Origin of the sequence: Methylocystis sp. (assembly GCF_051062815.1) — a bacterium.
Lineage (GTDB): Bacteria > Pseudomonadota > Alphaproteobacteria > Rhizobiales > Beijerinckiaceae > Methylocystis.
Genome location: NZ_JBPFDU010000100.1, coordinates 1 through 53705, shown reverse-complemented (window position 1 = coordinate 53705; position 53705 = coordinate 1). Strand labels below are relative to the sequence as shown.

Annotated in this window: 43 protein-coding genes; 14 read left to right on the top strand and 29 right to left on the bottom strand. The window is 63.1% G+C overall.

Annotated features, from left to right (window positions below; all coding sequences use genetic code 11):
• The 18 genes from ACR65W_RS21185 to ACR65W_RS21100 all read right to left on the bottom strand — a co-directional run.
• On the bottom strand, positions 1–1538 hold a 1538-nt coding region (locus ACR65W_RS21185), incomplete at its 3' end, for a ribonuclease J (protein WP_434503110.1).
• Positions 1535–2323 (bottom strand): biotin--[acetyl-CoA-carboxylase] ligase, encoded by a 789-nt coding sequence (locus ACR65W_RS21180; RefSeq protein ID WP_434500257.1) that lies wholly within the window; start codon positions 2321–2323, stop codon positions 1535–1537. The genes ACR65W_RS21180 and ACR65W_RS21185, both read right to left, overlap by 4 nt.
• 30 nt (positions 2324–2353) lie before the next feature.
• On the bottom strand, positions 2354–3787 hold the full coding sequence (gene nuoN, locus ACR65W_RS21175; protein WP_434500256.1) for an NADH-quinone oxidoreductase subunit NuoN: 1434 nt from the start codon (positions 3785–3787) through the stop codon (positions 2354–2356).
• A 13-nt stretch (positions 3788–3800) separates the two neighbouring features.
• Complete coding sequence (locus tag ACR65W_RS21170; RefSeq protein WP_434500255.1) at positions 3801–5309, bottom strand: NADH-quinone oxidoreductase subunit M; 1509 nt, start codon at positions 5307–5309, stop codon at positions 3801–3803.
• Positions 5309–7351 (bottom strand): NADH-quinone oxidoreductase subunit L, encoded by a 2043-nt coding sequence (gene nuoL, locus ACR65W_RS21165; RefSeq protein WP_434500254.1) that lies wholly within the window; start codon positions 7349–7351, stop codon positions 5309–5311. Before nuoL ends, ACR65W_RS21170 begins: the two co-directional genes overlap by 1 nt.
• A gap of 8 nt (positions 7352–7359) precedes the next feature.
• Complete coding sequence (gene nuoK, locus ACR65W_RS21160) at positions 7360–7671, bottom strand: NADH-quinone oxidoreductase subunit NuoK (RefSeq protein ID WP_018407012.1); 312 nt, start codon at positions 7669–7671, stop codon at positions 7360–7362.
• 11 nt (positions 7672–7682) lie between these two features.
• On the bottom strand, positions 7683–8285 hold the full coding sequence (locus ACR65W_RS21155; RefSeq protein WP_123177172.1) for an NADH-quinone oxidoreductase subunit J: 603 nt from the start codon (positions 8283–8285) through the stop codon (positions 7683–7685).
• Positions 8286–8337: 52 nt separating this feature from the next.
• A complete protein-coding gene (nuoI, locus tag ACR65W_RS21150; RefSeq protein ID WP_196393886.1) occupies positions 8338–8826 on the bottom strand; it encodes an NADH-quinone oxidoreductase subunit NuoI in 489 nt (162 codons plus the stop codon).
• 7 nt (positions 8827–8833) lie between these two features.
• Complete coding sequence (gene nuoH / locus ACR65W_RS21145) at positions 8834–9883, bottom strand: NADH-quinone oxidoreductase subunit NuoH (RefSeq protein ID WP_425373868.1); 1050 nt, start codon at positions 9881–9883, stop codon at positions 8834–8836.
• Positions 9884–9894: 11 nt separating this feature from the next.
• Positions 9895–11955, bottom strand: a complete 2061-nt coding sequence (gene nuoG, locus ACR65W_RS21140; RefSeq protein ID WP_434500253.1) for an NADH-quinone oxidoreductase subunit NuoG — start codon at positions 11953–11955, stop codon at positions 9895–9897.
• 34 nt (positions 11956–11989) lie between these two features.
• Entirely contained in the window at positions 11990–13294 is a 1305-nt protein-coding gene (nuoF, locus tag ACR65W_RS21135) for an NADH-quinone oxidoreductase subunit NuoF (RefSeq protein WP_434500252.1), read from the bottom strand.
• A gap of 20 nt (positions 13295–13314) precedes the next feature.
• Positions 13315–13929, bottom strand: coding sequence for an NADH-quinone oxidoreductase subunit NuoE (nuoE, locus tag ACR65W_RS21130; protein ID WP_434500251.1), 615 nt, complete (start codon positions 13927–13929; stop codon positions 13315–13317).
• Positions 13929–15149 carry an NADH-quinone oxidoreductase subunit D gene (locus ACR65W_RS21125; protein WP_434500250.1) on the bottom strand — a complete coding sequence of 407 codons (1221 nt, stop codon included), beginning with the start codon at positions 15147–15149 and terminating at the stop codon, positions 13929–13931. Before ACR65W_RS21125 ends, nuoE begins: the two co-directional genes overlap by 1 nt.
• A gap of 10 nt (positions 15150–15159) precedes the next feature.
• Positions 15160–15762 carry an NADH-quinone oxidoreductase subunit C gene (locus ACR65W_RS21120; RefSeq protein ID WP_434500249.1) on the bottom strand — a complete coding sequence of 201 codons (603 nt, stop codon included), beginning with the start codon at positions 15760–15762 and terminating at the stop codon, positions 15160–15162.
• Between the two features lie 161 nt (positions 15763–15923).
• The gene (locus tag ACR65W_RS21115) at positions 15924–16514 is read right to left on the bottom strand and encodes a NuoB/complex I 20 kDa subunit family protein (RefSeq protein ID WP_014891229.1); all 591 of its coding nucleotides are present in this window, start codon (positions 16512–16514) and stop codon (positions 15924–15926) included.
• On the bottom strand, positions 16505–16867 hold the full coding sequence (locus tag ACR65W_RS21110) for an NADH-quinone oxidoreductase subunit A (protein ID WP_014891230.1): 363 nt from the start codon (positions 16865–16867) through the stop codon (positions 16505–16507). Before ACR65W_RS21110 ends, ACR65W_RS21115 begins: the two co-directional genes overlap by 10 nt.
• Positions 16868–17051: 184 nt before the next feature.
• Entirely contained in the window at positions 17052–17864 is an 813-nt protein-coding gene (locus tag ACR65W_RS21105) for an ATP12 family chaperone protein (RefSeq protein ID WP_434498103.1), read from the bottom strand.
• 70 nt (positions 17865–17934) lie between these two features.
• Positions 17935–19008 carry an RluA family pseudouridine synthase gene (locus ACR65W_RS21100; RefSeq protein ID WP_434498102.1) on the bottom strand — a complete coding sequence of 358 codons (1074 nt, stop codon included), beginning with the start codon at positions 19006–19008 and terminating at the stop codon, positions 17935–17937.
• A 173-nt stretch (positions 19009–19181) separates the two neighbouring features.
• Here ACR65W_RS21100 and ACR65W_RS21095 point away from each other — a divergent pair, with 173 nt between their 5' ends.
• The 6 genes from ACR65W_RS21095 to ACR65W_RS21070 all read left to right on the top strand — a co-directional run bounded on the left by ACR65W_RS21095 (position 19182) and on the right by ACR65W_RS21070 (position 26664).
• A complete protein-coding gene (locus ACR65W_RS21095) occupies positions 19182–20021 on the top strand; it encodes a hypothetical protein (RefSeq protein ID WP_434498101.1) in 840 nt (279 codons plus the stop codon).
• A gap of 77 nt (positions 20022–20098) precedes the next feature.
• A complete protein-coding gene (locus ACR65W_RS21090) occupies positions 20099–20701 on the top strand; it encodes a MotA/TolQ/ExbB proton channel family protein (protein ID WP_434498105.1) in 603 nt (200 codons plus the stop codon).
• 80 nt (positions 20702–20781) lie between these two features.
• A complete protein-coding gene (locus tag ACR65W_RS21085) occupies positions 20782–22560 on the top strand; it encodes a sodium:solute symporter (RefSeq protein ID WP_434498100.1) in 1779 nt (592 codons plus the stop codon).
• Between the two features lie 299 nt (positions 22561–22859).
• Complete coding sequence (gene rpsO, locus ACR65W_RS21080) at positions 22860–23129, top strand: 30S ribosomal protein S15 (RefSeq protein ID WP_018406993.1); 270 nt, start codon at positions 22860–22862, stop codon at positions 23127–23129.
• A gap of 194 nt (positions 23130–23323) precedes the next feature.
• Positions 23324–25480 (top strand): polyribonucleotide nucleotidyltransferase, encoded by a 2157-nt coding sequence (gene pnp / locus ACR65W_RS21075; RefSeq protein ID WP_434498099.1) that lies wholly within the window; start codon positions 23324–23326, stop codon positions 25478–25480.
• A 110-nt stretch (positions 25481–25590) separates the two neighbouring features.
• The gene (locus ACR65W_RS21070; protein ID WP_434498098.1) at positions 25591–26664 is read left to right on the top strand and encodes an AI-2E family transporter; all 1074 of its coding nucleotides are present in this window, start codon (positions 25591–25593) and stop codon (positions 26662–26664) included.
• On the opposite strand, the gene addA is transcribed toward ACR65W_RS21070, so the two are convergent.
• The 6 genes from addA to ahcY all read right to left on the bottom strand — a co-directional run bounded on the left by addA (position 26661) and on the right by ahcY (position 39951).
• Positions 26661–30149 (bottom strand): double-strand break repair helicase AddA, encoded by a 3489-nt coding sequence (gene addA / locus ACR65W_RS21065; RefSeq protein ID WP_434498097.1) that lies wholly within the window; start codon positions 30147–30149, stop codon positions 26661–26663. The two genes, ACR65W_RS21070 and addA, sit on opposite strands and share 4 nt — an antisense overlap.
• Complete coding sequence (gene addB / locus ACR65W_RS21060; RefSeq protein WP_434498096.1) at positions 30146–33253, bottom strand: double-strand break repair protein AddB; 3108 nt, start codon at positions 33251–33253, stop codon at positions 30146–30148. Before addB ends, addA begins: the two co-directional genes overlap by 4 nt.
• A gap of 5 nt (positions 33254–33258) precedes the next feature.
• Positions 33259–33951 carry a nucleotidyltransferase family protein gene (locus tag ACR65W_RS21055; protein ID WP_434498095.1) on the bottom strand — a complete coding sequence of 231 codons (693 nt, stop codon included), beginning with the start codon at positions 33949–33951 and terminating at the stop codon, positions 33259–33261.
• 31 nt (positions 33952–33982) lie between these two features.
• The gene (gene tsaE / locus ACR65W_RS21050; protein ID WP_434498094.1) at positions 33983–35521 is read right to left on the bottom strand and encodes a tRNA (adenosine(37)-N6)-threonylcarbamoyltransferase complex ATPase subunit type 1 TsaE; all 1539 of its coding nucleotides are present in this window, start codon (positions 35519–35521) and stop codon (positions 33983–33985) included.
• Positions 35518–38022, bottom strand: coding sequence for an ATP-binding protein (locus ACR65W_RS21045; RefSeq protein ID WP_434498093.1), 2505 nt, complete (start codon positions 38020–38022; stop codon positions 35518–35520). Before ACR65W_RS21045 ends, tsaE begins: the two co-directional genes overlap by 4 nt.
• A gap of 519 nt (positions 38023–38541) precedes the next feature.
• Positions 38542–39951 (bottom strand): adenosylhomocysteinase, encoded by a 1410-nt coding sequence (gene ahcY, locus ACR65W_RS21040; protein WP_175093215.1) that lies wholly within the window; start codon positions 39949–39951, stop codon positions 38542–38544.
• 784 nt (positions 39952–40735) lie between these two features.
• Here ahcY and ACR65W_RS21035 point away from each other — a divergent pair.
• The 7 genes from ACR65W_RS21035 (at position 40736) to ACR65W_RS21005 (ending at position 48355) form a co-directional block, all read left to right on the top strand.
• Positions 40736–41596, top strand: coding sequence for a hypothetical protein (locus ACR65W_RS21035; RefSeq protein ID WP_434498092.1), 861 nt, complete (start codon positions 40736–40738; stop codon positions 41594–41596).
• Between the two features lie 135 nt (positions 41597–41731).
• A complete protein-coding gene (locus ACR65W_RS21030; protein ID WP_434498091.1) occupies positions 41732–42466 on the top strand; it encodes a response regulator in 735 nt (244 codons plus the stop codon).
• 611 nt (positions 42467–43077) lie between these two features.
• On the top strand, positions 43078–43761 hold the full coding sequence (locus ACR65W_RS21025) for a sensor histidine kinase (RefSeq protein ID WP_434503108.1): 684 nt from the start codon (positions 43078–43080) through the stop codon (positions 43759–43761).
• A 188-nt stretch (positions 43762–43949) separates the two neighbouring features.
• The gene (locus ACR65W_RS21020) at positions 43950–45140 is read left to right on the top strand and encodes a glycosyltransferase (RefSeq protein WP_434498089.1); all 1191 of its coding nucleotides are present in this window, start codon (positions 43950–43952) and stop codon (positions 45138–45140) included.
• Positions 45141–45264: 124 nt separating this feature from the next.
• The gene (locus ACR65W_RS21015; RefSeq protein WP_434498088.1) at positions 45265–46683 is read left to right on the top strand and encodes a glycosyltransferase family 4 protein; all 1419 of its coding nucleotides are present in this window, start codon (positions 45265–45267) and stop codon (positions 46681–46683) included.
• Between the two features lie 386 nt (positions 46684–47069).
• On the top strand, positions 47070–47573 hold the full coding sequence (locus ACR65W_RS21010) for a TerB family tellurite resistance protein (protein WP_196401303.1): 504 nt from the start codon (positions 47070–47072) through the stop codon (positions 47571–47573).
• Positions 47570–48355 carry an SDR family NAD(P)-dependent oxidoreductase gene (locus ACR65W_RS21005; protein WP_434498087.1) on the top strand — a complete coding sequence of 262 codons (786 nt, stop codon included), beginning with the start codon at positions 47570–47572 and terminating at the stop codon, positions 48353–48355. Before ACR65W_RS21010 ends, ACR65W_RS21005 begins: the two co-directional genes overlap by 4 nt.
• A gap of 111 nt (positions 48356–48466) precedes the next feature.
• Here ACR65W_RS21005 and ACR65W_RS21000 read toward each other — a convergent pair whose 3' ends face one another.
• From ACR65W_RS21000 to mgtE, 4 genes are all read right to left on the bottom strand, one after another.
• A complete protein-coding gene (locus ACR65W_RS21000) occupies positions 48467–49228 on the bottom strand; it encodes a hypothetical protein (protein ID WP_434498086.1) in 762 nt (253 codons plus the stop codon).
• Positions 49229–49409: 181 nt separating this feature from the next.
• Positions 49410–49598, bottom strand: coding sequence for a 50S ribosomal protein L32 (gene rpmF, locus ACR65W_RS20995; RefSeq protein WP_196401297.1), 189 nt, complete (start codon positions 49596–49598; stop codon positions 49410–49412).
• A gap of 175 nt (positions 49599–49773) precedes the next feature.
• On the bottom strand, positions 49774–50778 hold the full coding sequence (locus ACR65W_RS20990) for a glycoside hydrolase family 25 protein (protein WP_434498085.1): 1005 nt from the start codon (positions 50776–50778) through the stop codon (positions 49774–49776).
• Between the two features lie 53 nt (positions 50779–50831).
• Complete coding sequence (mgtE, locus tag ACR65W_RS20985; RefSeq protein WP_434498084.1) at positions 50832–52244, bottom strand: magnesium transporter; 1413 nt, start codon at positions 52242–52244, stop codon at positions 50832–50834.
• A 71-nt stretch (positions 52245–52315) separates the two neighbouring features.
• Here mgtE and ACR65W_RS20980 point away from each other — a divergent pair, with 71 nt between their 5' ends.
• Positions 52316–53287, top strand: a complete 972-nt coding sequence (locus ACR65W_RS20980) for a polysaccharide deacetylase family protein (protein WP_434498083.1) — start codon at positions 52316–52318, stop codon at positions 53285–53287.
• 231 nt (positions 53288–53518) lie between these two features.
• On the opposite strand, the gene ACR65W_RS20975 is transcribed toward ACR65W_RS20980, so the two are convergent.
• On the bottom strand, positions 53519–53705 hold a 187-nt coding region (locus tag ACR65W_RS20975), incomplete at its 5' end, for a L,D-transpeptidase (RefSeq protein ID WP_434503106.1).

Here is a 53705-nt window from a genome sequence, read left to right as displayed (position 1 = left end):
AAGGCGGCGAAGAGCGCCTCGTCGATGACTTCGCCCATCTCCTCGCCGAATTTGCCGCGTTTCGGCACGCCGGCGAAGACGACGTCCGGATCGCCGACAAGCTCGCCCTTGCGGTCAACCGCGAGCGCGATGGAAATGACGCCGGCGATCGACAGCCGCACGCGGTCGCGCACGGCGCCGTCGTCTTCGGTCAGGACGACGTCGCCGTCCTTCATCAGACGGCCGTGGGGGGCCTTCCCTATGATGCCCGGCGCGCCCGGCGCCAGTCGCACGATATCGCCATTGCGCGCCGAAACGACCTGCGACACGCCATGCGCCTTGGCGAAGGCCGCGTGCGCCGTGAGATGATGCGCCTCGCCATGCGCCGGCACGGCGATCTGCGGCCGGATCCATTCGTACATTTGCGTGACTTCGCCGCGACGCGGATGGCCTGAGCAATGCACGAGGTGGTCATGGTCGGTGATGACCTCGACGCCGATGTCGCAGAGCGCGTTGATGACGCGAAAGACGTCGCGCGCATTTCCCGGAATGACGCGCGAAGAAAAGATCACCCGATCGCCCGCGACAAGCTTGATCGACGGGTGTTCGTTCACCGCCGCCCGCGCCATGGCGGCGCGGGTTTCGCCCTGGCTTCCGGTGGCGATGACGACGGTCTTGTCGCGCGGCAAGGTCGGCAGCACTTCCGGCGCATGAAATCCGGGCATCCCGTCGAGATAGCCGCAGTCTCGCGCGACCTGGATGGCGCGATCCATCGCCCTCCCGGCGACGACGACGGTGCGCCCGCAGGCCTGCGCCGCTTCGCCGATGCCCCGCAGCCGCGCGATATTGGACGCGAAGGTCGTCACCAGCACCCGGCCCGGGGCTTCGGCGATCAGCGTGCGCAAAGTGCGCGCGACGTCGGCTTCCGAAAAACTGTCGCCCTCGCGCAGGATGTTGGTCGAGTCGCAGATGAGCGCGGTGACGCCCTCGTCGCCGAGCGCGCGGAGCCGCGCCTCGTCGATGCGCGTCCCGACGCCGGGCTGCGGATCGATCTTCCAGTCGCCGGTGTGGAGCAGCAGCCCGAGCGGCGTGCGGACCGCGAGCGCATTCGCTTCCGGAATCGAATGCGCGACGGCGACATATTCCACCTCGAACGGATCGAGATCGAGCTTTGCGCCGGCATGCGTCAGGGAAATGTCGATCTTCGGCGCGCCAGGTTCGTTCAACCGCCGCACTTCCAGGAGGCCCGCCGCGAAGGGGGTGGCGAAGACTCGGCATTTGAGCCGCGGCCATAAGGTCGCGAGCCCGCCGATATGATCCTCATGCGCATGGGTGATGCAAATGCCGACGAGATCGCGCGCGATCTTCTCGACGAAGGCGATGTCGGCGAAGACGAGGTCGACGCCGGGCGCCTCCGTCCCGGGAAAGCCCAGGCCGCAGTCGACCATCAGCCATTTGCGCGCTTTCGGCGGCCCATAGCCGTAGAGCGCCAAGTTCATGCCGATTTCGCCCAAGCCGCCGAGCGGCACGAAGACGAGGTCTGCGTCCAACGTCGTCATGCGACGCCTCCCGCCGCGGTCTGGCGCGGACCGAGCGACACGTCGCCCGCCTCGATGACGCGCTCGCCGTCTCGCGTCGCCAGCACAAGCCGGCCGGTCGCGTCGATGGTCACGAGGCGTCCCTCAACGGTCTCGCGCGGCAGCTCAACGCGAATGTGGGCGCCGAGATAGGCGGCGTCCGCCAGCCAGGCGTCTCGAATGCGGGCGAAGCCCTCGCCGCAGCGCCAAAGATCAAGCGTTTCGAGGAGCGCGTCGGACAGATGCGTAAAGAGCGTCGCGGCGTCTGGCGCGTTCGGCCCGATTGACGCAAGCGCGCACGCTTCGAAGGGCAGATCGCGCGGCGCCTCGGCGCAGTTGACGCCAAGGCCGATGATCGCGACCGAGGCGCGCGGCGCGCGCGCATCGCCTGTCGGCACGCCGACATTCTCAAGCAAAATCCCGCCGAGCTTGGCGCCCTCGAGCAAGAGATCATTCGGCCATTTCAGCGCGAAGCGGCCGGCGCCGCCCGTCGCGACGCGCAACCCGCGCATGGCCGCGACGCCCGCCACGAAGCCGAGCTGCGGCGCGACGGCGGCTTCGCCGAAATCGCCAAGAACAAGGCTTGCGTGAAGATTGCCCGGCGGCGAAATCCAGTCGCGTCCGAGACGGCCATGGCCGCGCGTCTGCCGCGCGGCGACCACCCATAAAGGTCCGCGCTCGCCCGCCTCGATCAGACGTCGGGCTTCGTCATTGGTCGAATCGACGCTCTCCAGCGCGAGGAGGCGCACGCCGCGGGCGCGCGCCAATGATCCCAACTCCACGCGCGAATTACCTCCCTAGAAAAGCGACTTCGCTGCCGCCGCCGCCGCGTCCATGACTGGCGTGGGATAGACCCAAAAGCCAAGCAGCGCCAGCGTGGATGCGGCAAGCACGGCGCGCAGCGCCATCGGCGCACGGTCGAAAGCCGGCGCCGGCTCATCGAAATACATGACCTTAACGACCCGTAGATAGTAATAGGCGGCGACCGCGCTCGCCAGCACGCCGATGACCGCGAGGCCAAAGAGGCCGGCGTCGACCGCGGCGAGGAGCACGTAATATTTGGCGAAAAAGCCCGCGAGCGGCGGAACGCCGGCAAGCGAGAACATCAGCATCGCCAGGAAGAAGGCCATCCAGCCGTTGGTGCGCGAGAGGCCGGCGAGGTCGGAGACATTCTCGACATATCTGCCTTCGACGCGCATCGCGAGAATGGCGGCGAAGGTCCCGAGCGTCATGATCAGATAGATCGTGAGGTAGATCGCGACGCCGTGCACGCCCGCCTCGTCGCCGGCAGCCAGTCCGATCAGCGCAAAGCCCATATGGCCGATCGAGGAATAGGCCATCAGCCGCTTGATGTTCTCCTGTCCGATCGCCGCGAAAGAGCCGAGCAGCATCGAAGCGATGGAAATGAAGATGATGATCTGGCGCCATTGGTCTTTCACGCCCGGGAAGGCGGTAATGACAATGCGCACGGTGATCGCCACCGCCGCCATTTTGGCGGCCGAAGCGAAGAAGGCGGTGACCGGCGTCGGCGCGCCCTGATAGACGTCGGGCGTCCACATATGGAAGGGCGCCGCCGACATTTTGAAGGCCAGCGCGGCCAGCACGAAGACAAGCCCGAAGATCACGCCGATTGGCGGGGAGGTCGAGACGGCCGCCGCGATCCCGGCGAAAGACACCGTTCCGGCGAAGCCATAGAGCAGCGACGCGCCGTAAAGCATCATGCCGGAAGAGAGCGCGCCGAGGACGAAATATTTCAAGCCGGCTTCCGACGATCGCCCGTCATCGCGCGCGAAGGCGGCCATGACATAGAGCGCCAGCGACATCAGCTCGAGGCCGAGATAGAGCGCGATGAGATTATCGGCCGAAATCAGCAGCAACATGCCGAGCGTCGAGAGCATGATGAGCACCGGATATTCGAATTTTTCGAGCCCGTTGCGTTGCAGCCAGTCGACGGACAGCAGAATCGACACGATCGCGCCGATAAGCGTCAGCGCTTTCATGAAGCGCGAGAACCCGTCGTCGATATAGGCGCCGTCGAATATGCTCGTGTCGGGCGTGCTCGACAGCGCGATCGCGACCAAGGCAAGGCCCAGAATGCCGACGGCCATTTCGTCGACGAGGCCGAAACCGCGCTCGCCGCGGAAGGCGCCGATGAGGATGAGCGCCATCACGCCGACGGCGAGAATCGTCTCGGGAAGAAAGTGATGCGCGAGTTGAACGAAAAAGGGCATCGTCAGCGATCCGTCATTGGCCAGCGGCCGCGAGCTTAACCGCGTCGATGAGCGCCGTATGGGTCTGGATGAGATTGTCGACCGACGCCTGCGTCGCGTTCAGAATGGCCTGCGGCTGCACGCCGTAGTAAATCGTGAGCAGAACGAGAGGCGTGAAGATCGCAATCTCGCGCGGCGTCAGATCGGTGATGTTCTTGAGGCTGGCCTTGTCCAAGACCCCGAAGATCACGCGGCGGTAGAGATAAAGCGCGTAAGCCGCAGACAAGACAACGCCGCTTGTCGCGATCAGCGCCACCCAGCTATTCGCCTGGAATGCGCCGGTGAGCGACAGGAACTCGCCGATGAAGCCCGTCGTTCCCGGCAGGCCGACGTTCGCCATGGTGAACAGCATGAACACGAAGGCGTAGAGCGGCATGCGGTTGACGAGGCCGCCATAGGCGGCGATCTCGCGCGTATGCATGCGGTCGTAGATCACGCCGACGCAAAGGAACAGCGCGCCGGCGACCAAGCCGTGCGAGATCATCTGGAAGATCGCGCCCTGCATACCTTGTGCGTTGAGCGTGAAGAGGCCCATTGTCACGAAGCCCATATGCGCGACGGACGAATAGGCGATGAGCTTCTTGATGTCTTCCTGAACGAGCGCGACGAGCGAAGTGTAGACGATCGCGATCACGGACAGCGCGTAGATAAGCGGCGCGAAATTGGTCGAAGCGTCGGGAAACATCGGCAGCGAGAAGCGGATGAAGCCGTATCCGCCCATCTTCAGCAGAATCGCCGCAAGGATCACGGAGCCCGCCGTCGGCGCCTCGACATGCGCGTCGGGCAGCCAGGTATGCACCGGCCACATCGGCATCTTCACCGCGAAGGAGGCGAAGAAGGCGAGCCATAGCCAGGTCTGCATCTCCTTGGGGAAGTCGGTATGCAGCAGCACGGTGATGTCAGTCGTGCCGGCCTTGCCATACATGGCGAGGATCGCGACCAGCATGAGGAGCGAACCGACGAGCGTGTAGAGAAAGAATTTGAAGCTCGCGTAGACGCGCCGCTTGCCGCCCCAGATTCCGATGATGAGAAACATCGGGATGAGGCCGCCTTCGAAGAAGAGATAGAACAGCACGATGTCGAGCGCGCAGAAGACGCCGACCATCAGCGTCTCGAGCACCAGGAAGGCGATCATATATTCCTTGACGCGCTTCTGGATCGAGTCCCAGGAGGCGAGAATGGCGAAGGGCATCAGGAAGGTCGTCAGCAGGACGAAGGGCATCGAAAAGCCGTCGACGCCCATCTTGTAGACGAGGCCCGAGCCGAGCCAGTTTTTCTCCTCGACGAATTGGAACGCCGCGCTTGTCGTGTCGAAGCCGGACCAGATGTAAAGCGACAATGCGAAGGTCGCGAGCGTCGTCGCGAGCGTCGCCCATCGGATATTGCGCAGGCTCGCTTCATCGTCGCCCTTCTGCGTCAGCAGGAAGGCGACGCCGACGAGCGGCAGAAAGGTGACGCCGGAGAGAATGCCGAAACCAAACATCAGCGCAGCCCCCCGGCGACGAAGTATGTGACGACCGCCGCGACGCCGATGAGCATGGCGAAGGCGTAATGATAGACGTAGCCGGTCTGCAAGCGCACCGCGAGCCTGGCGCCATCGGCGACTCGCGCCGCCACCCCGTCAGGCCCGAGGCCATCGATAATCGCGCCGTCGCCGCCCTTCCAGAACAGTCGGCCAAGAGCAAAGGCGGGCCGAACGAACAGGAAGTCGTAGAGTTCGTCGAAATACCATTTGTTGAGCAGGAACTGGTAAAGACGTGGGAAGGTTCTCGCCAGCGCCTGCGCGGTTCCCGGCTTCAGCACATAGAAATAGAGCGCAACGACGAAACCCAAGGCCATCACCACGGTCGGCGCAAGACCGACGCCGAGCGCCACGTCATGGAACTCATGGATGATGTGATTGTCGCGGCCAGTGAAGAGAGCGCCTTTCCAGAATTCATCGTAATCATGGCCAATGAAGTATTTGCCAAAGACGATGCCCGCGCCGAGAGCGCCGAGGCCGAGCACCGCCAGCGGCGCCAGCATGACAATCGGCGACTCGTGCGGCGCGTGATGGGCGTGGCCATGGCCGTGGTCGTGCGAATGATCCTGATGAGTTTGATCGCCATCCGCATGGGCTAATTCCGCCGCCGTCGGCTCCTCATCCGCATGGTCCGTTTGAACGGCATGGGCCTTACGGGCGCCAAAGAAGGTCATGAACACCAGCCGCCAGGAATAGAATGACGTCAGGCCGGCGGCGGCCACGGTCGCGACAAAGGCGAACATCGCCATGTGATGATGTTCGCCCGCAGCGAAGGCCGCTTCGATGATCGCGTCCTTGGAATAGAAACCGGCGGTGAACGGAAAGCCTGTGAGCGCGAGCGTGCCGATGATCATCATCGCGAAGGTGAAGGGAATATCCTTGCGCAGCCCGCCCATGTTGCGCATGTCCTGCTCGTGATGCATGGCATGGATCACGGAGCCCGCGCCCAGGAAGAGCAGCGCCTTGAAGAAGGCGTGGGTGAAAAGATGATAGACGCCGATGCTATAGGCGCCGACGCCTTCGGCAACGAACATATAGCCGAGCTGCGAGCAGGTCGAATAGGCGATGACGCGCTTGATGTCGTTTTGCACGAGGCCGACCGTGGCGGCGAAAATGGCGGTTACCGCCCCAACCAGCGTCACGAATTCAAGAGTCGCTGGCGCATATTCGAAAATCGGCGATAGGCGGGCCACCATGAAGACGCCGGCCGTCACCATTGTCGCAGCGTGAATGAGCGCCGAGACCGGCGTCGGGCCCTCCATCGCGTCCGGCAGCCAGGTGTGCAGCAGGAATTGCGCCGACTTACCCATCGCGCCGATGAAGAGCAGGAAGGTGGCGAGCGTCAGCGCGTCGACATCCATGCCGAAGACATGGATCGTCTTGCCGGCAAGCCCCGGGACGGCGGCGAAGACCTCCTCAAAGCCAAGCGACTTCGTCAGTTGGAAGACGAGGAAAATCCCGAGCGCGAAGCCAAAATCGCCGACGCGGTTGACGACGAAGGCCTTGATCGCGGCGGCGTTTGCGGAGGGCTTTTGATACCAGAAGCCGATGAGCAGGTAGGAGGCGAGTCCGACGCCCTCCCAGCCAAAAAACATCTGCACGAGATTGTCGGCGGTCACCAGCATCAGCATGGCGAAAGTGAACAGCGACAGATAAGCGAAGAAGCGCGGGCGATCCGGATCCTCGTGCATGTAGCCGATCGAATAAAGATGCACGAGGCTCGACACCGTATTGACGACGACGAGCATCACCGCGGTCAGCGTGTCGACGCGCAGCGCCCAATCGACCTTGAGGTCGCCCACGGTCATCCAATTGCCGATGATCGGCGCATAGCCGTGATCGTGTCCGAGCGCGACGTCGAAGAAGACGATCCACGACAGCACGGCGCAGATCATCAAGAAGCCCGTCGTGACCAGCTCCGAGGCGCGCACCCCGATCCAAGGTCCGAGCGCGCCTGCAATCAGAAAGCCGACAAGCGGAAGAAAGACGATGGCGTAAATCATCGCTGGGGTCAGCCCTTCAAGGAATTGATGTCTTCGACGGCGATCGTGCCGCGGTTGCGATAGAAGGTAACGAGAATCGCGAGGCCGATCGCCGCCTCCGCCGCCGCGACGGTCAGCACGAAGAGCGCGAACACCTGACCCGTCAAATCGGCGAGCGACTGCGAGAAGGCGACAAAGTTCAGATTGACCGCAAGCAGGATCAGCTCAACCGACATGAGAATGACGATAATGTTCTTGCGATTGAGGATGATGCCGGCGACGCCGAGCGTGAACAGGACCGCCGCGACGACGAGGTAATGCGTAAGGCCGATGGTCAGCATGGATGTCCTCGTTAGACGCCGGTCCGAAACGGAACTTTCTTGATCTCGATCACATTTTCGCGCGTGCGCGCGTTCTGCTCGTCGATCTTCTGCCGCTTGATGTTGGGCTTGTGATGGAGCGTCAGCACGATGGCGCCGATCATGGCGGTGAGCAGCACAAGCGCCGACGCCTGAAAGAAGATCACATATTTCGTATAGAGGATTTGGCCGAGCGCCGCCGTGTTGCTCATTTGCGGAATGATCGGATTGGCGGCGGCGTCGGCGGCCGAAGGCGCCGAACTCCAGCCGAGCGCAACGAAACCCAATTCCGCGAGGACGACGACGCCGACCCCGACGCCAACGGGAAGATATTTGGCGAAGCCCTGCTTCAACTCGGCGAAGTCGACGTCGAGCATCATGACGACGAACAGGAACAGCACCGCGACCGCGCCGACATAGACGACGATCAGGATCATCGCCAGGAATTCCGCGCCGGCGAGCAGAAACAGCCCCGCGCCATTGCAGAAGGCGAGGATGAGAAAGAGCACCGAATGCACCGGATTGCGCGCGAAGATCACGACGCCGGCCGAGGCGATCATGATCGTCGCGAATAGGTAGAAAAATACGGCCTGCACGTTCTTCGTCCTTACTGCGCCGATGCGGCGTGTTCGTTCGCGTCTGTTGCTGTTACCTGTACTGCGCGTCCATCGCGATGTTGCGCGCGATCTCGCGCTCCCAGCGGTCGCCGTTCTCGAGCAGACGCTCCTTGTTGTAGTAAAGCTCCTCGCGCGTCTCGACCGAGAATTCCGAATTGGGCCCCTCGACGATGGCGTCGACCGGGCAGGCCTCCTGGCAGTAGCCGCAATAGATGCATTTGACCATGTCGATGTCGTAGCGCGTCGTGCGGCGGGTGCCGTCGTTGCGGCGCGGTCCGGCTTCGATGGTGATCGCCTGCGCGGGACAGATCGCCTCGCACAGTTTGCAGGCGATGCAGCGCTCCTCGCCATTGGGATAGCGGCGCAGCGCATGCTCGCCGCGGTAGCGCGGCGACTGCGGATTCTTTTCGTGCGGATAGTTGATCGTCGCCTTCGGCTTGAAGAAGTAGCGCATCGACAGCAGGAATGCGCCGACGAATTCGGTGAGGAAGAGCGACTTGGCGGCTTGATCGAGTTTCATGACGGCCTCAACTGCCTGCCGGTCCCGCCGGCCAGAACTGCAGCACGGCGGCGACGATGACGACCATGGCGAGGGAGATCGGCAGGAAGACTTTCCAGCCCAGACGCATCAGCTGATCGTAGCGATAGCGCGGCACGAAAGCCTTCACCATGGCGAAGAAGAAGAAAAAGAAGCTCACCTTCAGCGTGAACCAGATCACGCCCGGCACATAGGTGAACGGCGCGATTTTGATCGGCGGCAGCCAGCCGCCGAAGAACAGGATCGTCAGCAGCGCGCACATGGTGACGATCGCCACATATTCGGCGAGCATGAACAGAACGTAGGGCGTCGCGGAATATTCGATCATGAAGCCGGCGACGAGCTCCGACTCCGCCTCCACGAGATCGAACGGCGGACGATTGGTCTCGGCGAGCGCCGAGACGAAGAAGATGACGAACATCGGGAACAGGCGCAGCCAGTACCAGCCGGCCATGCCGTAGGACGTATCCTGCGCGTGGACGATGTCGGTCAGATTGAGTGAGCCGGCGCAGAGCAGCACCGTGATGATGACGAAGCCGATCGAGACTTCATAGGACACCATCTGCGCCGCCGAGCGGAGCGCCGACAGGAACGGATATTTCGAGTTCGACGCCCAGCCGCCCATGATGACGCCATAGACGCCGAGCGAGGACAACGCGAAAATGTAAAGGATCCCGACATTGATGTCGCCGACCGCCCAGCCGTCGGCGACCGGAATGACGGCCCAGGCGGCGATCGAGAGCGTCGCCATGATGAAGGGCGCGAATAGGAAAACGCCCTTGTTGGCGACGTCCGGAATCACCGGCTCCTTGAGCGCGAACTTGAGGAAGTCCGCGAAGCTCTGCAGCAGCCCCCAGGGTCCGACGACATTCGGTCCGCGGCGCAACTGCACCGCCGCCCAGATCTTGCGGTCCGCGAGGATCACATAGGCCACGTAAATCAGCAACGCGACCGCCAGCAAAACGCTCTTCACGAGCGCGAGAAGCAGCGGATACGCGATGAAGAAATCCGAAATGGCGCTCGCCCAACCGTCGCTCACGTCCAAAGCTCCTATTCCGCCGCCTGAGCAAGCCGGCCCTGCGCCAGCGCCGAACATTCCGCCATGATCGCCGAGGCGCGGGCGATCGGATTTGTGAAGTAGAAGTTTTGGATCGCCGGCGCGAAGGAATCCTTCATCGCCACGGCGGGATGATTGGCGAGAGCGACGACCTGCGCGGATTCGCCCGGCGCAATCTCATCGAGTTCCGCGAAGTGCGGGTGGGACTCGATGAGCAGCCGGCGCAAGGCCGCAAGAGAGTCGAACGGCAGCGGATTGCCGAGCGCGCCGGAAAGCGCACGCAGCACCGCCCAATCTTCTCGCGCTTCTCCGGGCGGGAAGACGACGCGGAAGGCGCGCTGCACGCGGCCTTCCGTATTGACGTAAAGCCCGGACTTTTCCGTATAGGCGGCGCCGGGCAGGATCACGTCGGCGCGATGCGCGCCGCGGTCGCCATGCGTGCCGATGTAAACCACAAAGGCGCCGGGTTCGATCGCGATTTCGTCAGCCCCGAGGTTGAAGATGAGATTGAGCGCGCCGGCCTTCGCCATGGCGCGCGCATCCAAGCCACCGGCGCTTGGGGTGAAGCCGAGATCGAGCGCGCCGACGCGCGCGGCCGCCGTATGCAGGACCGAGAAGCCGTTCCAGCCGTCGCTGAGACCGCCGAGCCTTTGCGCGGCCTGAGCGGCGAGCGTGAGCGCCGCCTCGCCGTCGTCGCGCGCCAGCGCGCCCTGCCCGACGATGACGAGCAGCTTTTCAGCCGGCTTTGCCGAGCGGATGAACTGCAGAAGCGATTCCGGCCCGGCCCCGAGATATTCGTAGTCGTAGGTGAGATCGGCCCGCTCGCCGACAAGCGAGATCTTGAAGTCGCCTCTGAGCCAGCGCTTGCGGAGTCGCGCGTTGAGAACAGGCGCTTCCTTGCGCGGATTGGCGCCGATGATGAGCGCGGCGCCCGCCTGTTCGATCCCCGCGACCGTCGCATTGAAGAGATAAGAGGCCCGGCCGAATTTCGGATCGAGTTTGGCGCCGTCCTGGCGGCAATCGAGGTTAGGCGTTCCAAGCTGCTCGGCGAGAAGCTTTAGCGCGAAGGTCTCTTCGACCGCGGCGAGATCGCCGACAAGCGCGCCGATGCGCGACCCGGAAGTCGCCTTGGTTTTCGTGGCGACGGCGGCGAGCGCCTCCTGCCAGGAGGCCGGACGCAATCGGCCATTCTCGCGAATATAGGGACGATCAAGTCGCTGGGTCTTCAGACCGTCGACGATCTGGCGCGCCTTGTCGGAAATCCACTCCTCGTTCACGAGGTCGTCGATGCGCGGCAGAATGCGCATGACTTCACGGCCGCGCGAGTCGACGCGGATCGCCGAGCCAAGCGCGTCCATCACGTCGATCGTCTCGGTCTTCTGATATTCCCAGGGACGGCCACGGAAGCTTTGCGGCTTGGGCAGCAGCGCGCCGACCGGACAGAGATCCGCGACATTGCCCTGCAGTTCGGAGGTCATCGCGCTTTCGAGATAGGTGGTGATCTCCATATCTTCGCCGCGGCCGATCGCGCCCATGTCTCCCGTGCCGGCAACCTCCGCCGTGAAGCGGACGCAACGCGTGCAATGGATGCAGCGGTTCATCTCGGTCTTGACCAGGACGCCGATATATTTGTCCTCGACCGCGCGCTTGTTTTCATGAAAACGCGAGCTGTCGACGCCAAAGACCAGCGCCTGATCCTGCAGATCGCATTCGCCGCCCTGATCGCAGATCGGACAGTCGAGCGGATGGTTGATGAGCAGGAACTCCATCACCCCTTCGCGCGCCTTTTTCACCATCGGCGATTTGGTGAGGACTTCCGGCGGCGCGCCGTTCGGACCGGGGCGCAAATCCTTCACCGACATGGCGCAAGAGGCCTGCGGCTTCGGCGGCCCGCCCTTCACCTCGACGAGGCACATGCGGCAGTTGCCGGCGATCGACAGGCGTTCGTGATAGCAAAAGCGCGGAATCTCGGCGCCGGCCTGCTCGCAGGCCTGCAGCAGCGTGAACTCTCCCGGCACGTCCACTTCGACGCCATCGACGAGAATCTTGGTCACTTCGCTCTCTCCGAAGTCTCGATGAGTTCGATCATCACTCGGCCGCCACGCGGATCGGATCGGGATGCGGATTGGCCGCATATTGATCGATGCGATGTTCGATCACGTCGCGGAAATGGATGATGAGCCCCTGGATGGGCCAGGCCGCGGCGTCGCCGAGCGCGCAGATCGTGTGGCCTTCGATCTGCTTTGACACATCGAACAGCATGTCGATTTCTTTCTTGTGCGCGCGGCCTTCGACCATGCGCTGCACGACGCGCCACATCCAGCCGGTGCCCTCGCGGCACGGCGTGCACTGGCCACAGCTCTCGTGCTTGTAGAAGTAAGAGAGGCGCGCGATGGCGCGGATGATGTCGGTGGACTTGTCCATCACGATCACCGCCGCCGTGCCGAGGCCCGATTTCAGCGCCACGAGACTGTCGAAATCCATCGGGCAATCGACGATCTCCCTCGACGGCACGCAGCGCACCGATGAGCCGCCGGGGATGACCGCGAGCAGATTGTCCCAGCCGCCGCGCACGCCCCCGCAATGGGTCTCGATCAATTCGCGGAACGAGATCGACATCGCCTCTTCGACATTGCACGGCCGATTGACGTGGCCGGAAATCGAAAAGAGCTTGGTGCCGGCGTTGTTGGGCCTGCCGATGCCGGCGAACCAGGCGGCGCCGCGGCGCAGGATGGTCGGCGCGACGGCGATCGACTCGACGTTATTCACCGTCGTCGGGCAGCCATAGAGGCCGACATTGGCCGGGAACGGCGGCTTTAAGCGCGGCATGCCCTTCTTGCCCTCAAGGCTTTCAAGCAGCGCGGTCTCCTCGCCGCAAATATAAGCGCCTGCGCCATGATGGACGTAGAGATCGAACGGATAGCCGTGGACGTTGTTCTTGCCGATCAGCCGCGCTTCATAGGCTTCGTCAACGGCTTTCTGGAGCGCGATGCGCTCGGCGATGAACTCGCCGCGAATGTATATGTAACAGGCATGCGCGCCCATGGCGAAGCTCGCGATGAGCGCGCCTTCGATCAGCGTATGCGGATCGTTGCGCATGATCTCGCGATCCTTGCACGTGCCGGGCTCCGACTCGTCTGCGTTGATGACGAGATAATGCGGCCGCTTGGGATCGATTTCCTTGGGCATGAAGGACCATTTGAGGCCCGTCGAAAAACCGGCGCCGCCGCGCCCGCGCAGACCCGACGCCTTGATCTCATTGATGATCGAGTCGCGCCCTTTGTCCAAAAGCGCCTTGGTGTTGTCCCACTGGCCACGCTTTCGCGCGCCGGCAAGCGATCTGTCGCCCAGGCCATAAAGATTGGTGAAGATACGATCTGCGTCGGAAAGCATGGTTTTTTCTCTTCCCTCCGCTACTTCGCGCCGTCGCCGTAAAGCGAGGTCAGGCTCGTCAGCTTGCCAACCGGCTCCGAAGAGACGCGGCCGATCTGCGAGCCGGTCTTCACCGGACGACCCGCGGCGAGATTGTCGAGAAGCTTCTCGAAATTCTCGGCCGTCAGATCCTCGTAATAGTCGTCGTTGATCTGCACCATCGGCGCGTTGCAGCACGCGCCGAGGCACTCGACCTCGAGCCAGGAAAACAGTCCGTCGTCGGTCACGCGCCGCTGAGGGCCGACCCGGCGATGCAGCACGTCAATGATTTCATCCGAGCCGGCGAGCAGGCACGGCGTCGTGCCGCAAAGCTGGATGAAATATTTGCCGACGGGCTCTAGATTGAACATCGAATAGAAGGTTGCGATCTCGAGCACGCGGATCTTCGCCATGCCGAGCGCGTCCGCGACTTTTTCGATCGCCGCCTGCGACAACCAATTGTCATGCTGCTTTTGCGCCTGCCACAGCGCCGGCACGACCATCGAGGCCTGGCGGCCATCGGGATATTTGGCGATCTGCTTCTCGAGCCACGCCTTGTTTTCGGGCGTGAATTCGAAGCTCTCTGTTTGTTTTTCGGCGAGACGACGGACGGACATTAGCGATCGACCTCCCCGAACACGATGTCGAGCGAACCCAGAATCGCCGAGACGTCGGCGAGCATGTGGTTCTTGCAGAGAAAATCCATGGCGGACAGATGCGCGAAGCCCGGCGCGCGAATCTTGCAGCGGTAGGGCTTGTCGCCGCCGTCAGACACGAGATAGACGCCGAATTCGCCCTTTGGCGCTTCGACCGCGGCGTAGACCTCGCCCTGCGGCACGTGGAAGCCTTCGGTGAAGAGCTTGAAATGATGGATCAGGGCTTCCATCGAGCGCTTCATCTCGCCGCGCGAGGGCGGCGTGATCTTGTGATTGGGCGCCATCACCGGGCCGCGGTTTTCGGCGCGCATGAGCTTCTCGACGCATTGTTTCATGATCGAGGTCGACTGCCGCATCTCCTCCATGCGGATCACAGCGCGGTCATAGCAATCGCCATGCTTGCCGACCGGAATGTCGAACTCCATTTCCTCGTAGCATTCGTAAGGCTGCGCCTTGCGCAGATCCCAGGCGGCGCCCGAGCCGCGCACCATCACCCCCGAGAAGCCCCATTTCCAGGCGTCTTCGAGAGAAATGACGCCGATGTCGACGTTGCGCTGCTTGAAGATGCGGTTGCCGATGAAGAGTTCATCGAGGTCTTCGACGACCTTGAGGAACGGATCGCAAAAGGCGCCGATATCCTCGACGAGCTGGTCGGGCAGATCGCGCGCGACGCCGCCGGGCCGGAAATAATTGGCGTGCATGCGCGCGCCCGAGGCGCGCTCGTAGAACACCATCAGCTTCTCGCGCTCTTCATAGCCCCACAGCGGCGGGGTGAGCGCGCCGACGTCCATCGCCTGAGCGGTGACGTTGAGCAAATGCGACAAGAGTCGGCCGATTTCAGCGTAAAGCACGCGAATGAGCTGGCCGCGGCGCGGAACCTCGACGCCGAGCAGGCGCTCGATGGCGAGACAGAAGGCGTGCTCTTGATTCATCGGCGCGCAATAATCGAGCCGATCGAAATAGGGCACGTTCTGCAGATAGGTGCGCGACTCCATCAGCTTCTCGGTGCCGCGATGCAGGAAGCCCACATGCGGGTCGACGCGCTCGACGACCTCGCCGTCAAGCTCGAGAATCAGGCGCAGCACGCCATGCGCCGCCGGATGCTGCGGTCCAAAGTTTATGTTGAAGTTACGTAGCCCTTGCGATTCGGGCTTCGTTGGCGCGGGGGTTTGATCGTTCATCTCGACGCGCTCACTTGCTCGCCTTCTCGTCGCCGGGAAGGTCGTAGTGCACGCCCTCCCACGGCGAGAGGAAATCGAAGTTGCGGTATTCCTGGCTGAGCCGCACCGGCTCATAGACGACGCGCTTCTGCTCGTCGTCGTAGCGCACCTCGACGAAGCCCGTCATCGGGAAGTCCTTGCGCAGCGGATGACCGTCGAAGCCGTAGTCGGTCATGATGCGGCGCAGATCGGGATGGCCGGAAAAGATCACGCCGAAGAGATCGTAAGTCTCGCGCTCGAACCAGTCCGCGCCGGGATAGAGCGTGACGAGCGAGGCGACAGGCGTTTCTTCCGACGCCGGCGTCTTGATGCGGATACGGCGGTTGTATTTGGGCGAGAGCAGATGCGCGACGACCTCGAAGCGCTCGGCCCGCTGCGGGTAATCCGCCGCCGTCACGTCGATGAAGCACACGAAGAGGCAGTCGGGGCTGTCGCGCAGATGGGCGGCGACCTCGAGCCAGCGGTCGCGCACGACGGTCAGCGTAAGTTCGCCATAAGCGACCTTCACCTCCGTCACCGCGCCGGGCAAGGCGCCGCTGATTTTTGCGCCGAGAGCTTCCAACTCAGCCGACATTCTAAATTCCTTGGCCTGCCGCTATCCCCCCGTCCTTCGAGACGGCGACTGCGCCGCCTCCTCAGGAATGAGGGAATTGCTTGACCCGACCTCATCCTGAGGAGACCGCGCAAGCGGGCGTCTCGTAGGACGAGGGCGGACAACTCCTCAATTTCGCGTCGTTAGCGCTCGATCGTGCCCGTGCGCCGGATTTTCTTCTGCAACAGCAGCATGCCGTAGACGAGCGCCTCCGCCGAAGGCGGGCATCCCGGCACGTAGATGTCGACCGGAATGATGCGATCGCAGCCGCGCACCACCGAATAGGAATAGTGATAGTAGCCGCCGCCATTGGCGCAGGAGCCCATCGAGATCACGTAACGCGGCTCCGGCATCTGGTCGTAGACCTTGCGCATCGCCGGCGCCATTTTGTTCGTCAGGGTGCCGGCGATGATGATGCAGTCGGACTGGCGCGGGCTTGCGCGCGGCGCAAAACCGAAGCGCTCCAGATCATAGCGCGGCATCGCCGCCTGGATCATCTCGACGGCGCAGCAGGCGAGGCCAAAGGTCATCCACATCAGCGAGCCGGTGCGCGCCCAATTGATGACGTCGTCCGTGGCGGTGACGAAAAACCCCTTGTCGGCGAGTTCGTCGTTGAGATGCAGAAAGAACGGGTCGTCCGAGCCGACAGGCTTGCCGGTGCGCGGATCGATCAGTCCCTTGGGCTGCGGCGCGATCAGAGTCTGGCGCGCGCCTTCCTTCTCGATCAGTCCCATTCCAGAGCTCCCTTGCGCCACTCGTAGACGAAGCCGACGGTGAGCACGCCAAGGAAGGCCATCATCGACCAGAAGCCGAAGGCGCCCGCTTCCTTGAAGGCCACCGCCCAGGGAAAGAGAAAGGCCACTTCAAGATCGAAGACGATGAAAAGCAGAGAGACGAGATAGAAACGCACGTCGAATTTCATGCGCGCGTCATTGAAGGGATTGAAGCCGCATTCATAGGCGGAGAGTTTTTCGGGGTCCGGCGCCTTGAACGCGAGCAGGAAGGGCGCAACGAGCAATGCGCCGGCAATCACGGCCGAAAGGGCGATGAAAATCACCAGCGGCAGATATTGTTCGAGCAGCGGCATGAGTCTGGTCCGACTTCGGCGGGGCGAGGGCCGGTCGCGGGAGCGTTTCCTTGGCGTTATTCCTTAGAACGACTCCAGGCCGCGCGTTCCGTAACAAAGGCCATTGTGCAAAGCAAGAGAGGAAGCGCGCCGTCGGCAAATTGGCCGCAGCCTTTTGACCAGGGGCCTCTATATTGCGCGTCGGTCAGTCAGGAGTGGAATGGCGCGCAACCGTCGCCGCCGCCGCGAACTCCTGAAAGCGCGCGGACCGCCGGGCGATGGCTTCGGCGTCTTCGCCCCAGGCGCGCATCTGCCAGTCTTCATCGACATTGGCCGCCTCCCAGGCCTTGCCCGCGTCTATTTCGTGTCTTGCTGCTGCAAGCGCAAGGACCGCGGATCCTGTGAGCGTCGTCATGACGTGCAGCGCCGCGAGCCTGAGCGGCGCGCCGGCGCCCTCCCCCACATAATCGCGCACGGCGCGCGCAAACGCGTCGAGCGCCTCCTGCGGCTGTTCGATGAACATGACGCCTTCGGCGAGCGCGAGCTTGGCGCCGAGCGTGTCGCGCGCGAAGGCGACGAGCGGGTCCCAGGCCGCCGACTGAGCAGCCGCGAGGCTCTCCGGCTGGCCGGCGCGGTAGCAGATGAGGTCGGAGGCGGCATATTTGGCGACATCGGCTTCGACCTCGGCCATTTGCGCCGCCACGCCGTCAAGCGCCGTGTTCATCAGCTTGGTGAGCGGCATCGTCGCCGGATTGATCGTCTCGCCCTGCTTCGCCCATTCGGCGGCGATCGCTCCCGCCAGCGGCTGTGACGGCGCGACCAGCGGACGCCGTGCCGGCGTGTTGACCGGCCGACCGTCAAGGAAAATCCCGTAGCCGCCCTCGGCGGGCGCCGCGACCGCCTCCTTATAGAAGCGCCTGGGTAAGGGGCGCGCCGGCTCGCGCGCGGCCTTTACCGGATCGCGCTCCTCCGGGGAGACGAAAAAATCGGCGTCGAGGCCGGTCGGCTCCTTTGACATTTGTCATCCTTGCCAAGAGGCGCCTATGGAAACGCCGCCACCCCGTCATGGCCGGGCTTTTCCCGGCCCCTTACGCGTCCGGCGCGTCCGCGATCGGGTCATGACGCTTCACGTCGAAGCCGAAAAGGTCCCAGCTCCGTTGCATATGATCGGGCAGCGGCGCGGTCACGTCCAGAGTTCCGCCCCTTGGATGCGGCAGGACGAGCCGGCGGGCGAGGAGGTGGAGCTTGCGTTCGAGCTCCTCCGGCACGGCGCGCAGAGGGTCGCGACGGCGGACCTCATCCTCGGCGCGATGGCCATATTTGGGGTCGCCGAAGATCGGATGGCCGATCGCCTCGGCATGGGCGCGCAACTGATGCGTGCGTCCGGTGAGCGGCTTCATCGACAGCCAGGCGCAGCGCGGCGCAACCTTGTCGACGATCGCGTAATAGGTCAGCGAATGCTGCGCCTCGGCCTCGCCATGTTTGGCGACGCGCATTTTCTCGAGGTCTCTTGCGCCGCCTCTGGATTTTTCCATGCCGGCGCCTTTCGCGAGATAAAGCGAGATCCGGCCCTGCGCCGGCTTCGGCACGCCTTCGACAAGCGCCCAATAGATCTTCTTGGCCTGCCGGGAGCGGAAAATCTCGCCGAGGTCGGCGGCCATCCGCCGGTTCTTGGCGACGAGCAGCACGCCCGACGTGTCGCGGTCGAGTCGATGCACGAGCACGGGCCGCGTATCGCCCTTGGCGAGCGATTCCAGCATCCCGTCAATATGGCGCGTCTGGCCTGAGCCGCCCTGCGTCGCCAGCCCATAGGGCTTGTTGAGAACGAGGACGTCCTTGTCCTCGAAGAGCGTCATGTCGGCCAGCGCCAGCGCGTCCTTGGGGTCGGCGCGCTTCACCGCCGGCGCCGCGGGCGCCTCGATCTTCAAAGGCGGCACCCGAATCTTTTGGCCTTCTTCGAGCCGCGTCGAGGTTTCGACCCGCTTGCCGTCGACCCGCACCTCGCCCTTGCGGCAGATTTTAGCGAGATGGGACAAAGCGAGCCCGGGATAACGTCGCTTGAACCAGCGGTCGAGACGCATCCCCGCCTCGTCCTCGGTGACGAGGGCGGTGGAGACGCCGCCCGCGGCGGCGGGCGTTGATGACTCTGGAGGAGCGGCCATGCCGGCTTATCGGCCATCGGCAGCCGCGTGTCGATTCGCATGACGGCAATATTTCCAGAGGAAGCGTGGGTGTTACACAAAGCCGCATCGCCTCGCGACCCCGTCGAGCGCTAAGCTTCAACAGACGTATGGTGCAAATCATTTAAGGCGCGTCGGCGGCGGAGCGCTTCACCGTGAACAAGATTACGACGAGTGCGATTACCGGCGCGCGGACGGAAGTCCGCCCGCCGCTCAGACCCCGTTGGCTGCATCCTGCCTCGACCGCTGCGGTCGTCGGGATATTCTTGGCCTTCTTCGCCTCAGGGATTTATTGGCCGCAAACGCCGATCGTCGATCTGGGCGGCATCGGCGCAGACCTCATTCCGGAAGGCGTGTCTCTGGAGGCGGGCGACCCCGCGCCCGAAGGAGATTCGCTGGAAGACCCGCTGCCGCTCGAAGAAGCTTCGCTCACCGACGAAGGGATGGACGAGCTGATCGCCGATGAACCGCCGCCCCCGCTGATCATGGAGCCCGACGAGATTCAGGCGCCAGAGAGAAAAGAGAAGGCGGAAAAAAAGCAAAAGGTCGAGAAGCCCAAGAACGAGAAGTCCAAGCAAGCCGAACAAAAAACCCGGGCGCGACGAGTGGCGGCCGTAAACGACGGCCGCCGCGCCGACCAGACCGGTCGGCGCTATGGGCTCCCCGGCGGAACAGGCCAAGGCGTGGGCAGAGCGCGGGTCGCCGGTCGCTACGGATTGCCCGGAGGGGGCGGCGATGGTTCGGGCGGCGCCCAGGCGACCTGTCTAGCTCAGATCGCGGCGTCCATCCGCGGCCATACGCCGGCTGCGACGAGTCTCGGACCGGGATCAGTCGTCGTCACCTTCTATGTGAATTCCGGCGGCGGCATCTCAAGCATTTCCGCGTCTGGCGGAAGCCCCGCGCATGCGGCGCTGGCGCGGCGCATCGTCGCCTCGTCGCGTGGGCCAAGCAGCTGCGGAGCCGTGTTCGCGCGGCAGGGAATCACGTTTCAATAAGCTTAACGCCACCAGCTCAGGAGAGCGTTGCAATGGATTTTGCGCCCATGTCGCTTGCACCCATGTCGCTTGCGCCCATGTCACTTGCGCCCATGTCGCCCCTCGGCATGTTCATTTATGCCGGACCTGTCAGTAAACTGGTCATGGCGCTGCTTCTCGCTGCGGCGGTCTGGACCTGGGTGCTCATCATCGACGGCGTCTTTGTTCTGCGGCGTCTTTCCAAGGCGCTGGATCGCGTGCGCGCCGGCGGCGACATTGGCGTCCTTTGGCCGATCGCCGAAGCCGCGCGCGAAGCGTCGCAAGCTGAATTGCCCAACGAATCCATTCACCAAAAGCGCGAACGAATCCTGCAGCAGATGAACCGCGCCGCGCACGAATTCATGCTCGACGCCGAAGGCGGGCTCCCGGTTCTGGCCATCGTCGCTTCGGCGGGTCCCTTTGTCGGCCTGTTCGGCACGGTTTGGGGCATTATGTCGAGCTTCTCGGGCATCGCGCAGACTCAAGACACGAGTCTTGCGGTCGTCGCCCCCGGCATCGCGGATGCGCTCGCCGCGACGGCCTATGGGCTCGCCGCGGCGATTCCGGCCGCGATCGGCTATAACCGCATGGGCATGGCCTTCGGCGGTCTCAAAGAGAGAATGAGCCGCTACGTCCTGACCTATGCGGCCTCGATCGGTTAGCGCCGGAGACGCGCGCCATCTTGGCCGGCGAGACGTCCTCATCTAGAGTCGCAGCGTTTTATGTTTGAGCGAGGGCCAGGATGAGCGATCGGTCGACCGAGCAGGCGGCGCTCGAAAGAGCCAATCTTGACGCGCGAATCGCCTTCGTGGCCGCGAGCTTTCTCCTGGCTTACGCCTTTGCGGCGCTTCTCGACCGCGTCGGCGCGCCGGAGCGCTTTGTCGGCGCGGCGCCGCCCTATTTCACCATCCTCGGCCTCGCCACGCTCGGCTTCCTTCTGCATTCGATGCGCGCGTCGGTCTATTACACCGCCGGCCGCGGACTGCCCGCCGCCTACGCCGGCTTCGCCAACGCCGCGGTCGTGATCGCCCTGATGCTGCCTTTCGGGGCGCGGCTTGCGGGAGGCGGCTGGGCTCTAGGCGCCGTCGCCGGCGTCTTCATCGGTCTCGCCGCGGCGGGCCTTTATGTCGGCCCGCTGCTGCGTAAAACTGGCGTTTTTTCGATTTCCGAACTTCTTTGCGCACGTTTTACAAGCGCCGCGACGCGCGTCGGCTTCATCGGCGCGGTGGCGTTGTCTTCGACGCTGCTTGCCGCCGCCGGCGGCCTGATCGCGGTGAACGCGCTTGTTGAGCTCACCGGCGCCAACCGGGGCTTCGCGGCGTTTCTGATCGCCGCGGCGAGCCTGATCATCGCCGGTCCGGGCGGACTTTCAGGCGTCATGTGGGCGGCGGCGGCGGCCGCTGGCGTGGCGACGCTGGGCTTCGGCTGGCCCATCGCCGCGCTCAGCCTCCATGACGCGCTGCCGAACGGGCTGATTTTTGGCGGCGCCGCCTCCACGGAGGCTGCGAAACTGCTGGAGAGCTGGGGGGTGACGCCAGCGCCCATGGGGATCCCGGTCAAATTCGCCACGACGCTCGCCGTGGCGCTGGGGATCGCGACGCTCGCGCCGGTGCTCGCGGCCTCGGTGGCGACCGGGGACGGACGAAGCGCACGGCGCGCCGGGGTCGCCGCCCTTTTCTGGGCCGTCGTCATCGCCTTGCTGGCGGCGGCGGCGATCGCCGCTTCGGCGCTGTCGCTCGCCCGCGCCACGGCGGGACAGCCGCCCGAACGCCTGCCGCAAGCCATCTATCAGGCGAGCGAGCGCGGACTTGTCAGCGTCTGCGGCTATTACGTGCGCGGGCCGTCGGAGGCTCAGCGCGCCTGCGCGGCGAAGGGATACGCGCCCGGCGCGCCGCTCGCGGCGGCGGAGATTCGCCCGATCGACGGCGACGTCCTGCTCGGCGCGCTGCCGCAGACGGCGGAGCTCGGCGCGGCGTCTTCGGGGCTCATCGCCTCAGCGCTTGTCGCCATCGGCCTGGCGCTCGCCACGGCGGGCCTGCAAGCCTGCGCGACAGCCTTCGGCCATGACGCGCTCTACCGGCTGCGCGGCGAGATCGACCTGACGAGCCGGCGTCTCGCTGTTAATCGCGTCACGCTCGTGATCGTATCGACTCTGGCTTACGTGACCGCCGTCACCGGCGTCTTCACGCCCGGCGCGCTCGTCGCGGCGGCGCTCGCCGTGTCCGCGGCCTGCCTCGCGCCGTCGCTTGTCCTGGCGTTTTGGCCGCGCGCGGGCGATCGCGAAGCGCTCGTCGCGCTCTGCGGCGGCGCGGTGGGCCTCTTCAGCGCCTTGGCCGCGGCGGGATCGCCCAATCGCATCGAAATCTATGCGCTCTGCGCGCTTGCTGGCGTGGCGCTTGGCGGCGGGTTTGGACTGCTGTCGGGACTGACCTCAAGAAGCGACAAGCCCGCGGCGCGCGCCTTCATCACCCGCATGTTGCGCGGCGACGCCCAGATGCTCCAGCCCGACAAAGGGGCGTAGGACTCACGGCGTTGTGCTGAAGAAGAGAATGTCCCAGATCGAAAGGACGATTTCATAATTGCTGTGTGATTTACGATCTCGGCGAGCTTGTCCGTGCGGAAGCGGAAATCAACAGGCTGGGGCAGCGCCTGAAGGCGCTGGAGAAGGCGTAAGCCCCTATCCATCTCCTGCATTTCTGCTATAACGCCTCGGCACGCCCCGGTCCGCCGGGGCGGCTCCGTTTTCGCGCGACCCTGCTGGACGACATCCCGGCCTTGGCCGCGGAGCGCGGATCACCCCAGAAAAACAAGGACAATCCGATGTCGATCACGGCGGAGCGCAAGCAGTCGCTCATCAAGGAATATTCCACCAAGGCGAACGACACGGGCTCGCCCGAGGTGCAGGTGGCGATTCTCACCGAACGAATCACCAATCTGACCGAACACTTCAAGACCCATGCGAAAGACAATCACTCGCGTCGCGGGCTCCTGAAGCTCGTTTCCCAGCGCCGCCAGCTCCTCGACTATGTGAAGGTGCGGGACGAACCGCGCTACAAGAGCCTGATCGAGCGGCTCGGCATCCGCCGCTAACCAGCTGAGCGAAAGCGGCGCGACGATGCGCCGCTTTCCCAAGATGGGCGTCCAGAGGGACGCTCGCCACGACTAACGCGTAAAGTCATGGCAGGATCGCCGGACGCTGCGTCGACGCTTTACGAAACACCGCTGCCGCAGCTTCTCGCCGTCTTGCTCATGACGAACCGCAGGTTCATCAGAGAAAGACCAGCATGTTCCAGATTCACCGCGAAGAACTCGATTGGGCCGGGCGTAAGCTCGTGCTCGAGACCGGCAAGGTCGCCCGGCAGGCCGACGGCGCCGTGATGGCGAGTTGGGGCGAGACGACCGTGCTCGCGACAGTGGTTTCCGCCAAGACGGCCAAGCCCGGCCTGGACTTCTTCCCGCTCACTGTCAATTATCAGGAAAAAGCCTTCGCGGCGGGCCGCATTCCCGGCGGCTATTTCAAGCGCGAGGGGCGCCCGTCGGAGCGCGAGACGCTGCTCTCGCGACTCATCGACCGGCCGATCCGCCCGCTGTTTCCCGACGGCTATCGCAACGAGACGCAGGTGGTCGTCACCGTGCTGTCGCATGATCTGGAAAACGATCCCGACGTTCTCGCCATGGTCGCGGTCTCGGCGGCGCTGACGCTCTCCGGGGTGCCCTTCATGGGGCCCATCGGCGGCGCGCGCGTCGGCTTGGTCAATGGCGCGCTGAAACTCAATCCGACGATCGAGGAAATGAAGCTTTCCGAACTCGATCTCTTCGTCGCCGGCACGCAGGACGCCGTGCTGATGGTCGAGTCGGAAGCGAAAGAGCTGTCAGAAGAGACGATGCTCGAGGCCGTGATGACCGGTCATCGCGGCTTTCAGCCGGTAATCGACGCGATCATCCGCCTCGCCGAGCGCGCCGCCAAGGACCCCCGCGACCTCATTGTTCCCGACACAACGGATGTCGCGAGCGCCGTCGCCCAGCTCGCCGAAGCCGAGCTGCGCGAAGCCTATAAGCACACTGTCAAGCAGGAGCGCTACGCCGCCGTCGATGCGGTGAAGGCGAAGGTCGTCGCCGCGCTCTTTCCCGAAGGCGGCGAGGCGAAATTCACCAAGGAGCAGGTCGGCGAAGTCTTCAAGGCGCTGCAGGCAAAGGTCGTGCGCTGGAACATTCTCGACACCGGCGTGCGCATTGACGGGCGCGACGTGAAGACCGTGCGCCCGATCGTCTCCGAAGTCGGCGTTCTGCCGCGCACGCATGGCTCGGCGCTGTTTACGCGCGGCGAAACACAGGCGCTGGTCGTCGCCACCTTGGGCACGGGCGAGGACGAACAATATGTCGACTCGCTCGAAGGCACCTATAAGGAGCGCTTCCTGCTCCATTATAACTTCCCGCCCTATTCGGTCGGCGAGACCGGCCGTATGGGTTCGCCCGGCCGACGCGAGATCGGCCATGGCAAGCTCGCCTGGCGCGCCATCCGGCCGATGCTGCCGGCCCCCGCGGAGTTCCCCTACACGCTGCGCGTCGTTTCCGAGATCACCGAATCGAACGGCTCCTCGTCGATGGCCACTGTCTGCGGCACGTCGCTCGCGTTGATGGACGCGGGCGTGCCGCTGAAGGCGCCGACGGCCGGCATCGCCATGGGCCTCATCCTCGAAGGCGAACGTTTCGCCGTGCTCTCGGATATTCTGGGCGACGAGGACCATCTCGGCGACATGGACTTCAAGGTGGCGGGCACGTCGAACGGCGTCACCTCGCTGCAGATGGACATCAAGATCGCCGGCATCACCGAGGAAATCATGAAGGTCGCGCTCGCTCAGGCGCGCGACGGCCGCCTGCATATCCTCGGCGAGATGGCGAAGGCGATCACGGCTTCGCGCGCCGAGCTTGGCGAATTCGCGCCGCGCATCGAGACGTTGAAGATTCCGACCGACAAGATCCGCGACGTGATCGGCACCGGCGGCAAGGTCATTCGCGAGATCGTCGAGAAGACCGGCGCCAAGATCAATATCGAGGACGACGGCACGGTGAAGGTCGCCTCCGCCGACGGCAATTCGATCAAGGCGGCGATCAACTGGATCAAGTCCATCGCCTCTGATCCCGAGGTCGGCTTGATCTACGAGGGCACGGTGGTGAAAACCGCGGACTTTGGCGCCTTCGTCAACTTCTTCGGCGCCAAGGACGGGCTCGTTCACATCTCGCAGCTCTCCAAGCAGCGCGTGAACAAGACGACCGACGTCGTGAAGGAAGGCGACCGCGTGAAGGTCAAACTCCTCGGCTTCGATGACCGCGGCAAGGTCCGCCTCTCGATGCGCGTCGTCGACCAGGAGACCGGCGAAGACCTCGAGGCCAAGGAAAAGGCCGAACGCGAATCCGCCGCCGCAAACGGCGGAGAATAGGACATTCACCGGGCGGCTTCTCGAAGCCGCCCGGAGCGAGTGCGCTCGCACTCCTTGCCGAGCCCGCGTCCCGCCCTGTCTATAGGCTGAATGCAGCGACAGAGGCGGACATGAACGAGGAGCTGGAAGCGGCGGCGCTCGTCGAACAGGATCAGAACCTTTCAATAGACATTTTTGTTCTCGCCAGGCTTGCCGTCACGCTTGCGTTTATTTCGGCGGCGATTCTGATCTCTGCGCCATTTCTGCCGGCGCTGACCTGGGCGCTTGTGCTCGCGGTTGTGTTCATTGGTCCGCATCGCCTGCTGGAGCGCTTCCTGCCGCCCTCATTTGCGGCCGGCGTCTCCATGCTGATCGTCGGGCTCGTCATCGTTGGCCCCCTGCTGCTGATGATTGAACGGCTCGTCAGCGAGGCCGCCGCTGGCGTCGACTACGTTCAGAAAGCGGTGCAGCAAGGCGACTGGCAAACGATGCTCGACGCCCATCCTTGGCTCGGCGGCTTCCAAAGCTGGATCGCACGCAGATTCGATCTGCAAGCGACGTTCTCGCAGCTGGGCGCCTTCTTCACCAATGTCGCCACGAACTTTCTGCGCGCGTCTACGGGTCAAATCATCACCACTCTTCTCGCCTTCTACCTCCTCTTCTTTTTCCTGCGCGACAGAGCCGTGGCGCTGCAGACGCTCACGCGATTGTCGCCCTTCTCGAACATCGAAACAGGCAAGATCATCCTGCGCGTGCGCGATACGATCCATGCAATCCTCTTTGGCACGCTGGCGGTGGCGGCGCTGCAAGGCCTGCTTGGCGGATTGATGTTCTGGGTGCTGGATTTCAATTCGCCGGTGCTGTGGGGGTTGATCATGGGGCTTGTGTCGATCGTGCCGGCGCTCGGCTCTTTCCTCATTTGGATCCCAGCGACGATTTACCTTTTGATCGAGGACCGTTGGGTTGAAGCCATGATTCTTGGGCTATGGGGCGGCGTGGTGATTTCCAGCATCGACAATCTGGTTCGGCCGCTGCTCATCGGCGACAGCATGCGGCTGCACACCGTTCCCGCTTTCATCGCGATGCTCGGCGGCCTTCAATTGTTCGGCGCTTCGGGCATCGTCCTCGGCCCCATCGTTATGGCGCTCAGCCCGCTGTTTCTGGAATTCTGGAGACGTCGCGTCGGACCCGACGAGTCGTCTTAACCTCGAACGCCCGACGCGCCTGACGCCGCCCCGTCTTGCATCAGCGCGCATTCGAGCGCATCGGCCAGCGCCGACTCATCGGCTTCAAGCACGCTGGCGTTCTGCGTATAGATCAGAAAGCAGCGCAGCCGCTTGCCGGGAAAGAGCGGCGCGACCGCGGCGCGATAGAGCGCGAGCTGGCGCAAATGCGCGTCTTCGAGCTTGGCGCGCGGCCGTCCTGTCTTGAATTCGGCGATGAGCGCCTCGGTCGCCGTTTCGGCGAGCCGGTCGATGCGGCCCGCGATGACGGCGCCGTTTTCGAGCGTCGCGACGATGTCGACCTCAGGAGTCGAGTCTGGGCCAAAGAGCGGCGCAAGACGCGGGTCGGCGAGGATCGCCAGCGCCGACTGCGCCAGCGCCTCTCGCCTGTCCTCGTCCAGAAAGCCGCCGCGCGCCGCAAGGAAGCGCCGGGCGGCGCTTTGCCGATGTTCCGTCGCGCAGGCCGGCAGATGCTGCAGCAACGCATGGACCAGTCGGCCGTTCAGCAGACGTTCCGCTTCGCCTCGGCGCGCCGCCACGCCGTCCGCGCCATTGGCGATGAGGTCCGCGCCTGCGAGCGCGCTCGAGGGACGCAGCGGCGGCGTCGGCGTAGCTTCAGGCCACGCTTTGGTCTTGGCGAAGGCCGGAATGCCCACGGCGGCGGCCGGCGGCGCTTTTCTCGAAAGATCGAAGCGCGGCGGAACCGCGCCGCGGCGCAAAATCGTCGATGTCGCATCGAGCGGATCGGGCAAAGTCTCGCAGCTTGATTCGAGCGCGTCGCGTATGGCGTCGTACCAGCAGCCGTCGGCGCGACCGTTGACGCCATGAGCGCCGCAAATGTAAAGCCGCTCCTCCGCGCGCGTCAGCGCGACATAGAGCAGCCGCTGGCTTTCCTCGCGCTCGCCGCGCCGATGCGCCTCGCGCGCCCGCTGGAGGGCGATCGAGTCGCTGTCCTTGCCGATCGACCAGAGGAGAGCCGCTTCGTCAGCCTCGCCGAGCGCGTAGAGCTTCGGATCGTGCTTGCCGGCGGACGCGCCGCAGGTGTCGGGCAGAAAAACGATCTTCGCCTCCAGACCCTTCGCCGCATGAGCGGTCATCACCCGCACGGCGCCGCCGGCCGCTTCCATGTCGCGCTTGATCGAAAGATCGAGCGACTCGGCCATCGCCAGAAAGGCTGTGAGCGACGGCGGCTGTTCGCGCTCGAAACTCGCGGCGAGCTTTAAGAATTCGTCGATCGCGTCCTCGGCTTCGCCGCCCAGTCTCGCCATGAGCTGCGCGCGTCCGCCGTCAGGGCCAAGAACGCTGCTGTAAAAATCGAACGGCGCCAGAGCCGCCGCATCGCGTCGCAAGCGCCACAGCCGCGCCGCGGCCTCCCGACAGCGCGCGTCTCCCGACTGCTCAAGCGCTTCGATCAGTGACGCGCGACGGCCTGGCGCGAGCGCGATGAGATCGTCGTCGTCGAAGCCGAAGAACGGCGACTTCAGGACGCTCGCCAGCGTCAGATCGTCTTGCGGCAACAGCGCGGCGCGTCCAAGCGCGATGAGATCGTGGACGGCGATATGGTCGGCGAGATTGAGCCGGTCGGCGCCGGCGACGGGAACATGTTCGTTTTTCAAAGCGCGAATGATCGCCTCGAAGAGCGGACCCCGCTTGCGCACGAGAACCAATATATCGCCAGCCTCGACGGGACGCAGCGCGCCGCCATCTTCGACGCATTCGCCGTTCTGAGGCGCAAGCAGCGCCCTGACCTTGCGCGCCAGTTTTTCCGCGAGACGCTCATTGGGGTCGCTCGCGTCGATATAGTCGAGCGGCAGGCGCCAATCGCTCGGGTCCTGCGCTTTTTCCGCGCCGATTGGCTCCCAGATTTCGACGAGAGCGGCGACGTCGGATTTCCACGCCTCGTGCCTTGGCGCCGGCTCCTGCGGATCGCCGCAGAAGCCGAGGCGATTCTCTTCAATCGCGAAAACGTCGTCGACCGCTTGCAGCACGCCGGGCGAAGAGCGGAAAGATTGCGTGAGCCTCACCTCTTCGAAACGGCGTTCGACGCCTTTGAATCTTCGGCCAAACTCGCGCCGCATCGCGTCGAATCTTTCCGGCGCCGCGCCTTGAAAGGAAAAGATCGATTGCTTCTCGTCGCCGACCGCAAAAAAACTGCGCGGCGGACCGCCCTTGGCTTCGCGCGCGCTGGCGCCTGCACAAAATTCGTCAGCGATCGCCGCCAATATGTCCCACTGCGCCGAACTCGTATCCTGCGCCTCATCGAGCAGGATGTGGTCAATCTGCGCGTCGAGCTTATAGAGCACCCAGGATGGGCTCGAACGATGAAGCAGGCGGCGCGCGCCCTCGATCAAATCGTCATAGTCGAGTAGTCCCCGACGTCTTTTGGCATGCTCATATTCGCCAAGAATGGCGTCGCCGAGAACATGCAACGCCAGCGAGCGTTCAGCCGCGGCCGCGGCCTTGCGCGTTTCGACGAGCGCAATGAGCCTGTCGCGCTCGGCCTCCATGCGCGCGAGGAGCTGCGGTTCGCGCTTGGCGAGCGGGCCGGTGATGATTTTTGTTTTTCCCAGGCCGCGCGGATCGCCGTCCTTAGTGAAAAAGGCCGCGAGATAGCTTTCGATACAGTCTGGATGCGGGGCAAGAGCGGCTGCGGAGTCAAGTGAATCGGCGAGTTTGCCGTCATTGATCGAACCATCGCGCAGCATTTTGGCGAGCGCCGGCCACGCGGATGGCGGCTCGCCGTCCTCGATCATCGCCGCGTCGATTCGCGCCAGCGTTTCATCTGTCGTCAAACCAAGCGCGGCAAAGACACGCGCCTCATAATCGTCCTGCTCGCGCATGCGCGCGATCTCTTGACGGTGATGCAGCAATTCTTCGCAGAGCGCGTCGAATCCCGCAGCCGTCGTCTCGCGGGCGACAAGCTCCAGCGCTTTTCGCAGCGATCCATTGTCTCGCGTGGCGGCCTCGAGCGCGCGCCGCCGCGCTGCGTCCATCAGCTCGGCGCGCTCCAGATCGTCGACGACGCGGAAGGACGCCGGAACATTGGCTTCGAAAGGAAAGATATGCAGCAGCTTTTCGCAGAAGGCGTGGATCGTCTGGATCTTGAGGCCGCCAGGCGTCTCGACGGCGCGCGCGAAAAGCCGCCGCGCGAAGTCAAGATCGATGCGCGACTCGACCGTTGCGCCCATCTGAGCGATTTCATTGGCCAGCGCCGCATCGTCGAGCGTCGCCCAGCGCGCGAGCGCGTCAAAGACCCGCGAACCCATATTGGCGGCGGCCGCCTTCGTATAAGTGAGGCAGAGAATCTGCGACGGCCGCGCGCCGGCAAGCAGCAGCCTCAAAACGCGCTGCGCGAGCACATGAGTTTTGCCGGAGCCGGCATGCGCCGAAACCCAGGCGGACGTGAACGGATCTGACGCCGTTTGCTGGCGCCGGACCGTCAGGGCGCCAACGGGACGCTCGCTCATGTCGTCTCTCCGCCGCCGCGCATCCATTCCTTGACGCGCGCCAGATGGTCATAGTCACCGATATCGCTCATAAAAGCCGGATGCGGCCGCGACGCATAGGGCGTCGATTCACTGGAAAACTGCGACAGCAGCTCTTCGAGCTGCGCGCGATGCGCCGCGACGACGTCGGCGAAGCGCGCATCTGTCCATTTGAGCCAGTGAGTCTCGCCGCCCTTTCGCAAGCCAATATAGGCGGCGCCGGAAACTGGCCGTGGGCCGATTTTTTCGAAAGCGCCGGCCTCGATCATCGCCGCCTCCAAGGTCAGCTGTGGCGACCAGCCGGCCTTAACCTGCTTTTTAGACGGCGGCGCGCCCGTCTTGTAGTCGAAGACATAAGCGTGGCCCTCTCGATCCACCTCGATGCGGTCGGCGATCGCCGTCAGGCGAAAAATCGTTCCGTCGGTGAGCGCGAGCGCGAGCTCGCCGCGCGTTTCGACATGGATGTCGCCGTCCAAAGCGCGTCGCTCCTGTTCGAAGCTGAACGCATGATCGAGCCCCGCTTCGATGCGCGGCCATTGGAAACTCACGAAAGCGGGATCGGCCTTGAAGCCATCGAGTTTCTCGCGCGCGAGATCGCGGAGAACGTCGCGGGCGCCAGAAGGAAGCGCGCCGCGCGGATGGCGCGCGACGAACGCCGCAAGCGCTTCATGGATCGCGACGCCGATTTCGCGCGCGCCGGCTTCCGCGCCGATCGGCGGCAGGGGCGTGAGTTTGAGAATATATTCGGCGAAAATTGCGTAAGGGTCGCGCCGCAGGCGCTCGACGCGGGTGACGCTCAAGCGGCGCGGCCGCAGCGCCGCGGGTGGGCGCGGCTGCGGCCGTTCGATCGCAATCGTCGTTTCTGGGCGATCAAGCGCGGCGGCGATCGCGAGCATCGCGTCGCCACGCTTCCTGCAGTCGTCGAACGCGTCGCCGGCAAGCGCTGAGAGGCGCGCGATGAAGCGGGAAGGAACGGTTGGCGCGCCATTACGCTTGATCGCGCGGCTCAGCACGACGCGCTCCGCGCCCAAAGCCATGATGAAGTCATGCGCGCTTTGGCCGATGCGCCGCTCCGGCGCCATCAGACCGAGCTGGGCGCGCATCGAGCGGTTGAGAAAGGCGCCGGTGTCCGTCTGCGGCGGCCATACGCCTTCGTCCAGTCCGGCGAGCAGAACGAGGTCGGCCTCGATGAGCCGCGCCTCCAAAGGACCCAGGATCTTCAAGCGTGGATGGGCGCGTCTTGGGCCGCGCAGCATCGTCTCGGCGGCGACGCGGTCGAAAAGCGCCGCGTAGTTTTGTGCGTCAAAGCCTGCCGGCGCCTCAGCATGCGCGAGCCGATCGAGGAGTTCGAACAGCGCCGACGCGCCCTCTTCATCAGCGTCGTCGGCGCCGGCGATCACGGCTTCAAGCGCGCCGCTGTGCGCGCGCGCGCGGTCCGATAGCGACGCCGTTGGCGTCAGCGCGGCGAAGGGCGAGAAAGCCGCGTCGATACGCGCAAGCGCGTCTTCGATCGCGCGCCAGTCGTCATCGCTGATGCGGCGCGCCGCTGGATGCGCGTGCGGCGCGCGCGCCAATTCGCGCGCCGGCCGCACACGCGCCGCCCAGCCGCCGTCCGGCTGCGCGAATGTCCGCAGCACCCCGATCTCGACGAGCGGCGCGAGCGATGCGACGTGCGCGCGCGAAAGTCCGAGCCCGGTCAGCGGATGGGCGAGCAGCGCGGCGACGTTCACGGCGCCGGCGCGATCCGATCCGATCGTTGCGACGAGCCGCGCCAGCGCGCCGATGGAGGTTCTAGCGAGCGGCATGCCGCCCGAATCGTCGATCTCAATGTCGAAGCGTCGCAACTCGGCGGCGACGCGCCGCGCGACGAGCCGGTCCGGCGTGACGAGCGCCGCCGTTCGGCCGGGCGCCTCCAGCGCCTCGCGCATGAAGAGCGCAAGCGTCAAAGCTTCGAGCCGCTCGTCCGGCGCTTCCAGCGCGATGACGCCGTCGAGCGCCTGTGCGAAGCCGCCGCTCTGCGCAGCCTGATAGTCGCGCCATGCCGACGTCGCGTCGGCAGGCGCCATCGCTTGCGAAACAAACGCGCGGCGCGCGGTGAGCGTTGGGGTCAAGCGCGCGAGTTCGCGCGGCTCGTCGCGCGCCGCGCCCATGGCGGCGAGCAAGCGCTTCAACATCATCTGCGGATGGGTAAAGGTCGGCTCTCGGCTTTGATCCGTCCAACCCACGCTCGCCCAGACGTCCGCGCTCATGATCTGATCGAGGCCCGGCAGGACCACGGCGCCATTTTCGAGTCCGGCGATGGCGGCGAGCAGCCGCGAGGTCGTCGGCTGCGCGCCGGTGGAGCCGAGCGCGATCACCGGCGCGGTCGGCGGCGTGCGGGCGAGCTCCGCGAGCTGCGCTTCAACGAGGCGCTTCTGATAGGCGCTGGCGTCGATCCGCCCGCGGTCGGCGAGAATTTGCGGCCATTCGCGCAAGGCGATCTGCAGAAATTTCGTCGTGATCGCCCAGAAATCGCTGTAGGCGTCGTCGCTCAAAGTATCGAACCTGTCGATCGAAACATCTTCGATGTGCAATTCGTCGATGAGGGCGCCGAGCTCGGCGGCGAGCGCATAGGCGGCCGACGGCGTCGATGCGACGAGAAGCGGTTCGCTCTCATGCAGATTGGGCGCGCCGCTTGTATCGACCGAGATGAGCGCGCGCCCAATCGCTTCCGCCCATTGCAGAACGAGCTGCGACAGCAGCAGGCGTCGCTCCAGCTCTTCGATCGGCGCGGCGAGGGACGCATCCGTCTCGACGTCAAAGTCTCCGGCGAACAGAGCGGCGTTCTCGCGCTCCTCCAGAGCGCCGAGCGGCAGGATGCGCGGCAGCAGCGTCGCGCGCCGATCCAGCGCTTGCGCGAATTCGGCCGCCAGCGCCCGCGCCGCGCGCTGGGTCGGCACATAGATCGTGGCGCGCGCCATCGTCAGCGCCGGCGTGTCGCGCGAGAGGGCGGGAACAATCTCGCCGTCGAGCAGGGCCGAAACAAACGTCTGCAGAAACGGCGCGCCAGGCGCGATGGTGAAAAGATTGCGCCGGCGGGCGAGCATCGCGCTCAGCTCCGGCGCATGGCGATCGCACGCTCGGCTTCCGCGATGGCCGCGACCGTGCCGACGTGAAGCCAAAGACCGCTGGAGACGACGCCATAGAGCCGTCCCTTGCGCGCGGCTTCGAAGAAGAAGGGCGCGAGCTTGAAGACGTCATCCGCGACGCCGGCGAAGAGCTGCGGCTTCATGACGCCCACGCCGGTATACACAAAAGGTTTCTGGCCATCGCGGCGAATAATGCGCCCTTCAGCGTCCAGATCGAAATCGCCGCCCCAGTCGACTCCGACGCTTCCCGATGTCGGCGCGAGCAGCAGCGCCGCGTCCATCACGTCGGGGTCGAAGGCTTCGGCGAGCGCAAGAATGTTGGAGCGCGCCGCGTCGATCCAGAACGCGTCGGTGTTGCAGACAAAAAAAGGATCGTCACCGATCAGGGGAAGCGCTTTCTTGATCCCGCCGCCTTGATCCAGCAGCAGCGCGCGCTCGTTCGAAATCACGATGCGCGGACGGGCGCGGCTCGCGAGATGCGTTTCGATCTGATCGGCGAGATGATGGACGTTGACGATGGCCAGTTCGACGCCAGCGTTTTCGAATTCATCGAGCGCGCGGTCAAGCAGGGTGCGGCCAGCGACGGAAACAAGCGGCTTTGGCGTCTTCTCGGTGATCGGCCGCATGCGCGCGCCAAGTCCGGCGGCGAACACCATGGCGACGCTCGGGGCGGGCGCGAGAGCTCTCTCAGGCGTCGCGAAACAAGCCGGGGATGTTGGCCTCATACCACGCCCTGACGTCGGCCAGCGCCGGATGGCGGAGGCTCTTTTTGAGATAGGATTCAACGCGCGGCAGATGCGCGAGATATTGCGGCTTGCCGTCGCGCTGATCCAGCCGCGCGAAAATCCCCAGGATCTTTGTCGCGCGCTGCGCCGCCAGGATAGCATAAGCCTTGGCGAAAGCGGCCATGTCGAACGCGGAGTCGGCGTCGCGCCGCAGTTTGGCGTAATGAGCGAGGAGCTTCAACTCCAAATCGTCGGGCACATCGACGCGGGCGTCCTGCCCCAGCGAAGCGACGTCATAGGCGGCATGCCCGAGCACACAGTCCTGGAAATCGAGGACGCCGATCCGCGCCAGCCCATTCCGCTGCGCGAGCCACAAAAGATTGGGAGAGTGATAGTCCCTCAGAGTCCATGTCGGCGCGGCGCTCGCGACATCGACAAGCGCCTGGCGCCAAAGATTGAGAAAGATGGCCTTGGCTCCGGACGAGACCGACGCCTTCTGGCGCGTGAGATACCAGTCGACGAGCAACTCCACTTCGATCAGCAAGGCGTCGAGGTCATAGGGCGGGATGCGGTAATCGCCGCCGCCTTCGACCGCGATCGTATCCGGCAGGCGCTGCGCGTGAAGATAGGCGAGCGCGCCCGCCGCTACGAGATAGCGCTCGACGATCGGGCCGCTCGCGTCGACGACGCCCTCGCCGCCAAGGTCCTCGATGATCAGCAGGCCGGCGTCGATATCCTTGGCGTAGACTTCCGGAGCCGAGAGTCCCAGGCCGCGCAGTCCCTGAGATATGGCGACGAAAGGAACGACATTTTCAGCAAGGCGCGCGATCGTGCTGTAGGATTTGCCATAGCGGATCGGCGGTCCGTCCGGCCGCGCCGGCGAGATCATCAGAATCGCGCGCTGTCCATTTTCCTTTTCGAGCCGCTCATAAGCGCGCGTCGAAGCGTCGCCCTGCAGGAAGCGGCGCATGGCGTGGGCCCAGCCCGCCTTGCGCAGAAGTTCGCGCAGCGCCTTGAAGAACGCGAGGCGCGACACGAAGCCGCCATAGCCGGAAATGGTGAGCCGACGCGCCTCGCGATTGTCGCCATCGACGAAACTCAGTCGCACTTCGAGACGATCTGGCGAGAGCGCTTCGCGCGCACGTTCGGCCCATTCGACGAGCACGATCGCGTCGTCGGTCGCCTCCTCCCAGCCTAATCCCTCAAGCTCCCCAGTGTTCTCCAGCCGATAGAAGTCGGCGTGGACGACGCGATTGCCTGCGCCCTCGTAGACTTGCATTAGCGTGAAGGTCGGGCTTGGCGCCTCAAGCCGCGGGTCTTTGACCAAAGCGCGGATCATCGCGCGCGCGAATGTGGTCTTGCCGGCGCCGAGATCGCCCGAAAGCATGACGGCGTCGCCGATGCGAACGAGCGTCGAAAGTTCTTGCGCCAGTTCGATCGTCTCGGCTTCGCTGGCGACATCGAGGCGCCAGACCACTTTCGGCGCCGACTCCTCACTCATTCGGCGCCTCCAGCGCTCGCGGCGAGGAGACGCGCCTCTTCATGCGCGGCATGCGCCGGAAAGATGCAGGTTACGGTCGTGCCTTCGCCAGGGGCGGAATCAATCAAAACCCTGCCGCCATGAAGCTCCATCAAGGCGCGCACGATGGAAAGGCCGAGCCCGACGCCGCGGTGGCGGGAACCGGCGGTGTGCGACTCAAAGCGATCGAAGATGCGTTCGAGAATTTCCGGCGAAATGCCGCGGCCGCGATCGGTGACTTTGAAGACGATTTCGGTCTCGCGCCGCAACACGGCAAGCGTCACCGTCTGTCCCGGACGCGAAAATCCGATGGCGTTCGAAAGAAGGTTGAATAGGATCTGGCGCACGCGTTTGGCGTCGCCGCGGAACCTTCCAACACCGTCCATGGCGACGATCTGCACGTCGATCGAATTTTCGGCGAGCCGATCCTGTACGCCTTCGATCGCCGCGCGCATCGTCGCCTCGACGTCGACCTCGGAAATTTCAAGCTCCAGCGCGTCTTCGTCGATAGTCGCCAGATCGAGAATATCGTCGACGATGGCGAGCAGCGCCGCGGAGGATTTGTTGACATAACCAAGATATTCGCGCTGGCGCGGATTGAGCGGGCCGGTCGAGTCCTCTCCGAGGAGATGCACGAAGCCGTTGATGTTGTTGAGCGGCGAGCGTAGCTCATAACTGACGTGATGGATGAAGTCATTGCGCAGCTTTTCGGCGGCGAGCAGCGCCTTGTTGCGGTCCGTCAATGCGCGCTCGACATTCACGTCGGCGGAAACGTCGACGAAGGTGAGGAGCGCCGCGCCGTCGAGCAGTGATTGCGCCGTACAGTCCAAGACGACGCCGTCGCTGCGCTCGATGCGCCGGGTGAAGCCTTCGCGCATTTCATTGAGGCCGGTGACGAAGCCTTGCAACGCCGCCCATGTCTCCTCCGTGGCGTGGAGCGCGCGACATCTCGCGGCGAGCGCGTCGAAGCGCGGCCGATTCGTGAGCTGCTCGGGATCGAGCCGCCACAGACGGGCGAAGGCGGGATTGCTGAACTTCAAACGCCCGTCGGAACCGAAAACCGCCACGCCTTCGTGCAGCGTCTCGAGCGTTTCGCTCTGCATGCGGGCAAGCGCGTTGAAGCGCGTCTGGAGATCGTAAGCCTTGGTGGCGTCGTCATAAAGATAGGTGACGCCGCCTTTGGGATTGGGATGCGCGACGACGTCGATGATGCGGCCATCCGGCAAATGCCACGTGTGACGTATGGGCTCCGGCGAGCGATAGGCTTCGAACAGCCGCTCCTTCCATGCCCTGTAGTCCGACTCGACGGGCACGCGCTGCTCGGCGCGTAGACGGTCGAGAATCTGTCCGTCGGTCGGCCGTTGTTCGAGGAACCTCGGGTCGAGCTGCCACAGCTTGGCGTAAGCGTCGTTGCTGTAAATCAGGCGCCGCGCGCGATCGAAGCTCGCGACCGCCGTCGGCAGCTGATCGAGCGTGCGCACATGCGATTGCATCTGCTGTTCAAGATCGGCGCGCACCGTCTCGACCTCATGACGATCGATCGCGATGGCGGCGGCGGCGCCCGAGGCGGAGGCCTGTGTGACGTCGAGCCGATGGCGCGCGCCCGCGACGACGGCGTTCACGCGCTCGCGCCAGACGCTGTTCTTGGCGCGCGCGTCCTCGGCGGCGCTACGCGCCGACTGGTCGAGCAACTCCAGTTTGCGGGCGAGCGCGTCCTCGGGGTTCTTCGCTTCGACCGCCTGCGCATAAGCGTCGTTGACGAAAACGAGTTCGCCTGCGTCGTCGCGTATCCAAAATGGCGCGGGCAGCGCCTGGAGCATCGCGCGCAGACCGGAGAGTTCCGATTGCGCCGCCGCGTAGCGCTCGCGAAGGCCGATAAGCTCCAATCGGTCGCCGGAGACTTCACGGATGCGCAACACGACGCTGCCGCCAACCGCTCGGCCGTCGGCGTCAAAATGCCGACCGGCGACGCCGGCAAGCGCCAAGCGGAAGCTTTCGCCGCTCTTGCGCAGACGGTCGACGGCGCTTTCGAGCGCCTGAGCGTCCTTGGGCGCAAGCCAGGCGTCAAAGCTCAATATGCGGCGCGGCGCGGCGACAGCCCCGGTCATGATCAGAGACGAAGAATGGATATCGGGCTCGGCGTCGGGCGCCGTCCAGGCGACGAAGATCTGCGGCTCGGATGCGAGGAAGGTTTTCGCCCGCCCCAGCTGGGCGCGAGCGTCGTCGAATTCGAGTCTCAAGGCGGCTTCGCGACGACGCCAGGCGGCGCGTTCGCGCACATGCGTCGTGACGATGGCCGCGGCGAAAATCGCCAGTCCGCCGCTAAAGGCGAAGCTGACGATCTGCGGATCGATCGCCAGATCATCGAGGAAGCCAGCCGCCCGCGCCGGCGTCGCCTCGAGCCATAAAAGCAAAGACCCGAGGGAAGCGCCGGCAAAGGGAGGAGCGCCAAAGTGGTTGATCGCGCGCCGCCGTCTCGTCATTGCGAGGACGACTCCGCTTGCAAGCGATCGAATTGGCGCGTCATGAAAGCCGGTCTCCACGGTCAATTGCGGGTGCGCATCACAACAACGCCGTAAACGGTTCTTGTAGAACGCGGACGCAGCCTGCCGAGCGCAGGACGCGGATGGGCTCCAACCACAGGAAGACGGAGGGCTCCGTCCGTCGCCTGTCGCGCCGCACACGAATCAACCCCAATCTAAAGCGCAATTGCCCAAAACGGAATCGTTGAAGAGCGAATGAGAGCGAATGTCCGGGCATTCGGGCGAACTTCGCTCCCCAGCGTTTGGCGCGAAATACCTCTCCCTTGCGGGGAGGTCGGCGGGCGCATCGCGCCCTTGAGCAAATTTTTACCCGTCCGACCCCCGCTTCGCGGGCCTCCGTCCAGGGGAAGGATGCGCAATGCCCAGCCTTCAACCGATCGCCCTGCTCGCAGGCTCTCAAAAGACGGCCTCGCTCCGGGCAAGGAGCGAGGCCACAAATCGGCGAAAACCTGAACCGCGTCAGTAGCGGTAATGGTCCGGCTTGAACGGGCCGTTCTTCGGCAGGTTCAGATATTTGGCCTGCTCATCGGTCATCTGCGTCAGCTTCACGCCGATCTTGTCGAGATGCAGCGAGGCGACCTTCTCGTCGAGGTGCTTGGGCAGCGTGTAGACGCCGACCGGATATTGGCCCTGCTTGGTCCACAATTCGATCTGCGCCAGCGTCTGATTGGTGAAGGACGCCGACATCACGAAAGACGGGTGGCCCGTCGCGCAGCCGAGGTTCACGAGGCGGCCTTCGGCGAGCAGCAGGATGCGCTTGCCGTCCGCGAACTCGATCTCGTCGACCTGCGGCTTCACATTGTGCCATTTCAGGTTCTTCAGGCCGGCGACCTGAATCTCCGAGTCGAAATGGCCGATGTTGCAGACGATGGCGCGGTCCTTCATGGCGCGCATATGGTCGACGGTGATGACGTCGACATTGCCGGTCGCCGTGCAGAAGATGTCGCCGCGCGGCGCGGCGTCTTCCATCGTCGTGACTTCATAACCTTCCATCGCCGCCTGCAGGGCGCAGATCGGGTCGATTTCGGTGACGAGCACGCGGCAACCGGCGTTCCGCAGCGAAGCGGCCGAGCCTTTGCCCACGTCGCCATAACCGGCGATGACGGCGACCTTGCCGGCCATCATCACGTCGGTGGCGCGGCGCACGCCATCGACGAGCGACTCGCGGCAGCCATAGAGATTGTCGAATTTCGACTTCGTCACCGAGTCGTTGACGTTGATCGCCGGCCAGAGGAGCTTACCCTCCTTGTGCATGACATAAAGGCGATGCACGCCCGTCGTCGTCTCTTCGGTGACGCCCTTGATCGCCTCGGCGTTGCGCTTGTAGAAGCCCGGATTGGCCTTCAGGCGCTTCTTGATCGAGGCGTAGAGGACCTCTTCTTCTTCATTGGAGGCGGTTTCGAGGAAGGCGACGTCGCCCTGCTCCGCGCGCAGGCCCAGATGAATGAGCAGCGTGGCGTCGCCGCCGTCGTCGAGGATCATGTTCGGGCAGCCGCCATCGCCCCATTCGAAGATCTTGTGGGTGTAATCCCAATAATCTTCGAGGCTCTCGCCCTTTTTGGCGAAGACCGGGGTGCCGGTCGCGGCGATGGCGGCGGCGGCGTGGTCCTGCGTCGAATAGATGTTGCAGGAGGCCCAGCGCACGTCGGCGCCGAGCGCCTTCAGCGTCTCGATCAGCACCGCCGTCTGGATGGTCATATGGAGCGAACCCGCGACGCGCGCGCCTTTGAGCGGCTGCGACGGGCCATATTCGGCGCGGGTCGCCATCAGGCCCGGCATTTCCGTCTCGGCGATGGCGATCTCCTTGCGGCCCCATTCGGCCAGCGAAAGGTCGGTGACGGCGAAATCGTTAAAGTGATGTGCGGTCATGCGAAATCCTTCTGTTTCTCGTGCGCGCTCGGTCGCGGCTGTCATTCCCGACGCTTCGCCTAGGCGAAGCGATGGCGAATCCGAGCAAAACCTTCCTTTGGCGACCCCTCGGCGAGCGAAGCGATCGGCAATCCACAGCAACGCCGGCATTTCTACGTCGGCGCTGGATTCCCGGACAGGCCTGCGGCCTGCATGGAATGACGCGCCAATGGAACGAAACGCCAATGGAACGAAACGCCAAGCGAACGGCTCAACCGAATTCCCGCCGCTGGTCCAGCCCAGCGGCTCGGAGCCAGCCTATAGCAGGGGCGGCCGAGAAAGGCAATAAAGATATAAAGATTTCTTTATGTGCTAACATACAAGACACCTTGCTGCCGAGAGTTTCCTCCAATGCGGCCGCTCGATCGGCGCTTTCAACACACACCTCCCCAAGGTCGCTTACCTGACTATTATCAAGCGAAATCGTCTCCCTCAATCGCGTAGGCGATTGAAGAAGATCGGCGGCTGTCGTGAGCCAACGCTTCTCTGCAGATGAATGGCTTCACAAGCGCCAACCGCGAGATTGCAGCCGGCCGGCGAGTGGCGGGCGAGCTCCATCTCGGCAAGTCAGGGCCCAAATTAAACCTGTGATTTATCTTACGAAATACAGATACGCCCGGTTGTCAGAAACAAAATGAAACTGGCTAGCCGGAATCTCGACACTCCTGTGCGTAACATTCGGGCGTCCACCTGCCCGGCCAAGCCGTGAGCACTCAAGCTGTTCTGCTAGGCATCAGAGAGTAAAGTGATAAACGCTTTTAATATCGCCAATCGCATTCGTTATTTGCTAAACAAAGGCCAAAAACTTGCATTATTTACGCACCACAAGTGCGCATCTACCTGGATAACATCGATAGTTGCGGATATTTGCCGCGAGAATAATTTGAAATACATCGCGATCCCGTGGGGACGCCAATGCCCAGAGTCAGGATATACTATGGAAATGGCGCTAAACTCCAGCAATGATGTCATTGTCGCGCTGAATGCTGACTATTCTGGCATAAGCAACCATATCTCTGCGAACATGCAATGCATGCATGTTATAAGAAATCCCCTGAGCGTCGTCGTCTCCGCATACTACTCCCACCTCCGAACACATCCGATTGATGGATGGGACTTCCTGGCGCGTCAGAGGAATGTTTTAAGTGAAGTCGACAAAGACGTCGGCATGGCCTTGACCTTGTCATTTCTGGAATCGAGTCACTTTCAGCCAGAGACGAACGGTCCTTTATACGACATGATCGCGTGGAAATACGACGACTCACGAATCGTTACGTTACGCATGGAAGACATCACCGCAAACACAGCAAACTTCTTTCACGAATTGTCTCGAACGGAGGTCTTAAGAAATGCATCAATGCCCGATCCTGATAGGTTTTCGTTTGCTGCGATGACCGGCCGGCAACAGGGCGTGATAGATCTCTCGTCGCACTATCGCTGTGGAAGCAGCACTGAATGGCGAGGTGCTTTGCCGCGAGGCGTTATCTTATATGTACTTCATCATTACCGAGATTTTTTGCTACGGTTCTATCCTGAAGTTACTTTTGAAGCCGGCTCGTTGAGCGACGCCAGCGTTCGTTCGAATTCGGACTGCCTCCGGTCGTGAGGTGGCGGGATGGCGTTCGACTGGAGGCTGTAATAGGCTGCCTTGCACGCGACAAAACGAAACAAACGCGCCAAAATCTCGACACAGCTGTGCGGAACCCTGGGTTTGGAACTCGCCGCTGGCTCGGAGCCGCGAGTGGATGAACTCCCGACCTTGAACGAACCCGCATCAAGCGTGGCCGATAGGCGATGGATCCTCATTGTAGAGGACGACGAGGATATTCGATCGCTCTTATCGAAATATCTCAGCGACAACGGGTTTGAAGTGATGCTTGCCCGTGACGGCAGACAGATGGACGAGGTCCTCGCGAACGCGCAGGTCGATCTCATCGTGCTCGACATCAACCTTCCCGACGAGGATGGATTTTCCATCTGCATGCGCTTGCGGAACTCGGGAAGCCCCCCATTGATCATGCTGACCGCGCGCGGCGAGGAAACGGACCGGATACTCGGCATCGAACTCGGGGCCGACGATTATCTGGTCAAACCCTTCGTTCCGCGTGAACTGCTCGCGCGTATCGGGGCCGTCCTGCGGCGGACCGCCCCGGATCTTGAGCCGTCCCAGAAAATGAGCGCCTATAGGTTTGCTGGATTCCTCCTGGACTCTTCCACACGGCGCCTGTTCGGCCCGACCGGCGTAAGGGTGATTCTGACCAGCGCGGAATTCGACCTGTTGCTGACGCTCTGCCGTAATCCCGGAAAAATATTCTCGCGCGACGATCTGAAGGCGTCGTCCACGACTGAGCGGAGCGTGGACATCCTGATCAGCCGGCTTCGTCAAAAGATCGAGAATGACCCGCGAGACCCGACGCTCATTCAGACGATCCGCTCGATGGGCTACACGTTCACGGCGAAAGTCAGCGTTCATTGAAAACGTCTGCGCTCCGAAACATCAATGTGCAGCTGGGACTCCTCCTCCTCCTATGCGTCGGCCTGTTCCACGCGGCGGTGACGACGATCCTTTTCCTGTCAGAACCCGCTCCCGGTCACCCTCGCGACCTGAGCGCCTCCATTGTCGTGGCGACTTTGACGGCGTTGGACGCCGCTTCCGCAGCGGAAAGGCCAGCCATCGCAACAGCCTTTAACGCAAACCTTCCGGGATTTCACGTCGCGCTCTCAGAGCCGGGAGTCGCCCCGCGCACCGGGGGGCAGCCAGTTTATTTCCGGTCTCGCCTTCCCTCCGGAGTCGAGATCGAAGCCCGCGACGGCGACAAGCGATTTAGTGGGTCGTTGCACGACGGGCAGCAATTCCTGCTCGACGCTCCGACCCGGTCTCCCCGATTTCCTGGGTTCGCGATGATTCCCGTCGGCTTCGTCGCGATTAGTTTGTTCGTCTTCTCCTTATGGGCCGCGCTGTCGCTTACGCGTCCCCTGACGAATTTCGTGAACGCCGTCGAATCCTTCGGACTCGACAGTGTTCCGGCACAGCTCGCGGAGACAGGACCCGAAGAGGTCCGCAAGGCGACGCGGGCCTTCAATCGCATGCAGCGTCGTATCGCCGAGATGGCCTCTCAGCGAACGCGGATGTTGACGTCGGTCAGCCACGATCTTCGGACCCCAATCACGCGCATGCGTCTGCGCGCCGAATACATTGAAAGCAGCGAAACGAAAGCGAAACTGCTGCGGGACCTCGACCAGATGGAGGCGATGGTCGGCGGCTGCCTGGACTACCTGCGCGGCGGTTTCCAGCAGGAAGTCGTGGCGCTGGATCTGGCGAGCCTGTTGCAAGCGGTTGTCGATCAGTTCGTCGATGTGGGCGCCCATGCGCGCTACGACGGAATCGATCACGTCAACGTTCTGGGCAGTCCGGACAATCTCGAACGCGCGTTCTCCAATCTTATAGACAACGCGGTGAAATACGGGGAGAGCCCTGAAATCCGGCTGCTGGAAAGCGATGACGCAGCGGTCGTCGAGATCGCCGACAGGGGTCCGGGAATCCCCCAGGAAAAAAGGGATTTGATGCTGGAACCCTTCGAGCGAGGAGACGTCGACGCGTCGTCGAACGCAAACGAGGGCTTCGGGCTGGGCTTGGCGATCGCCCGCGGGATCGTGGAAGCTCACGGCGGACGCCTCACATTGGATGAGCGGACCGGCGGCGGCCTGATCGCGAGGGTGTCGCTGGCCAAAGCTGAACTCGAAACAAAACGAAACAAACTGAGCAAATAAATGTCTCCAGGCGATCCGACCTTGAGGACCCAAAGGGGGTCATCGGGATGTCGATACACCAATCAGCTCCGGGCCGCGCCGCGCTATCGGGAAAAACCATCGCAGTCGTGCATCCTGCGTGGCATTCCTGCGGAACGCACCAGGTCATCGCTAGCCAAATAAAGGCCTATAAGAAACTTGGAGCGCGCGTGCTCTCCGTTGCGCTTATGGACGATGTCACACCCTCGATCGGCCACGGCGAGCGCTGGAAGAACTACAGGTTGCATAGTCAGGACCTCGCCGCCGACGAGAGATATGAATCATCCGCCACGATCGCGGACCTCTTCAGGACAGCGCTCCTGAAGGACGGTTGGTGGCCCTTGATCCATGGCGACCACGCAACCTGGCTCGTGGAGCTCGTGAAGCGCGCGCCTCTGCCCGAAGCGCTCGATACGGGCGCCATTGACCTGATCCACGCCAACCATTTCTTTGTAATGCCCTTCGTCGAAAGAATGCGCGAAGGGCGCCGCATTCCCGTCGTGCTAGACACTCACGACATTCAGGCGCGGCAGTACGAGCTACGCAATCGCGCTGGGTTTCGCATCCCGCCGCATGTTCGCTACAACAGCATGCTCGCGACCGAACTCGATTGGATCGGGCGCGCCGACCTATGCATTCACTTGAATTCGGAAGAGTATGCGACGTTCGGCCAGCTGCTGCCTCAGTCTCGTCACGAATTGATCTATCCGTCGATAGCCTCCGTGGTTCCCCACCCCAACGGCGATCGGGCTATTTTTGTCGCCGGCGACAACGCCGCCAACTACATCAGCGTCCGATGGTTTCTGAAATATATTGTGCCGCATGTTCCTGAGATGTCGATTTCGATTTTTGGCGACATCGGCGATGGCGTCAAGAGGCGTGACAGGCGGTTGTATGAAAAACATCGCAATCTTTTCCGCGGCAGGATCGCCGATATAGAGTCCGCCTACGCCGCCGCAGCTATCATTCTCCTCCCGACAAGAGAAGGGCACGGCCTTTCAATCAAGACCGTGGAAGCTCTGTCCAGCGGACTGCCGGTCATCGCGACGTCGAAGGCTTTCAGGGGCATGGAGATCGATCCGTCACGGCTTCGCAACGTCTATATTGCGAATGACGCCAACGAATTCGCCGCCGCGATGGTCAAGTGTCGCGCCATGAGCGAACGAAGCGATCCGGTGGCGAGCGATACGCGCGCGCTATACGAAGAAAGATACTCATTGGAAGGCTTCGCGCGTCGGCTCGGGGACGTCGCATGCAAGTTGATGGTGAACGATCTCTGTACGCCGTTGGATGCTGGATACAAAAAAACAGCGACCGGCGCCTCGACTGATCCCGCTCGGCGCCATTCGCCAGCTGATTGATCAAGCCGCGCGACTTGCGGCGAAACGCCGATCCGCCGCCCAAATCTACATCCCTGAAACCAATCGCTGGACCGCTCAAAAGCACGCGTCCGCGCTTTCGGCGTACACTCTGGAGACGAGCAAGATGGAGCAGCAAATTGAACATGAAAGCGAGGTCGCCCTTTTTCTCGCGTCGCAGATTCAGCTAGAGAACCTCGAAATGAAGCGCAGACGCATGGCGGATGCGCTCGATCCTGTAACAGCTTTCGTCTACTTCAAATTAAGAGAATTCTATTGGACGGTGACCCGGCAGCTCGGCCTTGCCCATCTGCACGACGGATCGAAAACCCGACGCCGTTTGAATTCGAAGCACCGACCTCTTTTGCCAACAGAACTCGCCTCCGACGACACGCTCTCCGCAATTTCATCGGGCCGTGTCTTCATTGATGTCACGCCAACATCGCGGTTTGGAGGGAAAACTGGCGTTCAGCGCGTCGTTCGCGAGGTAGCAAAGAGATCAATCCGAGATCGATTTGCGCTTCCCGTGATCGTCGAAAATGGTGAACTTCTTTCCTATTACGACCATCCTTCGCTCCCGCGCTCGATCAAGTTCAGGGAAGGCGACAAATTTGTGCTCCTCGACGCAAGCTGGGGCATTCTTTCCGAGCATCTGCCTTTTATTCAGGGTCTCGCCGAGGTCGGCGGCCAGCTCATAACGGTCCTGCATGACCTGATCCCCTTGATCCATCCGCTGAGCGTCGCCCCCGAAATGACTGACGAATTCAACGCGTGGTTCGAACAGATCGTAATGAAGAGCGACCGCATCATATGCGTCTCAAAGAGCACTGCGATGAATTTCATCGCTTACGTCGACCGCAAAGACCTCGCCCCCAAGCCGCATCTTCGCATCGGCTGGTGGCGACTGGGCGCGGATTTTGACGACGAAAACAACGCTCAAGTTTCTGCCGAGGCCAAAGCCGTCACTGCAAATGAAACGCCTTACTTTCTGAGCGTCGGCACTCTTGAACCACGAAAATGCTATCCGATCGCGCTCGACGCTTTCGAACGTCTTTGGTCGCGCGGGATCGACGCGCGCTACGTCATCATTGGCCGAGCAGGCTGGCAAAGCGAATCTCTCGAACATCGCATCACACGGCACTCTGAATTTGGGCGACGCCTCCTATGGCTCGATAAGGCGAGCGACGCCGACCTTCATCACTGCTATACCCAGGCGTGCGCATTGGTTTATCCGTCAATGATCGAAGGATTTGGCCTCCCGCTCGTTGAAGCTGGTCATTACGGACTTCCGGTCATCGCCTCGGATTTGCCCGTGTTCCACGAAACCGGCGGAGACCATGTCCGCTATTTCAACTTGCTGGACTCGATCGACCTCGCCGACAAAATCGAGACGCTCAATCGAGAACCGATCGAAAAAGAAAAAATGCCTACTTATTCGTGGGACGACTCGGCGCGCAATCTCGCCAATCTCATCTTGAATGATGCCTATCAAACACACATTCAGCTGTGGTCTGCACGCCTGATTTGCAGTCCGACGCCTTTTTAAGGGCGACAGTGAAATCATCCTGATCGCAACCGCGAGGAGCGTTTGGCGCGCTTACGCTGAGCTTGACCACAATCATCCCGGCGGCGGCTGTTCCAGTCGAGACGCCGCAGTCGATATCTCGACCGGCCCCGAGAACCGCTCGAGGTTCGATTTCTTCCCTCACAATGACTTAGCCGGCGCTCTGCGAGCCGTTGCGCGAGCTCGCGCGAGCGAGAATCTATCGTCGCCGTGGCAAGAATACTACTGGCACATACTGAACGACGAACGATGCCGAGACGGCTCATAAGCAGATTGGCGGGATCGGCTACCCCTCCCGCCTACCCTTCCCGCTCCCCATGATCTATACGGATCACTACCCAACTCCCGCCTCGGTAGCTTCGCCGCCCATGTTCTCAGCTCTCAAAAACTTCATCAACGACCTCACCGGCGAGGCCGAGCGGCCCAAGGCCTTTGAAGCCGCGGACTATCAGCTCGCCGCCGCCGCCCTTCTCGTCCATATCGCCTCGGTCGACGGCGAATTCGACGACAAGGAGAGGGCGCGCATTCATCAGCTCGTCGAGGCGCGCTTCGGCCTTCAAGGCGACGCGGCGGCCGAATTGATCGACTCCGCGCAGGAGAGCGAGCGCGACGCCGTCGACCTCTATCGCTTTACGAGCGTGCTGAAGCGCCGACTCGATGAGGACGGGCGCCGGCAGATCGTCGGCATGCTCTGGGACATGGCGCATGCCGACGGCGCGGTGCACGAATTCGAGGAGAATGTGGTCTGGCGCGTCGCCGAATTGCTCGGCGTCTCGACGCGCGAGCGCGTCGAGCTGCGCCGCGAGTTCCGCGACGCCGCCGCGCCGACCCCAACCGGCCCCTGGTCGCCGAGCAAGGATGGCGGCCAGTGACGCGCCCCGTCGCGGTCGTCACCGGCGCGTCCGACGGCATCGGCGCGGCGCTTGCCCGCGTCTTCGCCGCCAATGGCCATGAGCTCGCGCTCGTCGCCCGTCGCGGCGAGCGGCTGGAGGCGCTGGCCGACGAAATCGCCGCCAATGGCGCCGTCCGCCCGCTCCCCATCGAACTCGATGTCACAACCGAGGGCGCCGCAGACGCTCTGTCAGCACGCCTGGCGGAGGCCAGCGCCGCCCCGCAATTCCTGGTGAACAACGCGGGATTTGGCCTTATGGGGCGCGCCATCGACCTCGACGCCGCCGAGCAGCTCGGGATGGTCGATCTGAATACGCGCGCGCTCACCGCGCTGACCTTGCGCTTTCTGCCGTCAATCGTCGCGGCGAAGGGCGGCGTGCTCAACGTCGCCTCGGTCGCGGCCTTCATGCCGGGGCCGGGCTTCGCCGTCTATTACGCCACCAAGGCCTATGTGCGCTCGCTCAGCGAAGCGCTGTCGCAGGAATTAAAGCCGCTGGGGGTGAAGGTCGCCTGCCTGTGTCCCGGTCCAGTGCAGACCGGCTTCCAGGCGCGGGCCGGCTTCGATTTCTCGGGCGTGATGGGCGCGATGAAGCCGGCGATGCTGCCGGCGGCGGAAGTGGCCCGCCAGGGCTATGAGGGCTTGATGGCCGGCAAACGCGTCATCGTGCCGGGACTCGTCAACCGCATGTTCGTCTGGGGCTCGGCGGCGGCGCCGCGCGCGCTGCTGCTGCCGCTGCTCGCAACGGCCCAGAAGCGGCGTTGATGAACGCTGGCTAGATCTGTCCGCCCGAGGGCAAAGGCGCGGCTCTGGCGGCCGCCCCCGTTTGATAAAGACAAAATAAACCTACGGCGACGAAGAAATATCGCAGTATATCTAGCCGGTTTTAATAATATCGACTGCAGATTTCAGAGGGTCCGTTGGAACTGTGAAAAATCCCTGAAATGGCCGATCGAGCTCCACCAGCAGAAAGATTGCCCCGGAGACGCATATGGACGCCGTGATAAGCCCAAGCGCCGCGGTCCAGTGATGGTGCGAGATGACGCCGAAATTAAAGAAAACCGTCACGAGCAGAGCGATCAGAAATATGACCACCTCCAGCGGTATATTGGCGTTCAAGTCGCTATATATTTTCCATCTTATGCCGGTAATTTCTTGCGTTAAACTGAGAGCGGTCGTCTTCGCCCATGATTTTTTCTGATCTTTGTCTTCTAAAGAGAGCACCGCTTCGCGAAATGAATCGATCTTGGCTTTTTTAAAAGCCTCTTTTTGATCGATGTAATTTCCGCTCGCGACCTGCAATAGATTGATCTGACCCTGCAAAGCGTTTATTATTTTTGTTCTCGCTTCGTTGGCTTCATCGCCATACAAATCCAACACGCGATGCAATAAAATAACCTTAGACGCCTGCGTTCTCACCTCGTCAACTTTCTTATCAAAATTGTTTTTTGCCGTTACCAATAAGAACCCGAGGCATACTGCAAGCAGTGAAGCAATCATGTTTCTTACGGCTTTGAACTGATCCCTTGATATTCCATCAAGCCAGCTCTCTTTCAGACGAAGAGTAATAGAAAATCCAAATATACCTGCAAGCAACGTTGCAAAAAAAGTTACTATAGCTATATCAACGCTATTCACGGGTATTTCCTCCGCGGGATCCTACCTGGCAAGGACGCCTTTGCATAAGACGCCCAGACCTTCGCTTGGCCGGAGCGATCCCCGACCGCCGGGAAATGATAAAATCCTACCCCCTATGACTGTTCAAAAACAAAAAAGCGAGCCTCGCGGCCCGCTTTCATTTCCTCACACGTCGGAGCGGTTATTCCTCGACGGCTTTCGGCTTCAGCACCTGACGGCCGCGATACATGCCGGACTTGAGATCGACGTGATGCGGCCGGCGGAGCTCGCCGGAATCCTTGTCCTCGATATAGGTCGGCGCCTTGAGGGCGTCGGCGGAGCGACGGAAGCCTCGCTTCATCGGCGAGGTTTTTCTTTTCGGAACGGCCATTTATTCTCTCTCTAAACGAAGGCCGCGGACGGGAGCGCCGCGCGGCGGAAACTGGCGTTGCGCCTATACGCGAAATCTCGCCCCATGGCTACCCCGGCGACGGTTTTGCAAGCGCGATCGTCGCAAAACCCGTCTTGATCCCCTTGTCTTGATCCCCTTGCCCTGCGGCCTTCCCCTATTGGACGGCGGCCGGCGGGACGGGAGCGCTCGCCGCCTTGTCATAGGCGTTTCTTTCGCCGCCCGACAGCATCGCCGGATCTTCCTCGATGAGCTGTTTCGCGCCGCGATCGTCGGCCGGCTGCGCGGCGACCGGCGCCGCCGCCAAGCCGGTCTGATACGCGAGCCAGCTTCGCCAGTGATCGGCTGAGCCGTTGAACGTGTTCTGGTCCACCGCGCCGGTGATGCCCGGCACGCGCCCGTCCGAGCGATACTGCCAAAAAGTCCATTTGCGGTCGCCGTAACGCACCTTCGGGTGATATTTCGTCGAGCGGACCCAAATCGGATATTCGGACAGAGCGTCGGAGTGCAGGATCGCCTGATAGAAGTCGACCGAGGAATAGATGATCGGCTTCTTGCCGTAATGGCGCTCCATCTGCGTGAGCATGTCCTTCATGTCGCGCAGCACTTCCTCGCGATAGAGCGTGCGTTTGCAGGTTCCCGACGTCGGCGTCGCCTCGACATCGAGCACCGGCGGCAGCGCGTCGGGCTCATTCGGCACGACGCTGGCGAAATTGCCAATCTCTTCATGCGGCCGGCGGCACCAATACACGAAGTGATAGGCGCCGCGCGGCACGCCGGCGGCCTTCGCCGCCGCCCAATTGTAGGCGAATTTCGAGTCGACCCGGTCGCCGCCTTCCGTGGCCTTGATGAAGGCGAAGGAGACGCCCGCGTCCTTGACCTGCTCCCAGTCGATGTTGCCCTGATATTTCGAGACGTCGATGCCGTGGACGGCGAATTCGCCGCTGCGCGTCGCCGGGAATTTATGGAGATCGGTCTCCGGCACGGCGTAGGCGAGAAAGCTCGGGTCACGCTTGGGATTGATCAGCGGTGCGCTGGTCTGGAACCGCGGCCGGCGCGAAAAGCTCGGATCATAGGTGCTGCCGCAGCCGGCAAGCGTCGTCGCCATCGCGGCGCACACGAGGGCGGAGGAAAGCAGGGAAAAACATTTCAACGAGCGCATTTCTCCAAATTATCCCCGCAGGCGGTAACGGAGCGTAAACGCGCCGACGCGCCTCAGCCCAGATGGAACCACAAACTGGCGATTGTAAGGAACGCGCTGTAGCCGACCACGTCGGTGATCGTGGTCACAAAGGGCCCCGAAGAGACCGCGGGGTCGAATTTCAGCCGGTCGAAAACGAGCGGCACCACAACGCCACCGAGCGCGCCGGCGACCAGATTCGTGAACATCGCCAAACCGATAACCGGTCCAAGGCCGACATTTTGAAACCAGGTCGCGGCGACGATCCCGGTCAGCAGGCCGAAGGCCGCGCCATTGACGGCGCCGATCGCCAATTCGCGGAAAATAATGCGAAGAGCGTTGGCGCTGGTGAGTTCCCTGGTCGCGAGCGCCCGCACCGCGACCGTCATGGTCTGGGTCGCGGAGCTTCCGCCCTGCCCCGCGACGATCGGCCCGAGCACGGCGAGCGCCACCATCTGTTCGAGCTGCGCCTGGAAGCTCTTGAGCACCGAAGAGGTGATGAAAACGGTAATCATATAGATGAAAAGCCAGGTGAAGCGGCTCCGAACGATCCACCAGAAATCGTCGGTCAGCTCTTCTTCGGGGTTCACGCCGCCAAGCGCCAGGATTTCGTCCGAGGCCTGCTCCTGGATGACGTCGACGATGTCGTCGATGGTCAACACGCCGACGAGCCGTTCGGATTCATCCACGACCGGAACGGAAACGAGATTATAGCGCTCGAAGAGCCGCGCCGCCTCGGCGCCGTCCTCGGTCGCATTCACCCGCCGCCGATCCTCCTGCATGATTTCATCGAGCCGCGCGCTTGGCTTGGCCCGCACCAGAGCGTCGAGGAAAACGGTCCCCAGCAAACGGTAGCCGGGATCGACGACGAAAACTTCGAAGAAGTTCTCGGGCAGATTCTCTTCGCCGCACTCTCGAAAAAAATCGAGCACGCGCCCCGCCGTCCAGAAGGGGGGCGCGGCGACAAAAGTCGTCTGCATCAGGCGCCCGGCGGAATCCTCGGGATAGTCCAGCGAGCGGCGCAGGACGATCCTCTCTTGCGCCGGGAGCGCATCGAGGACCTCCGCCTGTTCTTTCGGCTCCAGACCTTCGAGAATGGCGACGGCGTCGTCGCTTTCGAGGTCGCGCACGCCCTCGATGAGGGTCTCGACCGGGAGTTCGTCGAGGATCTCCTCGCGGGTCGCCTCGCCGACCTCCATCAGGGCCGTAAAGTCGAAGTCCGCGCCCATCAGCTCAACGAGCCGCGGTCGCGCTTCGTGGCTCAGCAGCTCCAGCAGAGCGCCAAGGTCCGCCTCATGCAGGTCGCCGACGAGTTCGTGAATTCGCTCCGAGTCGCCCAGCGCGATCGCGCCTTCGACGTCCAGAACGAATTCCCGGCTGAGAGACGCCTCTCCGCCGTCGCGGAAGTCCTCGGCGGGGGTCGCCGTATCTTCATGATCGAGCGGCATAGGCGGTCCCGCGCTATATTATGGTCGCGCTCTTAACCCGGGGGCGCGAGAAATCAAACCGGCAAGCCGTCATGACCGCCATTTTTCTACTGCTGAAAAGATCTGAAGCGCCCGTCGCCGCTCCCCTCCTGCGGTTCGCGCTCATGCTGCTGGCGGCTTTATCGGCCGCCAGCGTGTTTTTCGCGCCGCGCGAGGCCGCCGCCGCGGAACGGACCTGCGGACCCGACGCGCTTGGCGTGTCGCGCGTCATCGAAATCGACCGCGCCAAGGGAACGGCGGTCGGCCTGCAAAGCTATCCGCGCACGCTCGATTTGCGCGATCATGAGGTGGTTTTGACGTTCGACGACGGACCGGCGTCTCCCACGCCGCAAGTGCTCGACGCGCTCGCCAAGGAATGCGCGCGCGTGACCTTCTTTCTGATCGGCCGGAATGCGGAAAGCCTGCCCGCTCTGGTGAAGCGCGCCGCCGCGGACGGCCACACCATCGCTCACCATTCCTACAGCCATCCGGACAAGACCCTGAGGCTCATGAGCGAGGACGCCGCCAAGACCGACATCGACAAAGGGATCACCGCCGTGAATAAGGCGCTCGGCGCAACGGCCGCGCCCTTCTTCCGCTTTCCCGGCTTCGCCGATACGCCCGCGCTCGTCGCCGACCTCACGTCGCGCGGCTACACTATCTTCGGCTCGGATTTGTGGGCCTCGGACTGGTCGCATATGACGCCCAAGGCCGAACTCGATCTGGTGCTGTCGCGGCTTGAAAAGAACCGCAAGGGAATCGTGCTCTTCCATGATTCGCAGGCGATCACCGCGCAGATGCTGCCCGAATTCCTGCGCGAACTGAAAAAGCGCGGCTATTCGCTTGTCCACATGGTTCCGGGCGACGCGCCGACCCCGATCGTCGCCGCCGGTCCGGATTGGACCTCGACGACAGAGCCGATCATCGCCAAAACGCTTGGACCAAAGGCGAAGCAGGCGCCGCAGGAGCATGACCATGAGCATGACCATGGCGCGCAAGAGGCGCCAAAATCCGGCGCGCCTTAGGCAGGTACCGAGAAAGTTGACTGCGCGAGGAGCCGCCTAGATCACGCTGCATTTGGGCGGACCAAATGCAGATAAATTGATCGATGCCCAAAGTTTAGAGCGCGTTCTACGCGAAAAACCGGTTTCCATTTTTTCGCGAGCCGCGCTCTAGCTGTGAGCGGGCGATCATCAGGCGCGCCCTCGAAATCCCATCCGCATTCGGCTGGCTGGCATGGCCTGAGCCGGAGAGGCTCACCGGCGCGCCACTTTGGCGGGAAGAACGACGATGCGGGTTCCAGCGGCGGTTTTTTGGTAGAGATCCATCGCGTCCTGATTGATCATCCGGATGCAGCCAGACGATTGGCTCTTCCCGATTGTCCATGGCTCATTCGTGCCGTGGATGCGAAAGAGCGTATCTCGGTCCCCTTGCCAGAGATAC

Coding starts and splice junctions, on each gene's coding strand:
- nuoN (WP_434500256.1), bottom strand. CDS start 3,787: ATGCCCTTTTTCGTTCAACTCGCGCATCACTTTCTTCCCGAGACGATT.
- ACR65W_RS21170 (WP_434500255.1), bottom strand. CDS start 5,309: ATGTTTGGTTTCGGCATTCTCTCCGGCGTCACCTTTCTGCCGCTCGTC.
- nuoL (WP_434500254.1), bottom strand. CDS start 7,351: ATGATTTACGCCATCGTCTTTCTTCCGCTTGTCGGCTTTCTGATTGCA.
- nuoK (WP_018407012.1), bottom strand. CDS start 7,671: ATGCTGACCATCGGCCTTACGCATTACCTCGTCGTCGCGGCGGTCCTG.
- nuoI (WP_196393886.1), bottom strand. CDS start 8,826: ATGAAACTCGATCAAGCCGCCAAGTCGCTCTTCCTCACCGAATTCGTC.
- nuoF (WP_434500252.1), bottom strand. CDS start 13,294: ATGCTTTCCGACGCAGATCGTATCTTCACCAATCTTTATGGCCTGGGC.
- nuoE (WP_434500251.1), bottom strand. CDS start 13,929: ATGTCCGTCCGTCGTCTCGCCGAAAAACAAACAGAGAGCTTCGAATTC.
- ACR65W_RS21125 (WP_434500250.1), bottom strand. CDS start 15,149: ATGAACGATCAAACCCCCGCGCCAACGAAGCCCGAATCGCAAGGGCTA.
- ACR65W_RS21120 (WP_434500249.1), bottom strand. CDS start 15,762: ATGTCGGCTGAGTTGGAAGCTCTCGGCGCAAAAATCAGCGGCGCCTTG.
- ACR65W_RS21115 (WP_014891229.1), bottom strand. CDS start 16,514: ATGGGACTGATCGAGAAGGAAGGCGCGCGCCAGACTCTGATCGCGCCG.
- ACR65W_RS21110 (WP_014891230.1), bottom strand. CDS start 16,867: ATGCCGCTGCTCGAACAATATCTGCCGCTGGTGATTTTCATCGCCCTT.
- ACR65W_RS21105 (WP_434498103.1), bottom strand. CDS start 17,864: ATGTCAAAGGAGCCGACCGGCCTCGACGCCGATTTTTTCGTCTCCCCG.
- ACR65W_RS21100 (WP_434498102.1), bottom strand. CDS start 19,008: ATGGCCGCTCCTCCAGAGTCATCAACGCCCGCCGCCGCGGGCGGCGTC.
- ACR65W_RS21090 (WP_434498105.1), top strand. CDS start 20,099: ATGTCACTTGCGCCCATGTCGCCCCTCGGCATGTTCATTTATGCCGGA.
- ACR65W_RS21085 (WP_434498100.1), top strand. CDS start 20,782: ATGAGCGATCGGTCGACCGAGCAGGCGGCGCTCGAAAGAGCCAATCTT.
- rpsO (WP_018406993.1), top strand. CDS start 22,860: ATGTCGATCACGGCGGAGCGCAAGCAGTCGCTCATCAAGGAATATTCC.
- pnp (WP_434498099.1), top strand. CDS start 23,324: ATGTTCCAGATTCACCGCGAAGAACTCGATTGGGCCGGGCGTAAGCTC.
- ACR65W_RS21070 (WP_434498098.1), top strand. CDS start 25,591: ATGAACGAGGAGCTGGAAGCGGCGGCGCTCGTCGAACAGGATCAGAAC.
- addA (WP_434498097.1), bottom strand. CDS start 30,149: ATGAGCGAGCGTCCCGTTGGCGCCCTGACGGTCCGGCGCCAGCAAACG.
- addB (WP_434498096.1), bottom strand. CDS start 33,253: ATGCTCGCCCGCCGGCGCAATCTTTTCACCATCGCGCCTGGCGCGCCG.
- ACR65W_RS21055 (WP_434498095.1), bottom strand. CDS start 33,951: ATGGTGTTCGCCGCCGGACTTGGCGCGCGCATGCGGCCGATCACCGAG.
- tsaE (WP_434498094.1), bottom strand. CDS start 35,521: ATGAGTGAGGAGTCGGCGCCGAAAGTGGTCTGGCGCCTCGATGTCGCC.
- ACR65W_RS21045 (WP_434498093.1), bottom strand. CDS start 38,022: ATGACGAGACGGCGGCGCGCGATCAACCACTTTGGCGCTCCTCCCTTT.
- ahcY (WP_175093215.1), bottom strand. CDS start 39,951: ATGACCGCACATCACTTTAACGATTTCGCCGTCACCGACCTTTCGCTG.
- ACR65W_RS21025 (WP_434503108.1), top strand. CDS start 43,078: ATGCAGCGTCGTATCGCCGAGATGGCCTCTCAGCGAACGCGGATGTTG.
- ACR65W_RS21015 (WP_434498088.1), top strand. CDS start 45,265: ATGGAGCAGCAAATTGAACATGAAAGCGAGGTCGCCCTTTTTCTCGCG.
- ACR65W_RS21010 (WP_196401303.1), top strand. CDS start 47,070: ATGTTCTCAGCTCTCAAAAACTTCATCAACGACCTCACCGGCGAGGCC.
- rpmF (WP_196401297.1), bottom strand. CDS start 49,598: ATGGCCGTTCCGAAAAGAAAAACCTCGCCGATGAAGCGAGGCTTCCGT.
- ACR65W_RS20990 (WP_434498085.1), bottom strand. CDS start 50,778: ATGCGCTCGTTGAAATGTTTTTCCCTGCTTTCCTCCGCCCTCGTGTGC.
- mgtE (WP_434498084.1), bottom strand. CDS start 52,244: ATGCCGCTCGATCATGAAGATACGGCGACCCCCGCCGAGGACTTCCGC.
- ACR65W_RS20980 (WP_434498083.1), top strand. CDS start 52,316: ATGACCGCCATTTTTCTACTGCTGAAAAGATCTGAAGCGCCCGTCGCC.